This is a genomic window from Pseudomonas sp. YH-1 (assembly GCF_051990045.1).
Classification (GTDB): domain Bacteria; phylum Pseudomonadota; class Gammaproteobacteria; order Pseudomonadales; family Pseudomonadaceae; genus Pseudomonas; species Pseudomonas nicosulfuronedens.
Map to the genome: position 1 here is coordinate 1423802 of NZ_CP178184.1, position 54195 is coordinate 1477996.

General features: G+C 66.2%; 55 protein-coding genes (2 of these 55 only partly in view). 27 read left to right on the plus strand and 28 right to left on the minus strand.

Annotated elements, in window-relative coordinates; translation table 11 throughout:
• From ubiH to ACKI1H_RS06565, 4 genes are all read left to right on the plus strand, one after another.
• Positions 1–968, plus strand: partial view of a 2-octaprenyl-6-methoxyphenyl hydroxylase gene (gene ubiH / locus ACKI1H_RS06550; protein WP_440467952.1) — the 3' portion only. The gene continues 217 nt to the left of window position 1, outside the view; only the last 968 of its 1185 coding nucleotides appear in the window; its start codon lies beyond the left edge, outside the window; its stop codon occupies positions 966–968.
• A gap of 4 nt (positions 969–972) precedes the next feature.
• On the plus strand, positions 973–1455 hold the full coding sequence (locus ACKI1H_RS06555; protein ID WP_440467953.1) for a DUF4442 domain-containing protein: 483 nt from the start codon (positions 973–975) through the stop codon (positions 1453–1455).
• A 50-nt stretch (positions 1456–1505) separates the two neighbouring features.
• Positions 1506–2723, plus strand: a complete 1218-nt coding sequence (locus ACKI1H_RS06560; RefSeq protein WP_138519756.1) for a 2-octaprenyl-3-methyl-6-methoxy-1,4-benzoquinol hydroxylase — start codon at positions 1506–1508, stop codon at positions 2721–2723.
• A 121-nt stretch (positions 2724–2844) separates the two neighbouring features.
• Positions 2845–3846 carry a Fe(3+) ABC transporter substrate-binding protein gene (locus ACKI1H_RS06565; RefSeq protein WP_138519755.1) on the plus strand — a complete coding sequence of 334 codons (1002 nt, stop codon included), beginning with the start codon at positions 2845–2847 and terminating at the stop codon, positions 3844–3846.
• Between the two features lie 16 nt (positions 3847–3862).
• Here ACKI1H_RS06565 and ACKI1H_RS06570 read toward each other — a convergent pair whose 3' ends face one another.
• Positions 3863–4201 (minus strand): hypothetical protein, encoded by a 339-nt coding sequence (locus ACKI1H_RS06570; protein WP_440467954.1) that lies wholly within the window; start codon positions 4199–4201, stop codon positions 3863–3865.
• 176 nt (positions 4202–4377) lie between these two features.
• Between ACKI1H_RS06570 and ACKI1H_RS06575 the strand changes: the two genes are divergently transcribed.
• The 4 genes from ACKI1H_RS06575 to gcvP all read left to right on the plus strand — a co-directional run bounded on the left by ACKI1H_RS06575 (position 4378) and on the right by gcvP (position 10601).
• Positions 4378–5997, plus strand: coding sequence for an ABC transporter permease (locus ACKI1H_RS06575; protein ID WP_440467955.1), 1620 nt, complete (start codon positions 4378–4380; stop codon positions 5995–5997).
• 112 nt (positions 5998–6109) lie between these two features.
• A complete protein-coding gene (gene gcvT, locus ACKI1H_RS06580; RefSeq protein WP_017521398.1) occupies positions 6110–7192 on the plus strand; it encodes a glycine cleavage system aminomethyltransferase GcvT in 1083 nt (360 codons plus the stop codon).
• 67 nt (positions 7193–7259) lie between these two features.
• Entirely contained in the window at positions 7260–7649 is a 390-nt protein-coding gene (gene gcvH / locus ACKI1H_RS06585) for a glycine cleavage system protein GcvH (protein ID WP_045213109.1), read from the plus strand.
• Positions 7650–7724: 75 nt separating this feature from the next.
• A complete protein-coding gene (gene gcvP / locus ACKI1H_RS06590) occupies positions 7725–10601 on the plus strand; it encodes an aminomethyl-transferring glycine dehydrogenase (protein ID WP_440467956.1) in 2877 nt (958 codons plus the stop codon).
• Between the two features lie 95 nt (positions 10602–10696).
• Here gcvP and ACKI1H_RS06595 read toward each other — a convergent pair whose 3' ends face one another.
• The 7 genes from ACKI1H_RS06595 to ACKI1H_RS06625 form a co-directional block, all read right to left on the minus strand.
• A complete protein-coding gene (locus tag ACKI1H_RS06595) occupies positions 10697–10918 on the minus strand; it encodes a hypothetical protein (protein ID WP_440467957.1) in 222 nt (73 codons plus the stop codon).
• Between the two features lie 95 nt (positions 10919–11013).
• Entirely contained in the window at positions 11014–11340 is a 327-nt protein-coding gene (locus tag ACKI1H_RS06600; RefSeq protein ID WP_138519750.1) for a DUF2388 domain-containing protein, read from the minus strand.
• A gap of 112 nt (positions 11341–11452) precedes the next feature.
• Entirely contained in the window at positions 11453–11770 is a 318-nt protein-coding gene (locus ACKI1H_RS06605; protein WP_440467958.1) for a DUF2388 domain-containing protein, read from the minus strand.
• 122 nt (positions 11771–11892) lie between these two features.
• Complete coding sequence (locus ACKI1H_RS06610) at positions 11893–14289, minus strand: tetratricopeptide repeat protein (protein WP_138519748.1); 2397 nt, start codon at positions 14287–14289, stop codon at positions 11893–11895.
• A gap of 111 nt (positions 14290–14400) precedes the next feature.
• Positions 14401–15681 (minus strand): c-type cytochrome, encoded by a 1281-nt coding sequence (locus ACKI1H_RS06615; protein ID WP_440467959.1) that lies wholly within the window; start codon positions 15679–15681, stop codon positions 14401–14403.
• Positions 15678–17267 (minus strand): GMC family oxidoreductase, encoded by a 1590-nt coding sequence (locus ACKI1H_RS06620; protein WP_440467960.1) that lies wholly within the window; start codon positions 17265–17267, stop codon positions 15678–15680. Before ACKI1H_RS06620 ends, ACKI1H_RS06615 begins: the two co-directional genes overlap by 4 nt.
• 2 nt (positions 17268–17269) lie before the next feature.
• Positions 17270–17776 carry a sugar dehydrogenase complex small subunit gene (locus ACKI1H_RS06625; RefSeq protein ID WP_138519745.1) on the minus strand — a complete coding sequence of 169 codons (507 nt, stop codon included), beginning with the start codon at positions 17774–17776 and terminating at the stop codon, positions 17270–17272.
• Positions 17777–18016: 240 nt separating this feature from the next.
• Here ACKI1H_RS06625 and ACKI1H_RS06630 point away from each other — a divergent pair, with 240 nt between their 5' ends.
• The 3 genes from ACKI1H_RS06630 (at position 18017) to ACKI1H_RS06640 (ending at position 20719) form a co-directional block, all read left to right on the plus strand.
• Positions 18017–18811, plus strand: a complete 795-nt coding sequence (locus tag ACKI1H_RS06630) for a thymidylate synthase (RefSeq protein WP_440467961.1) — start codon at positions 18017–18019, stop codon at positions 18809–18811.
• Positions 18812–19119: 308 nt separating this feature from the next.
• Entirely contained in the window at positions 19120–20277 is a 1158-nt protein-coding gene (locus ACKI1H_RS06635) for an iron-containing alcohol dehydrogenase (protein WP_138519743.1), read from the plus strand.
• A 7-nt stretch (positions 20278–20284) separates the two neighbouring features.
• On the plus strand, positions 20285–20719 hold the full coding sequence (locus tag ACKI1H_RS06640) for an acyl-CoA thioesterase (RefSeq protein ID WP_138519742.1): 435 nt from the start codon (positions 20285–20287) through the stop codon (positions 20717–20719).
• A 16-nt stretch (positions 20720–20735) separates the two neighbouring features.
• On the opposite strand, the gene ACKI1H_RS06645 is transcribed toward ACKI1H_RS06640, so the two are convergent.
• A complete protein-coding gene (locus ACKI1H_RS06645; protein ID WP_440467962.1) occupies positions 20736–21101 on the minus strand; it encodes a hypothetical protein in 366 nt (121 codons plus the stop codon).
• Between the two features lie 274 nt (positions 21102–21375).
• Between ACKI1H_RS06645 and ACKI1H_RS06650 the strand changes: the two genes are divergently transcribed.
• Positions 21376–21915 carry a DUF2087 domain-containing protein gene (locus tag ACKI1H_RS06650; RefSeq protein WP_440467963.1) on the plus strand — a complete coding sequence of 180 codons (540 nt, stop codon included), beginning with the start codon at positions 21376–21378 and terminating at the stop codon, positions 21913–21915.
• Positions 21916–21974: 59 nt separating this feature from the next.
• On the opposite strand, the gene ACKI1H_RS06655 is transcribed toward ACKI1H_RS06650, so the two are convergent.
• The 5 genes from ACKI1H_RS06655 to ACKI1H_RS06675 all read right to left on the minus strand — a co-directional run bounded on the left by ACKI1H_RS06655 (position 21975) and on the right by ACKI1H_RS06675 (position 27644).
• Positions 21975–22412 carry a glycine zipper domain-containing protein gene (locus ACKI1H_RS06655; protein ID WP_138519739.1) on the minus strand — a complete coding sequence of 146 codons (438 nt, stop codon included), beginning with the start codon at positions 22410–22412 and terminating at the stop codon, positions 21975–21977.
• 121 nt (positions 22413–22533) lie between these two features.
• Positions 22534–23037, minus strand: a complete 504-nt coding sequence (locus tag ACKI1H_RS06660) for a hypothetical protein (RefSeq protein WP_138519738.1) — start codon at positions 23035–23037, stop codon at positions 22534–22536.
• A 426-nt stretch (positions 23038–23463) separates the two neighbouring features.
• On the minus strand, positions 23464–25785 hold the full coding sequence (locus ACKI1H_RS06665; protein WP_440467964.1) for an FdhF/YdeP family oxidoreductase: 2322 nt from the start codon (positions 25783–25785) through the stop codon (positions 23464–23466).
• Positions 25786–25814: 29 nt separating this feature from the next.
• A complete protein-coding gene (gene fdhD / locus ACKI1H_RS06670) occupies positions 25815–26651 on the minus strand; it encodes a formate dehydrogenase accessory sulfurtransferase FdhD (RefSeq protein ID WP_440467965.1) in 837 nt (278 codons plus the stop codon).
• A gap of 93 nt (positions 26652–26744) precedes the next feature.
• Complete coding sequence (locus ACKI1H_RS06675; protein WP_440467966.1) at positions 26745–27644, minus strand: LysR family transcriptional regulator; 900 nt, start codon at positions 27642–27644, stop codon at positions 26745–26747.
• A 148-nt stretch (positions 27645–27792) separates the two neighbouring features.
• Between ACKI1H_RS06675 and lysM the strand changes: the two genes are divergently transcribed.
• Positions 27793–28230 carry a peptidoglycan-binding protein LysM gene (gene lysM / locus ACKI1H_RS06680; protein WP_037018714.1) on the plus strand — a complete coding sequence of 146 codons (438 nt, stop codon included), beginning with the start codon at positions 27793–27795 and terminating at the stop codon, positions 28228–28230.
• 37 nt (positions 28231–28267) lie between these two features.
• Here the strand turns inward: lysM and yrfG are convergent, their stop codons facing one another.
• The gene (gene yrfG / locus ACKI1H_RS06685) at positions 28268–28930 is read right to left on the minus strand and encodes a GMP/IMP nucleotidase (RefSeq protein ID WP_440467967.1); all 663 of its coding nucleotides are present in this window, start codon (positions 28928–28930) and stop codon (positions 28268–28270) included.
• Between the two features lie 126 nt (positions 28931–29056).
• Here yrfG and nudE point away from each other — a divergent pair, with 126 nt between their 5' ends.
• The 6 genes from nudE (at position 29057) to ACKI1H_RS06715 (ending at position 34388) form a co-directional block, all read left to right on the plus strand.
• On the plus strand, positions 29057–29623 hold the full coding sequence (nudE, locus tag ACKI1H_RS06690) for an ADP compounds hydrolase NudE (protein ID WP_440467968.1): 567 nt from the start codon (positions 29057–29059) through the stop codon (positions 29621–29623).
• The gene (gene cysQ, locus ACKI1H_RS06695; RefSeq protein ID WP_138520025.1) at positions 29623–30441 is read left to right on the plus strand and encodes a 3'(2'),5'-bisphosphate nucleotidase CysQ; all 819 of its coding nucleotides are present in this window, start codon (positions 29623–29625) and stop codon (positions 30439–30441) included. The genes nudE and cysQ overlap by 1 nt, the downstream gene beginning before the upstream one ends.
• A 116-nt stretch (positions 30442–30557) precedes the next feature.
• Complete coding sequence (mutM, locus tag ACKI1H_RS06700) at positions 30558–31370, plus strand: bifunctional DNA-formamidopyrimidine glycosylase/DNA-(apurinic or apyrimidinic site) lyase (RefSeq protein ID WP_440467969.1); 813 nt, start codon at positions 30558–30560, stop codon at positions 31368–31370.
• Between the two features lie 96 nt (positions 31371–31466).
• Positions 31467–32045 (plus strand): lysophospholipid acyltransferase family protein, encoded by a 579-nt coding sequence (locus ACKI1H_RS06705; protein ID WP_138519731.1) that lies wholly within the window; start codon positions 31467–31469, stop codon positions 32043–32045.
• A gap of 83 nt (positions 32046–32128) precedes the next feature.
• A complete protein-coding gene (locus ACKI1H_RS06710) occupies positions 32129–32467 on the plus strand; it encodes a multidrug transporter (protein WP_138519730.1) in 339 nt (112 codons plus the stop codon).
• Positions 32468–32540: 73 nt separating this feature from the next.
• A complete protein-coding gene (locus tag ACKI1H_RS06715) occupies positions 32541–34388 on the plus strand; it encodes a Na/Pi cotransporter family protein (protein ID WP_440467970.1) in 1848 nt (615 codons plus the stop codon).
• On the opposite strand, the gene ggt is transcribed toward ACKI1H_RS06715, so the two are convergent.
• The 6 genes from ggt to ACKI1H_RS06745 all read right to left on the minus strand — a co-directional run bounded on the left by ggt (position 34389) and on the right by ACKI1H_RS06745 (position 40940).
• Positions 34389–36092: a gamma-glutamyltransferase gene (ggt, locus tag ACKI1H_RS06720; RefSeq protein WP_440467971.1), complete on the minus strand. Its 1704-nt coding sequence runs from the start codon at positions 36090–36092 to the stop codon at positions 34389–34391.
• Between the two features lie 123 nt (positions 36093–36215).
• Positions 36216–36467, minus strand: a complete 252-nt coding sequence (locus tag ACKI1H_RS06725) for a YfhL family 4Fe-4S dicluster ferredoxin (RefSeq protein WP_138519727.1) — start codon at positions 36465–36467, stop codon at positions 36216–36218.
• Positions 36468–36599: 132 nt separating this feature from the next.
• Positions 36600–37079: a pantetheine-phosphate adenylyltransferase gene (gene coaD, locus ACKI1H_RS06730; RefSeq protein ID WP_024767001.1), complete on the minus strand. Its 480-nt coding sequence runs from the start codon at positions 37077–37079 to the stop codon at positions 36600–36602.
• A 199-nt stretch (positions 37080–37278) separates the two neighbouring features.
• Positions 37279–38874 (minus strand): GMC family oxidoreductase N-terminal domain-containing protein, encoded by a 1596-nt coding sequence (locus ACKI1H_RS06735; protein WP_440467972.1) that lies wholly within the window; start codon positions 38872–38874, stop codon positions 37279–37281.
• 39 nt (positions 38875–38913) lie between these two features.
• Entirely contained in the window at positions 38914–39459 is a 546-nt protein-coding gene (locus tag ACKI1H_RS06740) for a twin-arginine translocation pathway signal protein (RefSeq protein WP_138519725.1), read from the minus strand.
• Between the two features lie 50 nt (positions 39460–39509).
• A complete protein-coding gene (locus ACKI1H_RS06745) occupies positions 39510–40940 on the minus strand; it encodes a coniferyl aldehyde dehydrogenase (RefSeq protein WP_440467973.1) in 1431 nt (476 codons plus the stop codon).
• A gap of 244 nt (positions 40941–41184) precedes the next feature.
• Between ACKI1H_RS06745 and ACKI1H_RS06750 the strand changes: the two genes are divergently transcribed.
• Positions 41185–41838 carry a TetR/AcrR family transcriptional regulator gene (locus tag ACKI1H_RS06750; RefSeq protein WP_138519723.1) on the plus strand — a complete coding sequence of 218 codons (654 nt, stop codon included), beginning with the start codon at positions 41185–41187 and terminating at the stop codon, positions 41836–41838.
• 105 nt (positions 41839–41943) lie between these two features.
• On the opposite strand, the gene ACKI1H_RS06755 is transcribed toward ACKI1H_RS06750, so the two are convergent.
• Together ACKI1H_RS06755 and ACKI1H_RS06760 are read right to left on the minus strand one after the other, a co-directional pair.
• Complete coding sequence (locus tag ACKI1H_RS06755; RefSeq protein WP_138519722.1) at positions 41944–42360, minus strand: GNAT family N-acetyltransferase; 417 nt, start codon at positions 42358–42360, stop codon at positions 41944–41946.
• A gap of 82 nt (positions 42361–42442) precedes the next feature.
• On the minus strand, positions 42443–43438 hold the full coding sequence (locus tag ACKI1H_RS06760) for a hydrolase (protein WP_171049416.1): 996 nt from the start codon (positions 43436–43438) through the stop codon (positions 42443–42445).
• Between the two features lie 107 nt (positions 43439–43545).
• On the opposite strand from ACKI1H_RS06760, the gene ACKI1H_RS06765 reads away from it, so the two are divergent.
• Together ACKI1H_RS06765 and ACKI1H_RS06770 are read left to right on the plus strand one after the other, a co-directional pair.
• Complete coding sequence (locus tag ACKI1H_RS06765; protein ID WP_138519721.1) at positions 43546–43899, plus strand: hypothetical protein; 354 nt, start codon at positions 43546–43548, stop codon at positions 43897–43899.
• A 71-nt stretch (positions 43900–43970) separates the two neighbouring features.
• A complete protein-coding gene (locus ACKI1H_RS06770) occupies positions 43971–44966 on the plus strand; it encodes a tetratricopeptide repeat protein (protein ID WP_138519720.1) in 996 nt (331 codons plus the stop codon).
• 5 nt (positions 44967–44971) lie between these two features.
• Here ACKI1H_RS06770 and ACKI1H_RS06775 read toward each other — a convergent pair whose 3' ends face one another.
• From ACKI1H_RS06775 to ACKI1H_RS06790, 4 genes are read right to left on the minus strand one after another with little or no spacing between them, the layout of a single operon-like run.
• The gene (locus ACKI1H_RS06775) at positions 44972–45526 is read right to left on the minus strand and encodes a hypothetical protein (protein ID WP_440467974.1); all 555 of its coding nucleotides are present in this window, start codon (positions 45524–45526) and stop codon (positions 44972–44974) included.
• Between the two features lie 3 nt (positions 45527–45529).
• Positions 45530–46138, minus strand: coding sequence for a 16S rRNA (guanine(966)-N(2))-methyltransferase RsmD (gene rsmD / locus ACKI1H_RS06780; RefSeq protein ID WP_440467975.1), 609 nt, complete (start codon positions 46136–46138; stop codon positions 45530–45532).
• Complete coding sequence (locus tag ACKI1H_RS06785) at positions 46138–47649, minus strand: M16 family metallopeptidase (protein ID WP_440467976.1); 1512 nt, start codon at positions 47647–47649, stop codon at positions 46138–46140. The genes rsmD and ACKI1H_RS06785 overlap by 1 nt, the downstream gene beginning before the upstream one ends.
• A complete protein-coding gene (locus ACKI1H_RS06790; RefSeq protein ID WP_440467977.1) occupies positions 47642–49012 on the minus strand; it encodes a M16 family metallopeptidase in 1371 nt (456 codons plus the stop codon). The genes ACKI1H_RS06785 and ACKI1H_RS06790 overlap by 8 nt, the downstream gene beginning before the upstream one ends.
• Positions 49013–49218: 206 nt before the next feature.
• Between ACKI1H_RS06790 and ftsY the strand changes: the two genes are divergently transcribed.
• From ftsY to ACKI1H_RS06815, 5 genes are all read left to right on the plus strand, one after another.
• Positions 49219–50646 (plus strand): signal recognition particle-docking protein FtsY, encoded by a 1428-nt coding sequence (gene ftsY, locus ACKI1H_RS06795; RefSeq protein ID WP_440467978.1) that lies wholly within the window; start codon positions 49219–49221, stop codon positions 50644–50646.
• On the plus strand, positions 50643–51314 hold the full coding sequence (ftsE, locus tag ACKI1H_RS06800) for a cell division ATP-binding protein FtsE (RefSeq protein WP_138519714.1): 672 nt from the start codon (positions 50643–50645) through the stop codon (positions 51312–51314). Before ftsY ends, ftsE begins: the two co-directional genes overlap by 4 nt.
• On the plus strand, positions 51314–52324 hold the full coding sequence (ftsX, locus tag ACKI1H_RS06805) for a permease-like cell division protein FtsX (protein ID WP_440467979.1): 1011 nt from the start codon (positions 51314–51316) through the stop codon (positions 52322–52324). Before ftsE ends, ftsX begins: the two co-directional genes overlap by 1 nt.
• A 110-nt stretch (positions 52325–52434) precedes the next feature.
• Positions 52435–53289 carry an RNA polymerase sigma factor RpoH gene (rpoH, locus tag ACKI1H_RS06810; protein WP_440467980.1) on the plus strand — a complete coding sequence of 285 codons (855 nt, stop codon included), beginning with the start codon at positions 52435–52437 and terminating at the stop codon, positions 53287–53289.
• A gap of 83 nt (positions 53290–53372) precedes the next feature.
• The gene (locus ACKI1H_RS06815) at positions 53373–53987 is read left to right on the plus strand and encodes a hypothetical protein (RefSeq protein WP_440467981.1); all 615 of its coding nucleotides are present in this window, start codon (positions 53373–53375) and stop codon (positions 53985–53987) included.
• On the opposite strand, the gene mtgA is transcribed toward ACKI1H_RS06815, so the two are convergent.
• On the minus strand, positions 53984–54195 hold the end of the coding sequence (gene mtgA / locus ACKI1H_RS06820) for a monofunctional biosynthetic peptidoglycan transglycosylase (protein ID WP_440467982.1). 508 nt of this gene lie beyond the right edge of the window; 212 of the gene's 720 nt are visible here — the last part of the coding sequence; the start codon falls outside the window, past its right edge; the stop codon is at positions 53984–53986. The genes ACKI1H_RS06815 and mtgA overlap by 4 nt on opposite strands.

A 54195-nucleotide genomic window follows, 5' to 3' on the forward strand; every position in this document is an offset into this window, starting at 1 on the left:
TTTCCCAGCGCGCCGAGCCCATCACCCAGATCCACGTTTCCGACCGCGGTCGCTTCGGCGCTGCACGCCTGACGGCAGTGGAAGAGGGCGTTCCCGCCCTCGGCTATGTGGTGGAGAACGCCTGGCTTGGCCAGTGCCTGTGGCATGCGCTCGACCTGGACGTGGTGAGCTGGCGCTGCCCGGCCGAAGTGCGCCGGATGGACGCGCTGGGCGACGGCTATCGCCTGACCCTGGACGACGACTCGCAGCTGGACTGCGACCTTGCCGTGCTGGCCGACGGCGGCCGCTCCGGCCTGCGCGAGCAGCTGGGCATCAACGTGCGCTCCTCGTCCTACGGGCAGACCGCGCTGATCGCCAACATCAGCCCGTCCGAAGCGCATCGCGGACAGGCCTTCGAACGCTTCACCGAGAACGGCCCGCTGGCCCTGCTGCCGCTGCCGGAAAACCGCTGCGCGCTGGTCTGGACCCGCAACGGCCGTGATGCCGAGCGCCTGCGCGAGTTGCCTGACGCGACCTTCCTCGCCGAGTTGCAGGAGGCCTTCGGCTACCGCCTGGGCACTTTGTGCCAGGTCGGCGTGCGCTACGGCTACCCGCTGAGTCTGACCGAGGCCGACGAGCAGGTTCGCCCGCACCTGGTCGTGCTGGGCAACGCTGCCCACAGCCTGCATCCGATTGCGGGGCAGGGCTTCAACCTGTCGCTGCGCGATGCCAAGGCCCTGGGTGATCGCCTGTTGCAGGAAGAGGCCGCGCCGGGCGATTTCGCCGTGTTGCAGCGCTACCTGGACGGCCAGCGCCTGGACCAGCAGATGACCGTCGGTTTCTCCGATCGCGTTACCCGCCTGTTCTCCAATGCCCAGCCGTTGCTGGCGACCGGCCGCAACATCGGCCTGCTCGGCCTCGATCTGTTGCCGCCGGCCAAGCGCTGGTTCGCCCGCCAGGCCATGGGCCTGGGCGCCCGACCGGTCTGAGTCGATGGAACCACGCAAGAGCTCCCGCCGCGCCCGTCTGCTGCGTTTCGGTCTGAACCTCTACCCGCCCTACCTCGGCGCCGGGGTGCGGGTGCGCCACATCAGCGCGGACTTTCGCGAAGTCCGCGTGAAGATGGGCCTGAACCTGTTCAACCGCAACTACGTCGGCACCCAGTTCGGCGGCAGCCTGTACAGCATGACCGACCCCTTCTTCATGCTGATGCTGATGGAGAACCTGGGGCGCGAGTACATCGTCTGGGACAAGGCCGCCAACATCGAATTCGTCAGCCCCGGCAAAGGGCCGGTGTACGCCGATTTTCGCATTGACCAGCAACTGCTGGATGACATCCGCGAGCACACTGCCAACGGTGCGAAGTACCTGCCGCGCCTGCACGCCGAAGTGCGTGATGGCGAAGGCACCCTGGTGGCGCGGGTGCAGAAGACCCTGTACGTCCGGCTCAAGCCGCGCGCGCGGCAGGCCGCTTGAATTTCGATGCCCGCGCCCAGGCTGCGCGGGCCGCTGAAGAAGGAACGCACATGCACGCGGATCTGGTTATCGTCGGGGCGGGAATGGTTGGCAGCGCGCTGGCCCTGGCCCTGGAGGGCAGCGGGCTGGATATCCTGCTGCTGGACGGCTCGCCGCTGAGCGTCAAACCGTTCGACCGCGAAGCGCCTTTCGAACCGCGCGTCAGTGCGCTGTCCGAGGCCAGTCGGCGCATCCTCCAGCGCCTGCACGCCTGGGACGGCATCGCCGCACGTCGCGCTGAGCCCTACCGCGAGATGCAAGTGTGGGACGGCTCGGGCACCGGGCAGATCCACTTCAGCGCCGCCAGCGTGCATGCCGAGATGCTCGGCCACATCGTCGAGAACCGCGTGGTGCAGGATGCCCTGCTGGAGCGCCTGCATGACTCCGCCCTCGGCCTGTTGCCCAACGCGCGCCTGGAGCAACTGCGCCATTCCGGCGACGACTGGCTGCTGAGTCTCTCCGATGGTCGCGAGATCCGCACGCCGCTGGTGGTCGCCGCCGACGGCGCCAACTCCGCTGTGCGCCGCCTGGCGGGCTGCGCCACCCGTGAGTGGGATTACCTGCACCACGCCATCGTCACCAGCGTGCGCTGCGAAAAACCGCACCAGGCCACTGCCTGGCAGCGCTTCACTGACGACGGCCCGCTGGCCTTCCTGCCGCTGGCGAAGGAGGGCGACGCGCACTGGTGTTCGATTGTCTGGTCGACTACTCCCGAGCAGGCAGAAAAGCTCATGGCGCTGGACGACGACGGCTTCCGCAAGGCTCTGGGCCTCGCCTTCGAGCATCGCCTGGGCGCCATCGAGCACGCCGACCGCCGCCTGTGCATCCCGTTGCGCCAGCGCCATGCCAAGCGCTATGTGGAGCCGGGTCTGGTACTGATTGGCGACGCCGCGCACACCATCCATCCGTTGGCCGGGCAAGGCGTGAACCTGGGCTTCCTGGATGCCGCGGTGCTTGCCGAGGTGATCGAGCACGCCCACGCCCGAGGCGAGAACATTGCCGAGGAACGTGTGCTGAGCCGCTTCGAACGTCGGCGTATGCCGCACAACCTGGCGATGATGGCGGCGATGGAGGGCTTCCAGCGCCTGTTCCAGGCCGACCCGCTGGCAGTGCGCTGGCTGCGTAACGCCGGGCTGCGGCTGGTGGACAAGCACCATGAGGCCAAGGGCGTGTTCGTGCGCCAGGCGCTGGGGCTGACGGGCGACCTGCCGAACCTGGCGCGAGTCTGAGAAGGGCGGGCTGCGGCCTCGTACCGCACCCTGCCGAAACACCTCGAAACACCTGCGCGCCTCAGCAGCAAATGAGGTTCCTTATCATTTGCGGGATATTTTCCTCGCAAAGGACACGCTCATGCTCGTGCGCAAAGGTCTTCTCGCCACCCTCCTGCTGGCCGCCTTCGGTAGCACTGCCCAGGCCGCCGACGAAGTGGTGGTCTATTCCTCGCGCATCGACGAGCTGATCAAGCCGGTATTCGACGCCTACACCCAGGCCACCGGGGTGAAGATCAAGTTCATCACCGACAAGGAAGCGCCGCTGATGGCGCGGATCAAGGCCGAAGGCGCCAACACCCCGGCCGACCTGCTGCTCACCGTTGACGCCGGCAACCTCTGGCAGGCCGAGAAGATGGGCATCCTGCAGCCCTTCGATTCGCCGACCCTGGATGCCAACATCCCGCCGCAGTACCGCTCCGGCACTGACAGCTGGACCGGCCTGTCGCTGCGCGCGCGGACCATCGCCTATTCGACCCAGCGGGTGAAGCCCGAGGAACTGTCGACCTACGAAGAACTGGCCGATGCGAAGTGGGAAGGCCGCCTGTGCCTGCGCACCGCGAAGAAGGTCTACAACCAGTCGCTGACCGCGACCCTGATCGAGACCCATGGCGCCGAGAAGACCGAGGAAATCCTCAAGGGCTGGGTGAACAACCTGGCGACTGACGTGTTCTCCGACGACAACGCGCTGCTGCAGGCCATTGCCGCTGGCCAGTGCGACGTCGGCATCGTCAACACCTACTACTACGGGCGCATGCACAAGGACAATCCGCAGCTGCCGGTGAAGCTGTTCTGGCCGAACCAGGGCGACCGTGGTGTGCACGTCAACCTGTCGGGCATCGGCCTGACCAAGTACGCGCCGCACCCGGAAGCGGCGAAGAAGCTGGTGGAGTGGATGACCGGGCCGGACGCGCAGTCGCTGTTCGCCGGCATCAACCAAGAGTTCCCGGCCAACCCGAAGGTGGCGCCGTCGCAGGAAGTGGCGGCCTGGGGTGAGTTCAAGGCCGACAGCATCCCGGTTGAAATCGCCGGCAAGCGCCAGGCCGAGGCGATCAAGCTGATGGACCGCGCCGGCTGGAACTGAAGAGCGTGCCCACGCCTTACGGGGTGTCGGCGTCGTCCAGGTGGTCGACTGAGAGCGCCTTGCCGTTCTCCGCCAGCAGGCAGATGAACTGGCCGTCGGACTGGTCGCCGCGGCGCAGCTGGGCGGTCAGGCGCTTGCTGGCATGCTGTCCTCCCACTGCTCCGTCATAGACTTCCTCGTGGATCGACGATGGCTCCACCCACGTCTGCTGCCAGCGCTCCTGCAACTGGGGATTTTCCGCCAGCAGCGTCATCGCCAACTGCAGGCAGGACTCCATGGGGGTAGGCTCGTCGGCCAGAACGGTGCCGCACAGAGTCAGGAGCAGCAGCCCGCAGAGGGTGCGAGGAGTGGACATGGGCTTTTTCCTTGGCAGGTTGAAATGGCAAAGTGGCCGATTCGACCGCTCTACCTTGCGCTTTATCCCTGCTGCGTGAGGATCAGGCGAATTCGATTTCAATGAGAGAAGTTTCCGTCATCTATTCGGCGATATTTCCCACAAGCACCTGCTGATTTCCTGGAAAAACGCAACGCATGCGCACCAACCGCTGGTACCCCATCACTTTCGCTGTCGCCGCGCTGGTCCTGCTGCCCATCAGCGTCCTGCTGCTGAGCTGGGCCGAGATCGACCGCGAGATCTGGTCGCACCTTTGGGAAACCCAGATGGCCCGGCTGTTGGGAAATACCCTGGTGCTAGTGGCTGGCGTGGGTGTTGGCGTGACCGTGCTGGGCGTCAGCCTCGCCTGGCTCACCAGCCTCTGCGAATTCCCCGGCCGGCGTTGGCTGGACTGGGCGCTGATGCTGCCCTTCGCGGTGCCGGCCTATGTGCTGGCGTTCGTCTTCGTCGGCCTGCTGGACTTCTCCGGCCCCGTGCAGACGCTGCTGCGCGAATGGTTCGGCAGCGGCCTGCGGCTGCCCCGCGTGCGCTCTACCGGCGGGGTCATCACGGTGCTGGTGCTGGTCTTCTATCCCTACGTCTACCTGCTCGCGCGTACCGCGTTCCTCGCCCAGGGGCGCGGACTGATGGAGGCGGCGCGGGTGCTCGGGCTGTCGCCACTGGCGGCCTTCTGGCGTGTCGCCCTGCCAATGGCGCGGCCGGCCATCGGCGCCGGGCTGGCGCTGGCAATCATGGAGACCCTGGCGGATTTCGGCACCGTCTCGGTGTTCAACTTCGATACCTTCACCACCGCCGTCTACAAGACCTGGTACGGCTTCTACAGCCTCTCCAGCGCCACCCAGCTGGCCAGCCTGCTGCTGCTGTTCGTGATGCTGGTGCTGCTGGGCGAGCGCTATAGCCGTGGCCGCAGCAGCGTGCCCAATGAACGTCCGCGTGGCGCGGCGCTGTACCGACTGCATGGCTGGAAAGCCTTCGCCGCCAGTGCCTGGTGCCTGCTGGTATTCGCCTGTGCCTTTGTCATCCCGGTGCTGCAACTGCTGGTCTGGGTCTGGCAGAAGGGACGCTTCGATCTCGACGAGCGCTACTGGGGCCTGATCCTGCACAGCCTCTACCTGGGCGGCTTCGCGGCGGTGCTGACGGTTGCCGTGGCGCTGCTGCTGGCCTTTGCCCGACGCGTGTCACCGACGCCGGCGGTACGCTCGGCGGTGGGCATTGCCAATCTCGGCTATGCGCTGCCCGGCTCGGTGCTGGCGGTGGCGATCATGCTGGCCTTCAGCTGGCTGGACAATCACGCGGTGATTCCTCTCTCCAGCGCCCTGGGTGGCGCCGGCAAGCCACTGCTGCTGGGCAGCCTCGGGGCGCTGCTGGTGGCCTACCTGATCCGCTTCATGGCGGTGGCCTACAACCCGCTGGAAGGTGCTCTGGCACGGATTCGCCCGTCGCTTCCGGAAGCCTCCCGCAGCCTGGGGGTCGGCGGCGCCGTCCTGTTCTTCCGCGTCTACCTGCCGCTGCTGCTGCCGGGTGCGCTGAGCGCCGCGCTGCTGGTGTTCGTCGATGTGCTCAAGGAGATGCCGGCGACCTTGCTCATGCGCCCGTTCGGCTGGGACACCCTGGCCGTGCGCGTCTTCGAGATGACCAGCGAGGGCGAGTGGGCGCGCGCCGCACTGCCGGCGCTGACGCTGGTGCTGGTGGGCCTGTTCCCGGTGATTGGCCTGATCCGTCGCTCCGCACGCCAGAGCGGTTCTTCCCGGCCCTGAGAATCGGCCGTCGGACAAGCTGTCCAGAGTCCGGCCATGCGACTACAATGCGCGCGTTTCGTGCGGGCCGTACTCGCGCTCCGCACCCGCCTCGCCCGGAAGGAGAACACCCATGGGACAGCGCACGCCGCTCTATGATTTGCACGTCGCCCTCGGCGCCAAGATCGTCGATTTCGGCGGTTGGGACATGCCGTTGCACTACGGTTCGCAAGTCGAAGAGCACCACCAGGTACGTCGCGATTGCGGCGTGTTCGACGTTTCCCACATGACCGTGGTCGACGTCACCGGTCCGCAGGCCAAGGAATACCTGCAGCGACTCCTGGCCAACGACGTCGAACGACTTCAGGTTCCGGGCAAGGCGCTTTACAGCGGCATGCTCAACGAACGCGGCGGGGTGGTCGACGACCTGATCGTCTACCTCGGCGTGTACGGTTATCGCGTGGTGGTCAACGCCTCCACCCGCGACAAGGACATGGCCTGGATGCAGGCGCATACCGAAGGCTTCGACGTCACCCTGACCGAGCGCGCGGATCTCGCGATGCTGGCCGTGCAGGGCCCGAACGCCCGCGAGAAGACCGCCGAACTGGTCACGCCCTCGCGCGCCGCGCTGATCCGCGAACTCAAGCCTTTCCAGGGCAAGGCCGACGGTGACTGGTTCATCGCCCGCACCGGCTACACCGGCGAGGACGGCCTGGAAATCATGCTGCCGGCCGTCGAGGCGCAAGGTTTCCTCAATGACCTGGTCGGCGCCGGCATCGCCCCGGCGGGCCTGGGTGCGCGCGACACCCTGCGCCTGGAAGCCGGGATGAACCTCTACGGCCAGGACATGGACGAAGACGTCACCCCGCTGGCCGCCAACATGGGCTGGACCATCGCCTGGGAACCCGAAGGTCGCGACTTCATCGGTCGCGCGGCGCTGCAAGCGCAGAAGGCTGCCGGTGATGCACCCAAGCTGGTCGGCCTGGTGCTGGAAGAGCGCGGCGTACTGCGCGCCCACCAGGTGGTCCGCGTTGCCGGTGTCGGCGAAGGCGAGATCACCAGCGGCAGCTTCTCCCCCACGCTCGGCAAGTCCATCGCCCTGGCCCGCGTGCCGGCGGCCACCGGCGATCGCGCCGAAGTGGAAATCCGTGGCAAGTGGTACCCGGTTCGCGTCGTTCAGCCGAATTTCGTGCGTCATGGCAAAGCCCTGATCTAAATTGCATGATCTAACTTAGAAGAGGGCGGTACCGCCGCCCGTCGCCCAGTCCCCGAGGAACAACAAGATGAGCAATATCCCCGCCGACCTGCGTTACGCCGCCAGCCACGAGTGGGCGCGCCTGGAAGCCGACGGTACCGTGACCGTGGGCATCTCCGACCATGCCCAGGAAGCCCTGGGCGACGTGGTCTTCGTCGAACTGCCGGAAGTGGGCAAGACCCTCGCGGCCGGTCAGGAAGCCGGTGTGGTCGAGTCGGTGAAGGCCGCCTCGGACATCTACGCCCCGGTGGGCGGTGAAGTCATTGCCGTCAACGACGTGCTGGCCGACACCCCCGAAGAAGTGAACAACGACCCGTACGGTTCCTGGTTCTTCAAGCTCAAGCCGAGCAACCCGGCCGAGCTGGACAAGCTCCTCGACGCCGCTGGCTACCGCGCTGCCAGCGACGCCGACGCGTAAGACACTGCTGTACACACAGGCCTCGATTCGTCGGGGCCTGTTCTTTTAGGGAACGACCCTTTCGAGACCGTGGCCATGTCGAACACCCCTTCGCTTTCCCAGTTGCACCAGCCTGATGCCTTCCTCGCCCGTCACCTGGGCCCCGATGCCGCCGAGCAGCAAGCCATGCTCGAGACCCTGGGCATCGCCAACCGTGACGAACTGATCGTGCAGACCGTGCCGCCGGCGATCCGCCTGAACCGCGCGCTGGACCTGCCGGTCGCCCTCGACGAGCAGGGAGCGCTGGCCAAGCTGAAGGGGTATGCGCAGAAGAACGAGCTGTGGACCAGCCTGATCGGCACCGGCTACTACGGCACCCTGACCCCGGCCGTCATCCTGCGCAACGTACTGGAGAACCCGGGCTGGTACACCGCCTACACCCCGTACCAGCCGGAAATCGCCCAGGGCCGTCTCGAATCCCTGCTGAACTTCCAGCAGATGACCATCGATCTCACCGGCCTCGACCTCGCCAGCGCCTCGCTGCTGGATGAAGCCACCGCCGCCGCCGAGGCCATGGCCCTGGCCAAGCGCGTCGCCAAGGCGAAGAGCAACCTGTTCTTCGTCGACGCCCATTGCCACCCGCAGACCATTTCCGTGGTGCAGACCCGCGCCGAAGCCTTCGGTTTCGATGTGGTAGTCGACGAAGTGGACAACCTCGGCCAGCACACGGTGTTCGGCGCATTGCTGCAGTACCCGGATACCCGTGGCGAAATCCGCGACCTGCGCTCGGTGATCGACGCGCTGCACGCCCAGCAGGCCATCGCCTGCGTGGCCAGCGACCTGCTCGCGTTGCTGCTGCTCACCCCGCCGGGCGAGCTGGGTGCCGACGTGGTACTGGGCAGCGCCCAGCGTTTTGGCGTGCCCATGGGCTACGGCGGCCCGCACGCGGCTTTCTTCGCCTGCCGTGACGACTACAAGCGCGCCATGCCGGGCCGCATCATCGGCGTGTCCAAGGACGCCCGTGGCAATACCGCGCTGCGCATGGCGCTGCAGACCCGTGAGCAGCACATCCGTCGCGAGAAGGCCAACTCCAACGTCTGCACCTCGCAGGTGTTGCTGGCCAACATCGCCAGCCTGTACGCCGTCTACCATGGCCCGCAGGGCCTCAAACGCATTGCCCAGCGCGTGCACCGCCTGACTTCCGTCCTGGCCGCCGGCCTCGCCGCCAAGGGCCTGAAGCCGGTCAACCAGCATTTCTTCGACACCCTGACTCTGGACGTCGGCGCACAGCAGCAGACCATCGTCGAGCGCGCCCGCGCCGCCCGCGTGAACCTACGCATCGTCGGTGAGGACCGCCTGGGCGTGAGCCTGGACGAAACCACCAGTGCCGAGACCCTCGCCAGCCTGTTCGACATCCTGCTGGGTGCCGGCCACGGCCTGGATGTGGCGCAGCTCGACGCCGGCCAGGTCGCCGACGGCATTCCCGCTGCCCTGCAACGCAGCAGCGACTACCTGACCCACCCGGTCTTCAATCGCCATCACAGCGAAACCGAGATGCTGCGCTACCTGCGCCAGCTCGAAGGCAAGGACCTGGCGCTGAACCAGTCGATGATCCCGCTGGGCTCCTGCACCATGAAGCTCAACGCCACCAGCGAGATGATCCCGATCACCTGGCCGGAATTCGCCACCCTGCACCCCTTCGTGCCGCGCGAGCAGGCCGAGGGCTACCGCCTGATGATCGAGGAGCTGGAAAGCTGGCTCTGCGCGATCACCGGTTTCGACGCCATCTGCATGCAGCCCAACTCCGGCGCCCAGGGTGAATACGCCGGCCTGCTGGCGATCCGCAAGTACCACGAGAGCCGTGGCGACGCGCACCGCAACATCTGCCTGATCCCGTCCTCGGCCCATGGTACGAACCCGGCCTCGGCGATCATGGCGAGCATGCGCGTGGTCATCGTCGAGTGCGACAAGGGTGGCAACGTGGACATGGAGGACCTCAAGCGCAAGGCCGAGGAAGCCGGCGCGCAACTGTCCTGCCTGATGATCACCTACCCGTCGACCCACGGCGTTTACGAGGAAGGCATCCGCGAGATCTGCGAGGTCATCCACAGCCACGGTGGCCAGGTCTACATGGATGGCGCCAACCTCAACGCGCAGGTCGGCCTCGCGCGTCCGGCGGACATCGGCGCCGACGTGTCGCACATGAACCTGCACAAGACCTTCTGCATTCCCCACGGCGGTGGCGGCCCGGGCATGGGCCCGATTGGCGTGAAGAAGCACCTCGCGCCCTTCGTCGCCAACCACCCGGTGATCCGCATCGAAGGCCCGAACCCGCTCAACGGCGCAGTGAGCGCCGCGCCCTGGGGCAGCGCCAGCATCCTGCCGATCAGCTGGATGTACATCGCCATGATGGGCCCGCAGCTGGCGGACGCCACCGAGGTGGCGATCCTCAATGCCAACTACCTGGCCCAGCAGCTCGATGGCGCCTTCCCGGTGCTCTACCGTGGCCGCAACGAGCGCGTTGCCCACGAATGCATCCTCGACCTGCGCCCGCTCAAGGCGCAGACCGGGATCAGCGAGGAAGACGTGGCCAAGCGCCTGATGGACTACGGCTTCCACGCGCCGACCATGTCCTTCCCGGTGCCCGGCACGCTGATGGTGGAGCCCACCGAGAGCGAGTCCAAGCACGAGCTGGACCGCTTCATCGAGGCCATGCTGTCGATCCGTGCGGAGATCGCCAAGGTCGAGACCGGCGAGTGGCCGGCCGAGGACAACCCGCTCAAGCGTGCGCCGCACACGCTGGCGGACGTCACCGGGCTGTGGGACCGTCCGTATCAGATCGCCGAAGCGGTCACTCCGACCGAGCACACCCGTGCCTTCAAGTATTGGCCGGCGGTGAACCGCGTGGACAACGTCTACGGCGACCGCAACCTGTTCTGCGCCTGCGTGCCGGTGGATGATTACCGCGAGTAAGCGGTGCGCTGAACTGAAAAAGCCGCCCGAAGGCGGCTTTTTCGTTTTTCGTAGGTTCGCTCCGGCGTGGGAGCGAACTGGTCGGGCAGAGGGCCTCAGGGCTTGAGCTGCAAGCGGCCGATCAGGCGGATCAGCAGGACGAACAGGACGATCATCAGCACGTTGCTGAGCATGCCGATCAGGTTGTACAGGGCCGATGGCAGCAGTGAGTAGATTTCCAGGCCAACCACGCTGAGGAGGCGGCTGAGCAGCCAGAAACCTTCACTGGCGATCAGCAGGATCAGGGTGATCTTCAGCGGTTGGATGGGATCGTTCATGGGACACTCCTTGTCGTAGGCGGAGTGTCAGTAGAACACAGCCCGTACCGCCTGGCGTGGCCCGCGGCGAGCGCCATGGGCCACGCCGCTGGGTGTCACTGGGCGGATGCGTCATCGGGGCGGGTCAGGATGGCGTTGGCCAGCTCCATGTCGCTGCGGTCCTGCAGGGTCGCGTCGTCGCTGCGCAGGCGGGTGAGTGCGGCTTCCAGGTAGGGGCCGCGGATCGCGCCGTCACTGGCGACGAAGGCGCTGGCATCGTCCTGGGCGGCAACGATCAGCTTGTCGTGCTTGAAGGTCAGGTAGGTCGACGCGGTGGTGGCGCCGGACGAGATGACGTCGCGCCAGAAGTCGCCGTCGGCCATGGCCGACGCAACGGGCAGGGCGATCAGGGCAAAGGCTGTGGCCAGTTTCGCGGTACGCATCGGTTACACCTCCGGAAGGTCCGTGTACAGGTGAGAGGCGCGGCGGCTGGCGGGAGTTCCAACTTTCCTGCGACGGTCTGCGCGAGCGGTCGCTCGCGCAGATCGCTTTCGATCATCGCTGGGTAGCGAGGATCGCCGAGGCCAGCTCGGCATCGCTGGCTTGCGCCAGGGCCGGGTCGGCGCTGCGCATCTGCTGCAGCGTGGCTTCCAGGTAGGGGCCACGGATGGCGCCGTCGGTGGCGATGAAGCTGGCGGCGTCGTCCTGGGCCGGACCGATCAGCTTGTGGTCGTCACGGCTGGTCAGGTAGCTCGAGGCGGTGGTCGCGCCGGAGGTCAGGACGCCGCGCCAGAAGTCGCGATCTTCGGCCATGGCACAGGTGAGGGGGAGCAGAGTGAGGGCTACGACAGCAGGGACAAAACGGCGACGCATGATGGTTCCTTGAGTGATTGCGCGCCACTCAGAGCATCGGAATATTCCGCGGTTCCCTCCTGTCGTCGGAAATCTCTGGCGTCTGAGTCTCCTGCCTTCTGAGTAATCTGTCGTCGGAGCTGTCACTCGCGCTTGAGCGAGGGGTCGTCCGGATTCTGCTGCTCAAGCTCCGCCGTGAACTGCTGGACCTTCTGGAACTGCCCGGATTCGCGCAGGTAATCGATCAGTACCAGGCGCGCCGCGCGGTTGGCCGGGTGTTTCTGCAACAGGGCCTCCAGCTCATGGCAGGCGCCGTCGCTGTCACCGGTGTCGTGCAGGGCGATAGCCAGTACGTAGCGCAATTGATCGTCGTCCGGGGCCAGGCGCACGGCCTCACGCAGTTCCTTGAGGGCCTGGGGACGATCACCCTGGCGGATCAGGGCGAGCCCCTTGATGTGGTGCAGCAGGCCCGATGTCGGGTATTGGCGCAGGCTGTCGTCCAGCAGCTGACGCGAATCGACGTCGCGGCCGGAGGCGCTCAGCCACTGGATCAGGGTCACCCTGGCCGGGATGAAGTCCGGGTTGCGCTGGAGCGCTGCGCGCAGCGCGGGCTCCACCTGATCGGGGCGGTCGGACTGCTGATAGAGCATGGCGAGGTTGAGATTAGCCTCGGCACGTTCCGCAAGGCTTTGCTGGACCTGCTCATATTCTTCGAGCCCCTTGCCCAGGCCGGCTCCGACGCTGGCGCGCACTGGCGGCGGGAGCTGCGCCAGTTGCCAGGCGGCGGCGATGCGCACGGCGCGAATCGGGTCGTTGAGCAGGGGCGCCAGCAGCATGGCCTGCTGCGGGGCACCCGCCAGCGCTGGCAGGGCTTCGACGGCGGCGTTGCGTACCAGCGGATCGACGTCTTTCAGGCTCAGGGCCACCAGCTCCAGCGAGCGCTGGCTGGGGTAGCTGGGCAGTTCGGCCAGCAGGGTCGCGCGACGGATCGCCGGCAGCTCGGGCGAGGCCAGCAGCAGGTGCAGCGCGCGGGAGGCGCCGGGCTTGCCGCCGCGGGCTTTCCACAGGGTGTCGTCATAGCGCGGTACGGGATTGCTGGAGGCGTTGGCCTTGACCGGCAGCTCACTGGCGTACCACTGGCGGAACTGGTCGCCGATCTTCTTCGCCGGGGTGTCCTTGTGGCAGGCCAGGCAGGCATCCGGTGCGCCGATACGCCGCGCGTGCGCGGGGTTGGGCAGCGTGAAACCGTGGTCGTGGCGGTAGTCGTTGACCATGTAGTACCGCCCCGGCATGTGGCAGGAGGTGCACTGCGCACCGGGCGTGCCGGGTTGGTGATGGGTGTGCTCGGGCGAGTCGTAGTTCTTCGCCTGCAGGCCCTTGCCGTCGATCTGCGGGCGCACCGGCTTGCCAGAGGTGTTGTGGCATTGCAGGCAGACGCCGTTGCCCGGCGCCTTCAGCTCGCCGCTGTGGGGGTTGTGGCAGTCGGTGCACTGCACGCCCTTGGCGAACATCTTGCTCTGGGTGAAGGAGCCCCACTCGAAGACCTCGTCCTTGATCTTGCCGTCGATCTCGTAGAGCTCACGGGTCAGGGTGCTGGGCAGGTAGTCGTCCATGAAGCGGTGCTGGTTCTGGTAGCCGTCGGCCAGCGGAGCGCGGCGGGCGTGGCAGCGTGCGCAGGTCTCGACGACGGTGCTCTGGCTGGCGTTCTGCAGCGGCACATCGAAACCCTTGGCGGCGTTGCGGTCGGGCTTCTGCGCCCACTCCAGATGCTTCGACGCCGGCCCGTGACAGGCCTGGCAGCCGACGCCAAGGCTGTTCCAGTGGCTGGCGAAGCTGTCGGTCTTCGCGTCGTAATTGCGCTTGAAACCCGTGGTGTGACACTCGATGCACATGAAGTTGGCGTTCTGTGCGGGACGGGTCCAGTGCAGTTCGTCCTTGAAGTCGATGCGCTGGCCGGGCATCAGCTGGAACCACTGGTGCTTGCGGCTATCCCAGGCGACGCCGAGGGCCTGCAGGCGGCCGCCGGGATACTCGAGTAGGTACTGCTGCAGCGGTTCGAAGCCGAAGGTGTAGGCCACCTTGAAGTCCGCCGGCTTGCCGTCGGCGCCGGGCGTGTTGACCCAGTACTCGCCGTCCTTGCGGAAGAACCGGCTGGTCTCGGTTTCGCCCTTGAAGGTGACGCCGTCGAAGTTACCCAGCACGTTGCCTTCGGTGGCCGGCTTCATGGCCTGCTGGTGATGGGAGCCCTGCCAGTCCTTGAGCTGCGATTGGTGGCAGCCGGCGCAGGTGGATTCATCGACCAGTTGTGCGGGCTGCTCTGTCGGTGTCGGTGCAGCGGGCTTGGGCGTGGTGGTCTGGATCGGTGGGTGGCCGCTGGGGAGCTGGACGCCGCTGTCCTGCTCGACCCAGATCCAGGCCCCGATAGTGACCAGGAGCAATGCCCCGGCGACAGCGGCGAGCCAGGTGCGACGAAACCCGGTGGGCTGCGTGGCGGCGGGAGCGGCGGAGCGAGGCTTCTTGGTCTTGTGAGGCATGGACATCCATTTTCCGCGGCGACTCCGTGGGTAATGGAGCTTCCGCGAGCCGGTGGGAGCTGTCAACGCGGACGGGCTGCCGTCTTCGGGAGCTGGCAGCCTGCCGCCGTGGGTGCATCAGGGCTGGCGAATCTCGGCGACTCTTGCGCTGTCGACTTTCACGTCGGGATTGCCGAACTGCGCGGTGAGGTAGTTCACCAGGGTGGCGATCTGCTCGTCGTTCAGCGTGCCGGCAAAGCCAGGCATGAACACATCCTCGTTGCCCACCTTGCGGTGCACGCCGCCGAGTACCACCTGTACCAGGTTGTCCGGCTGCAGGGCGCCGACGGCGCTGTTCTTCAGCAGCATCGGGTAGTAGCCATCTTTCACCCCTTCGCCGCTCCAGGAATGGCAGCTGGCGCAATTGCCCAGGTAGAGACGCGCGCCGTCATCTTTCTTTTGCGCCGCGAAGTCCTGGCCGCGCAGTGTGACCACATCATCCGCTGCCTGGCCCCAGGCGAAGCGTGCCTTGCGTTCGCCATCGCTGACCTCCGGGACGCTGCGCAGGTAACTGGCGATGGCCTGCAGATCGGCGTCGGTCATGTACTGGAAGCTGTGTTCCACCGCCTCCGCCATGGGCCCGGCGGCCTGTGCCTTGCCCGGCACGCGGCCGGTCTTGAGGTACTGGACGATCTCCGCGTCGCTCCAGCCGCCAATGCCGCTGTGGGTGTCAGGCGTGATGTTGAAGGCGTACCAGCCGCCCAGCGCGGCGCCTGCGAGGAAGCCGGTGGTGCGCTCGTCCGTGGCTTTCTCCTGGAACGCCATGCCGCGCGGTGTGTGGCAGGTACCGCAGTGGGCGAGGCCCTGGACCAGGTAGGCGCCGCGGTTCCAGGCCGGGCTCTGCTTCGGATTGGCCTGGTAGACCGAGTCGTCGTGGAACAGCAGGTTCCAGATCGCCAGCGGCCAGCGCATGTCCAGCGGCCAGGCAATGTCGGAATCCTGGTTGGGCTGTGCGACGGCCTGCACGCCGCCTTCGAGGAACCAGGCGTAGAGCGCCTGCATGTCCTCGTCGTTGATCTTCGCGTAGGCGGTGTAAGGCATCGCCGGGTAGAGCCGGGTGCCGCCCTTGGCCACGCCTTCGCGCACAGCGCGGGCGAAGTCGTCGTAGCTGTAGCTGCCGATACCGGTCTTCGGATCGGGGGTGATGTTGGTGGAGTACACCGCGCCCAGCGGCGTGGCCAGCGGCAGCCCGCCGGCGAAGGGTTTGCCGCCCGGTGCGGTGTGGCAGGCCGCGCAGTCGCCGGCGCGGGCCAGGTATTCGCCCCGTTGCAGCAGCTCCGCCGGTGCGGGGTCGAGGGCCTTGGCAGCATGGGAAGCCAGTGGTGTGGCCAGCAGGGCGAGCAGCAGGAGAGGTTTCATGCCTTGGCCTCCCGCTTCAAGTGCTCGGCCAGGCGCAGGGCCAGGGCGGCGATGGTCAGCGTGCAGTTCACCGAGCCGACGGTGGGCATCACGCCGCTGCTGGCGATGAACAGGTTGGGATGGTCGTGGCTGCGGCACTGGGCGTCCACCACCGAGTCCTTCGGGTCGGCGCCCATCAGCACGGTGCCGGTGATGTGGTTGTTGTTGGCGAAGCTGTCGTCGAACTTCACTTCCTCGCCATTGAGCAGCTTGGCCGCATGGGCGTAGACCTCGCGGGTGTGTACCGCGCTCTTGCGCACGTAGTCGTCCATTGCGTAGGTGAATTCGGGCTTGGGGATGCCGGCGGCGTCGCGCTCGGTGGCGCTGGGCACGATGCGGTTCTCCGGGTGCGGGAGAATTTCGTGAAAGCTGTCGAAGCGCACGAAACGCGCGGCGCGGTCGCGGATCTTCGCCTCCAGGTCATGGCCCAGCAGCAGCGGCCCATGGCGGATCAGCTCGGTAGCCACCTGGTCGGTGCGCGAGAGGTTGGACAGGTGGATCTTCTTCGACGCGTACTCGCTGCGGAATGCGCCGTCGCGGAAGCTCACCATGGACGTCATTTCCTGCGGCCCGCGCCCCGGCCAGAGCTTCTCGTCGGCATAGAACTGCACGGCGGTGCCGGGGTGGTCCATGAGGTTGCGGCCGACCATGTCCGAGCTGTTGCCGACCTCGGACATCAGCATCAGCTTGGGCGTCTCGATGCCGTTGGCGGCGAGGATGAAGGTGTCACCTTCGACACGTACTTCATTGCCCTGCGTGTCCTTGTACAGCGCCGCGACGATCTTGCCGCCGTCGCCTTTCTCCAGCTTGAACACCACGGCGTTGTCGATCAGCCGCGCGCCAGCGGCCTCGGCCTTCTCGACGTGGACGATGCCGTTGTACATGGCGCCGATGGGGCAGATGGGCATGCAGTTGTTGTTGCCGCAGCAGGTCGGCCGGTTGTCGTAGGGGCGACTGTTTCGCGCCACCGGTTCTGTCACTACTCGGTAGCCGTTGGCGTTGAGCAGGGTCTTGATGCGCTGCTCGTTCCACGACAGCGGCAGTGGCGGCATCGGGTAGGGCTGGCTGCGGGGCGAGTCGAGTTCCTCGTCGCCAGGGCCCCAGACGCCCAGTTCTTCCTCGGCGCGCTGGTACCAGGGCTCCAGCTCGGCGTATTCGATGGGCCAGTCGCGGCCCACGCCGTAGAGGCTGAGCAGCTTGAAGTCGTTGGGCAGGAAGCGCCAGGCGGAGGCCGCCCAGTGCCAGGTGGTGCCGCCCACGGCGCGGATGTACTGCACGTCGTAGGGGTGTTCGCCTTTCTGGATCAGGTAGTGGTTGTCCGGCTTGAACTGCGGGTGGGGCGCGAAGGGAGTGGAGGGGTAGGGCGCCTGGTTGTCGGACTTGTCCGCCTGGTTGCGGAAGCGCTCGACGATCTCCCAGCGGCCCATGCGTGGACCGGCTTCGAGCATCAGCACGTCCTTGCCGGCCATGGCCAGCTGATGGGCGACCAGCGCGCCGGCCACACCGGAGCCGACCACCACGAAATCCGCACGTTGCGTCTCGGCCATGCTCATGCCCCCCGCTCGGTGGGCTGTGCCGCCCAGAAGCCGGGCTTGTTCGGGCAGTAGCTGCGGATCACCAGCACGTCGTCCACCGCGCGGTACATCAGCGCCTGCTCGTAGGTGACCACCGTGGCGCTGTTGTCATCGCCGATCTGCCCCAGGTACCAACCGCCGAGGATCTGCCGGGCCAGCCACTGCTGGCGCTCGTTCCAGCTGTCCGGGGCGTCGCCCAGGCGCTCGATCAGTTCGGCCAGGCTCTGCTTGAGCGCGGTGTCACGCTGCGCCAGGGCCTGGAACAGGCGTTGGCCGATGCGCGGGTCGAGGTTGCTGCGGCCGGTGAGGCGCTGGGACAGGGTCATGAAACCTTCCAGCTCCTGCTCGGCCTGGGGCGTCAGCGCGGCCCAGGTGCGTGCGGCAGGGCTGAGCAGCACACCGCCGAGGGCGGCGCTGGCGCAGGCCACCGCCAGCAGGCGGCGACGTGAAAGGGGGAAGGCGGGCAGTTGTGCCTCGGACATGACGACCTCTCTTGCAACAGGCGAACGGTTGGGGAGCGCGGTCTGTCGCCGCTTGAATCGTGACGCTGGGTGCTTCCATAGGCCACGCGGTCGGTCCGTCGGTCGGACTGGCGATAGCGTGCCCAGGCCCTTAGTATTGCCGCTTGTTCAGATTCTGCCGGGCGATTGGTTCTGCCCGCGGCCCAACCCGGAGCCGCGCCGCAGAGCCTTGCCGCCCGGCTTTTGGGTGAAACCACAGCGATGAAACAGTACCTCGACCTCATGCGCCATGTGCGCGAACACGGCACCTTCAAGAGCGATCGCACCGGCACCGGCACCTACAGCGTGTTCGGCCACCAGATGCGCTTCGACCTCGCCGAAGGTTTCCCGCTGGTGACCACCAAGAAGTGCCACCTCAAATCGATCGTCCATGAGCTGCTGTGGTTCCTCAAAGGTTCGACCAACATCGCCTACCTGAAGGAAAACGGCGTCTCGATCTGGGACGAATGGGCCGACGAGAATGGCGACCTGGGACCGGTCTACGGCTACCAGTGGCGCTCCTGGCCGGCGCCGGACGGCCGCCACATCGACCAGATCGCCAACCTGATGGAGATGCTGAAGAACAACCCCGACTCGCGCCGCCTGATCGTCTCTGCGTGGAACCCCGCGCTGATCGACGAGATGGCGCTGCCGCCGTGCCATGCGCTGTTCCAGTTCTATGTGGCCGACGGCAAGCTCAGCTGCCAGCTGTACCAGCGCTCTGCCGATATCTTCCTCGGCGTGCCCTTCAACATCGCCAGCTATGCGCTGCTGACCCTGCTGGTCGCGCAGGTCGCCGGTCTGCAGCCGGGCGAATTCATCTGGACCGGCGGCGACTGCCACCTGTACGCCAACCACCTGGAACAGACCGACCTGCAGCTGACCCGTCAGCCGCTGCCGCTGCCCACCATGAAGATCAACCCTGAGGTGAAGGACCTGTTCGATTTCCGCTTCGAGGACTTCGAACTGGTCGGCTATGAAGCCCACCCGCACATCAAGGCACCGGTTGCTGTCTGACCTGTCCTCGATGAAGAAAAGGCCGGCGCAATGCCGGCCTTTTTCGTTTCTGCATCGCGGATTTCGCAGAAGCTGGCCTGCCCACGATGTGCAACTGGCCTGCTCGATTTCCACGTAAATCAGCCGCGGATGAATCCGCTCCTGAGCCTTCTGGCGCATCGTGCCTCCCTATTCATTCCGTGAATAACTGTTTCGCCTGGCGGGACGAGGTTTCATGAATTGACGTCGCATTGCTATGCTCCCCCGGCTGGCCGCTGAGCAGCGGCCTACGGATTTTCCGCAGTACAACGACAAGACCGGGGACCGTCATGCAGCCTTTCAGCTTTGCCACCACGGCGCAGATCCTCTGCGAAAGTGGTTCCGCCGCCCGCCTGGGTGAACTCTGCCGCGAACGCGGCGCCCAGCGCGTGCTCATCGTCACCGACCCTGGCATCACTCGCCTGAACATGCTCGACGGCGTGCTGCCGGGGTTTGCTGCGGTTGGCGTGGCGGTGGAAGTCTTCGACCAGGTGCTGGCCGACCCGCCGGAAAGCATCGTGCTGGAAGCCTCGGATCAGGCGCGCCGGATGGCCGCGCAACTGGTGATCGGCTTTGGCGGCGGTAGCTCGATGGATGTCGCCAAGCTGGTCGCGCTGCTGGCTCACCCCCAGGCGGCTCAAGGGCTGAAAGATGTCTTCGGCGTCGGCAACGCCCGTGGCCCGCGCCTGCCGCTGATTCAGGTACCGACCACCGCGGGGACCGGCTCGGAAGTCACGCCTATCGCCATCGTCACCACCGGCGAGACCACCAAAATGGGGGTGGTCAGCCCGCACCTGCTGCCGGACCTGGCCGTGCTCGACGCCGACCTCACCCTCGGCCTGCCGCCTGCGGTCACCGCCGCCACCGGCATCGACGCCATGGTCCACGCCATCGAGGCGTATACCAGCAAGCTGAAGAAGAACCCGCTGTCCGACCTGCTGGCCCGCGAGGCGCTGCGCCTGCTGGCATTGAACCTCGACGAGGCGGTGCACAACGGCCGCAACCGCGAAGCGCGGCAAGCCATGCTGTTGGGTGCCTGCCTGGCCGGGCAGGCCTTCGCCAACGCTCCGGTGGCTGCCGTGCATGCGCTGGCCTACCCCCTGGGCGGGCACTTCCACATTCCCCACGGCCTGAGCAATGCACTGGTGCTGCCCGAGGTGATCCGCTTCAATGCGCCCAACGCCGGCCCGCTCTACGCCGAACTGGCGCCGCTACTGCTGGGCGAGCGCCTGCGCAGCGATGCCGACCGCACCGAGCAATTCATCGCCGAACTGGCCGATCTCAGCCCCCGTAGCGGCCTGCCCTCTCGCTTGAGGGATGCCGGCGTACCGGAAGACAGCCTGCCGCGCCTGGCCGCTGATGCCATGTTGCAGCAGCGCCTGCTGGTGAATAATCCCCGCGAGGTCAGTGAGAGCGACGCGCTGGCCATCTACCGAGCCGCCTTCTGAGTACCCCATGAGCGAACAGCACCCCAGCCGCGCCGACTACGCACACTTCCAGCCGATCACCACCCGCTGGCACGACAACGACATCTATGGCCACGTGAACAACGTGACCTACTACGGCTTCTTCGATACTGCGGTGAACACCTACCTGATCGAGCGAGGCGGCCTGGATATTCATGACGGCGACGTGGTGGGCTTCGTGGTCAGTTCGAGCTGCGACTACTTCGCGCCAGTGGCCTTCCCCGAGCGCATCGAGGTCGGACTGCGGGTGGGCAAGCTGGGCAACAGCTCGGTGCAGTACGAACTGGCGATCTTCCGCGCGGGCGAAGAGCTGGCCTGCGCGGCAGGCAAGTTCGTGCACGTGTTCGTGGATCGGGCGAGCAGCCGGCCGGTGTCGATTCCGGCGCCGCTGCGCGAGGCGATGGAAGTCCTGGTGCGGGGCTGATCCGCCTCGACGCCGGTCACCAGCCCATCGGGTAATGTTCGATCCGGCACGGCCGGCTTGTGCCATCGCCCTTGCAGATGCCGTCCAGGTACTGGTAACGCATCCACACCCGCTGGCCCGGCGCCGGCCAATGCTGGCGCGGGATGCGGCTTTGCCAGTCGGCGCTTTCGGGTTCGAAGGCGATGAGCTCGCCGGGGCTCGGGCATTCGGTCCCCGCCGACCGTGGCTTGGCCGACTCCACCCGGCCTTCCAGGCCGCGCACGGGCAGCTTGAGCGCTCCGGTGATCTCCACTTCCAGCTGGCAGACCTGCCAGTCCCCGGCGTACGCGGTCCGTGCGGCGCAGAGCGCCAACAGCAGACCGGCGGCAGCAAGAGCTTTCACGAGTAACTCCTTGTCGGCAGTGATCCCTCCCCGCCAAGCCTATACCAGCCTCGCGGGATGATACGGGGCTTGTCCCGGGGATGCGTCCGGCCTATGCTGGCCGCCGGTCGGCAGTTCACCCAGGCGTCGCCGCCTCCGTATGGAGAGCGCTAAACCTGCCGCGCGGTTCCCCGCACTTTTGACGATCCGACACACTTTCCCAGTGCCGCATCGGAATACGGCGACCCCCGATAACCTCCTGCGCGAGGTCTTGGCACGCAACGAGGATTGCACTGTGTCCAGGCAACGCTTGCCCTATCACGCCCCCGACATCTCCGCCCTGGCGAAATCGCTGGCGCGCCAGCTCGACGAGTCGCCCGAGCGCCCCGGTCATGTCGAACTGCTCAACCTGCTGGCCCGCGCGGTGGGCTTCCGCAACTACCAGGCGCTGCGCGCCAGTCATCAGGCCGAGGCGAGATTGGCTCGCGAAATCGAGCCCGAGGCCGTGGTGGATTTTCGCCGCATCGAGCAATGGCGGCGCTATTTCGACGTCGCCGGCTGCTTGCACCGTTGGCCGAAGAAGCACAGCCACCGCGAAGCCTGCCTCTGGGTGCTGTGGTCGCGACTGCCGGCGCGCCAGCGCTGGAGCGAGCGCGAGCTCAACGAACGCTTGCGGGCCCAGGAAAGCCTGGGCGACCACCTGCTGCTGCGACGGGCGCTGGTGGATGGCGGCTGGCTTGCGCGCACCGAGGATGGTAGCGAGTACCGGCGTATCGAGCGGCGCCCACCCGCAGAGCTTGGGGCCTTGCTGTCTTGTCTGCCGCACTGCGCCTGACTCGTCGGCGCTGAACGAAAAAGCCCGCCAACAGGCGGGCTTTTTCACGCAGGCATCCGTCAATCGTCGTGATGCTTGTGTTTGTGCTTGTAGTGGCCTTTGCCCTTGTGATGACTCTTGTTGCTGCTGTGGTGGTCATCATCGTTGTCGTCGGCCAGGTGATTACCCAGCGCGCCGCCGGCTGCACCACCCAGGCCCGCACCAATGGCGCCGCCGGTGGAGCCGCCGACTTTGTTGCCGATCACCGAGCCGCCGGCTGCGCCCAGGCCGCCACCGATGGCTGCCTCGGTCTTGTTGCCATTCTTCGCGCCCATCGCGCCGCCAGCCGCACCGCCTACGCCGGCACCGATGGCCGCACCGGTGGAACCGCCCAGGGCGCCACCGACCACGTTGCCCAGTGCACCGCCGATGCCGCCACCGATGGCGGTCTTGGTATCGTCGGCGACGGCGTGGCTGGCCAGGAGGGCCAGTGCCAGAACAGAAAGAGTCTTACGCATGTTGCGAACCTGAATGTAGGAAGTATCTAGAGAATTGTCCCGCACACAAAACAGCCGGGCAATCAGGCCCGGCTGTCAGTCGTCGTTTCCGTGGACTGATCGCGGTTAGCTATGCCGCGGATCAATCCCAGTGGCGACGGTGGTGCTTGTTCTTGTACCAGCCACGGTGGCGGCCGTTGTCGTGCCAGTGTCGGTCGTAGCGACGATCGTCATAGCGCGCATGGCGGTAACCGCGGCGGCCATCGTAATCGTCATCGTCGTCACGGTTGCTATCGGCATAGTGGTTGCCCAGTGCGCCGCCCGCGCCGCCGCCCAGGGCTGCGCCGATCAGGCCACCGGTGGTGCCGCCCATCTTGTTGCCGAGGACCTGGCCGCCGGCTGCGCCCAGGCCGCCGCCGATCGCGGCTTCCGTCTTGTTGCCGCGGCGTGCGCCCATGGCGCCGCCAGCCGCACCGCCGAGGCCACCACCGATGGCGGCGCCGGTGCTGCCGCCGACCGCCTGGCCGACTGCAGTGCCCAATACCCCGCCCAGGGCGCCACCGACGCCGGCACGGGTGTCGCCGTCCGCGAAGGCGGTGCCACCCACCAGCGCAAGGGACAACAGGAGCATCGAGGAGTACTTCATAGAGAGGATCTCTCTGTGGGGATGTTGGAGGCGATCCTCGGTTCGTGCGAAGGCTCTGACAAGGGGGTTCCGACGAGTAACACGACTTTCATCAAATATTGCAAGTATTTGATTTACGGTCAGAACTTTTTCGATTTTGGGCGGTCTGAGTGTTATTCCAGGGTTCCGTTTCTGGCGTGTTTTTCTCACAAAATGCCATTGAAATGATGGCTTTTCACGAAACTGCCCTGCCCCTTCCGAGTTAGTCCTTCAGCCTCTTCCTTCTCAGTGTGCGTCTAGCGGATTTTTCGCAGGGCATGGCAAGGGTGCGTCCGAGAAAAAGCTTCGCGAGCAAGCTCGCTCCTTTAAAGGGCAGCGGCTTATCTGTCGGAGCGAGCTTGCTCGCGAACGGGATTGGACGGCGCTCCGAGCGGAGCGCCGTGAAGGTCACGCGATACGCTGGCTCGGCTGCGCCTTCTCGAAACGGATGGCGACGAACTTCGAGGTCGGGGTGTGGCTGCCCACACCGTGGCTGTCCAGCGGCACCAGCGGGTTGGTTTCCGGGTAGTAGGCGGCGGCCTGCCCAGCCGGAATGTCGTAGGCCAGCAGGGTGAAGCCGCTGACACGGCGGTCCACGCCGTCGGACCAGAGCGACACCATGTCCACCTTCTCGCCGGGCTCGAAGCCCAGGCGGCGGATGTCGGCCTCGTTGGCGAACACCACTTCACGATGGCCGCGCACGCCCCGGTAGCGGTCATCCAGGCCATAGATGGTGGTGTTGTACTGGTCGTGGGAGCGCAGCGTCTGCAGGATCAGGTGCGGCTCCTGGCCGGTCTCGCGGATCTTCGCGTGGACCAGGTCCGCCGGCAGCGGATGGTGGTGGAAGTTGGCCTTGCCGCTGGCCGTGTTCCAGCGCCGCGAACCGGCGGAGTTGCCCAGGTGGAAACCGCCCGGATTGGCCACGCGACGGTTGAAGTCGGTGAAGCCGGGAATGGTGTCGGCGATCAGGTCGCGGATGCGGTCGTAGTTGGCGATCATCGCGTCCCAGTCCACCGGGTGGTTGCCCAGGGTGGCCTTGGCGATGCCGGCAATGATGGCGGGCTCGGAGCGCATCTGCTTCGACGACGGCTCCAGCTGGCCGAAGGACGCGTGGATCATGCTGAAGGAGTCTTCCACGGTCACCGCCTGCGGGCCTTCGGCCTGGCGGTCGATGTCGGTGCGGCCCAGGCACGGCAGGATCAGCGCGTCGCCGCCTACGGTAAGGTGGCTGCGGTTGAGCTTGGTGCTGATCTGCACGGTCAGCGCGCAGCTTTGCAGGGCACTGTGGGTTCGCGGACTGTCCGGGGTCGCCTGGGCAAAGTTGCCGCCCAGGCCGATGAACACCCGGGACTTGCCATCGAGCATGGCGTTGATTGCCTCGACGGTGTTGTGCCCGTTCTCGCGCGGCACCTTGAACTGGAAGCGGCGCTCGATGGCATCCAGCAGCGCGACCGGGGGGCGGTCGTTGATGCCCATGGTGCGGTCGCCCTGTACGTTGCTGTGGCCGCGCACCGGGCACAGGCCGGCGCCGGGGCGGCCGACGTTGCCGCGCAGCAGTTGCAGGCTGACCAGTTCCTGGATGGTCGGCACCGAGTGATGGTGCTGGGTGATGCCCATGGCCCAGCAGACGATCACCCGTTCGGCGCGGCGGTACATGAGCGCGGCCTGCTCGATCTCCTCAAGGCTGAGGCCCGACTGCTGGACGATGTGGTCCCAGCGGGTGTCGTCCACGGCGGACAGGTAAGCGTCGACGCCCTGGGTGTGCTCGGCGATGAAGGCATGATCGAACACCGCCGGCTCGCCCTTGGCCTGGGCTTCGCGTTCCCATTGCAGGAGGAACTTGGCCATGCCGCGCACGGCGGCCATGTCGCCGCCCAGCGCCGGGCGGAAGAATGCAGTGTTGAGCGGCTCGGAGCCGTTGGTGAGCATTTCCAGCGCGTGCTGCGGGTGCTGGAAACGCTCCAGGCCGCGCTCTTTCAGTGGGTTGAACGCCACGACCTGGGCGCCGCGCTTCACCGCTTCGCGCAGCGGTTCGAGCATGCGCGGGTGGTTGGTGCCGGGGTTCTGGCCGAAGACGAAGATAGCGTCCGCGTGCTCGAAGTCATCGAAGGTGACCGACCCCTTGCCGACACCGACACTTTGGCCCAGGGCGACGCCGCTGGCCTCGTGGCACATGTTCGAGCAGTCGGGGAAGTTGTTGGTGCCGAAGGCGCGGACGAACAGTTGATAGAGGAAGGCGGCTTCGTTGCTGGCCCGGCCGGAGGTATAGAACTCGGCCTGGTCCGGGCTTGCCAGGGCGTTAAGGTGCCGGGCGATCAGGGCGAAGGCATCGTCCCAGGCGATCGGCTGGTAGCGGTCAGTGGCCGGGTCGTAGCGCATCGGCTCGGTCAGGCGGCCCTGGTACTCGAGCCAGTAGTCGCTCTGCTCGCGTAGCGAGCTGACGCTGTGGCGGGCGAAGAAGGCCGGGTCCACACGACGCTTGGTGGCTTCCCAGTTCACTGCCTTGGCGCCGTTCTCGCAGAACTTCACGCGGCCGTCTTCCGGGGAGTCGCCCCAGGCGCAACCAGGGCAGTCGAAGCCGCCGTTCTGGTTGGTCTTGAGCAGGGCGCGCAGGTTCTTGAACGGCTGCTTGCTGTCCAGCCAGAAGCGCGTGACGCTGATCAGCGCGCCCCAACCGGCGGCTGCGCCCTTGTAGGGTTGGTAGCGGGGATTCTCTTGCTGCAGGCTCATGGGGTCTCTTTATCTTCGAAAGCGGGCGTTCAGACGGCTGGCGGGGCCGGGCTGTAGATGCGCGGCGCGCTGCGGTGTGGCAGGTGGATCAGGTTCAGGTTGTGCTCGCGGGCCCACTGCACGGTGAGTGCGGTCGGTGCGGAGAGGCTGACCAGGGTCGGGAGCCCGGCGCGCACGGCCTTGTGGATAAGTTCCAGGCTGCAGCGGCTGGTGACCACGGCGAAGCCGCCAGCCAGCTCCAGGCGCTGGCGCTTGAGCGCGCCGATCAGCTTGTCGAGGGCGTTATGGCGGCCGATGTCCTCGCGGCACAGGCGAATCTCGCCAGCGCCATCGACAAACAGGGCGGCATGCAGGGCGCCGCTGCGGCGGCCGATCTCCTGGACGGCGTTGACCCGTTCACGAAGATGTTCAAGATGCTCGGCGGGCGGTAGCGGTGCAGAGGGCAGCACCGGCAGGTCGGGCAGCGCCTGATCCAGCGCCTCGATGCCGCACAGGCCGCAGCCGGTATTGCCGGCCAGTTGCCGACGCTGGTCCTTGAGGGCCCAGAAGGCACGATTGCTGACCTGCACCTCGGCGGCGATGGCGTCGCCGTGGGCCGTCAGACGTACGTCATAGATATCGTCGATGGACTCGATGAGACCGGCGCCAAGGCTGAAACCGTGGACGAAGTCTTCCAGGTCGCCGGGCGAAACCATCATCACCGCCTGGCTGAGCCCGTTGTAGGCAATGGCCAGGGCGATCTCGTCGGCCAGCACGGCGCGACCGGCGGCGCCGTCGGGGGTAAGTTCGGCGTAGGCGTAACCGTCTGAGCACGCGACGGTTTCCCGGACCTCGGCGGAGGCCGGGCGGGGGATCTGGCAAGGCATGGGCTGAGCCCTGTGGTTCTAGTAATGCAACCAGCCTATGCCGATGCCGAGGCAGCGTCTAATGGCTGCTGTCGATGTTGTGATAGACGCGGTTTATCGGTCGACAGGATCGCTGCCCAGCAGAGCCGTCGCTTCGCGGAAGCAGGCCTCGGCCAGCGCCGAGCGCGGTTCGCTGCGGCGCAGGATGAGGCCCAGCGGCGACAGCGTGCGTGCATCCTCTATCGGGGTGAGGACGAAGTACTCGCCCTGGGCGTCCAGCCCGCTGCCCAGCGGCATGATCGCGCAGCACAGGCCGCGCTCCACGGCCTGCACCAGTTGGTGCACAGCGTCGGTCTCCAAGCGCGCCTGGGGTGTCAGGCCGCGACTGCGGAAGCCATGGTCGATGGACTGGCGAAAGTGCATGCCGGCCGAAAGCAGGCCCAGCGGCAGCTCCGCCAAGGCGTCCCAGCTCAGGGTCGGACGGTCGATCTGGAAATGGCGGCGGTCGTGCAGCAGGCCCATGCGCGTGGCGGCCAGTTCGAGGCTTTCGAAGTGCTCACGGTCGAGGCGGTCAAGGTACGACAGGCCAAGGTCCAGCTGGTTGCGGCCAAGACCTTCGAGGATTTTCTCCGAGCTCAGGGCGAACAACTGGAAGCGCAGTTCCGGGTGGCGCTGGGCAAACAGCTCGATCAGTTGCATGGGGTCGAACCCCGCCAGCGGCACCAGGCCCAGGCGCAGGGTGCCAACCAGTTGCCCCCGGCAGGCGGCCGCTTCGGCGTAGAGTCCGTCATGGGCCGCCAGCAGGCTGCGCGCCCAGGCCAGCACACGCTCGCCGGCTTCGGTAAAACCTTCGAAGCGCTGCCCTCGGCGCACCAGTTCCAGGCCCAGTTCTTCCTCCAGACTGCGCAGGCGCATGGACAGGGTTGGCTGGGTGACATGGCAGCGCGCCGCCGCCTGACCGAAGTGCCGCGTCTCGTCCAAAGCGCAGAGGAATTTCAGCTGCTTGATATCCATCGGCGGGAAGGCTCCGGGGCGTTCTGTCGGGTCGTGGCGGGATTAGGACTTTTCCGTCAGGCGATGCGGAAGCCGCCGTCTAGACTCCAGGGGCGCGCGGTCTGCCCAATGCCGGCCGCCTGTCACTGTAACCGTAGGGAGGTTGGAAATGGGCATTTTTGCGTTTGTGAAGGAAGCCGGCGAGAAACTGTGGGAAAGCATTGTGGGCCAGGAGGCGCAGGCCGCCGAATCGCTCAAGGACCACATCGCCAAGGTGGGCCTGGGTAACCCGAACATCCAGGTCAGCGTCGAGGGCGACAAGGTGATTGCCACCGGTGAAGTGGCCAGCCAGGAGGAGAAGGAGAAGATCCTGCTCGCGTTGGGCAACGTCGCCGGCGTATCGGGTGTCGAAGATCACATCACCGTTGCCACGCCAGCTGCGGAGGCGCGTTTCGTCACGGTGAAGAAAGGCGACACGCTCAGCGCCATCGCCAAGGCGGAGTACGGCAACGCCAATCTCTACAACAAGATTTTCGAGGCGAACAAGCCGATGCTCAGCCATCCGGACAAGATCTATCCCGGCCAGGTGCTGCGGATTCCGGAATGAAGTCCACGAGCCCGGCCCTGCGCCGGGCTCTTTCTGTCTAGAGCCCCTCGATCAATACCCGGTAGTCTTCCTGGGCGGCGAACTCCTCGGTGTCCTTCGGTCCCTGGCGACTGTCCGGCTGGCGCACCGCCAGCAGCTGAGCGACGCCAAAGGTCCGGGCGGCACGCAGGATCGGCAGGCTGTCGTCGATGAACAGGCTGCGCGCCGGGTCGAAGCCGACGTCGGAGTGCAGCGCCTGCCAGAACTGCTGGTCTTCCTTGGGGAAGCCGTAGTCATGGGAGCTGATCAGCCGGTCGAACCAGGGCGACAGCTCCACCCGCTGCAACTTCAGCGACAGCGAATCGCGGTGGGCGTTAGTGATCAGCACCGTGCGCTTGCCGTGTCGGCGCAGTTCCGCGAGGAACAGGTCGGCGTCCGGACGCAGGGCGATGAGGTCGGCGACCTCGCGCTTGAGGTCCATGATCGACAGCTTCAGCTCGCGACTCCAGAAGTCCAGGCAATACCAGTTGAGCTGGCCGGCGTTGTCGCGGAACAACGGCAGCAGCTCGGCGTCGGCCTGGGTGCGGCTGATGCCATGGTGCTCGGCGTAGCGTTGGGGCAGGTGTTCGAGCCAGAAGTGGTTGTCGAAATGCAGATCGAGCAGGGTGCCGTCCATGTCGAGCAGGACGGTATCGATCTGGTTCCAGGGCAGGCGTGGCATGCTGGGCTTTCGCAAAAGGGTGTCGCAATTGTGCCGCCGGTGGACGGAATCGGCGCGATATCTGACACGGAGAATCGGAAAAGGCGGGTTATCATAGCCGACCCGGCCACCCCCAGGAGTTGCCCCATGCGTCAGAAACCCACGGTCCTCGCCCGAGAGATCGTTGCCAGAAGTCGGCTCTTCGCCGTCGAGGAGCTGCAGCTGCAGTTCTCCAATGGCGTCGAGCGTACCTACGAGCGCCTGGTGGGCAAGGGGCAGGGTTACGGCGCGGTAATGGTGATCGCCATGCTCGATGCCGAACATGCCGTGCTGGTCGAGGAATATTGCGCCGGGGTCGACGAGTACCAGCTGTCGCTGCCCAAGGGCCTGGTGGAGCCGGGCGAGGACATCCTCGACGCCGCCAACCGCGAGCTGAAGGAAGAGGCCGGCTATGGCGCCCGCCAGCTCGAGTACATCACCGAGCTGTCGCTGTCTCCCGGCTACATGAGCCAGCGCATCCAGGTGGTGCTCGCCCGCGACCTCTATGAGGAATCGCTGCCCGGCGACGAACCCGAGCCGATGGGCGTGGACAAGATCAACCTGCGCGAGCTCTCCAGCCTTGCGCAGAATGCCCAGTTCAGTGAAGGACGGGCCCTGGCCGCGCTCTACCTGGTGCGCGACCTGCTGACTCAACGAGGGGAATTCCAGCCGTGATGAATGCTTTCCTGCCCGCCGTGATCGACCTGGTGCACAAGGCGGGCGATGTGATCCTGCCGTTCTGGCAGGGCGACCTGGATGTCCAGAGCAAGGCCGACGAATCGCCGGTGACCGCCGCCGACCTGGCAGCGCACCGCCTGCTGGCCGACGGCCTGCGCGCGCTGGCGCCGGATGTGCCGGTGCTGTCCGAGGAGGATTGCGACATTCCGCTGGAGCAGCGCGCCCAGTGGACCCGCTGGTGGCTGGTAGACCCGTTGGACGGCACCAAGGAGTTCATCTCCGGCAGTGACGAATTTACTGTCAACGTCGCGCTCATCGAGCATGGTCGCGTGGTCTTCGGTGTGGTCGGCATCCCCGCCAGTGGCCGCTGCTACTACGGCGGCACCGGTCTGGGCGCCTGGCGCGAGGAGCGTGATGGCGAGCCCGAAGCCATTGAAGTGCGCACCAGCCCGGAAGACGTCTTCACCGTGGTGGCCAGCAAGCGCCACTCCAGCCCGCAGCAGGAAAGCCTGCTGGCCGGCCTGGCGCAGCGCTTCGGTGACCTGAACCTGGCCAGCATCGGCAGTTCGCTGAAGTTCTGCCTGCTGGCCGAAGGCTCGGCGGATTGCTACCCGCGCCTGGCGCCGACCAGTCAGTGGGACACCGCAGCGGCCCAGGGTGTGCTGGAAGGCGCAGGCGGCGAAGTGCTGGACGTACGCGGCGAGCCCTTCACCTATGACGCGCGGGAGAGCCTCCTCAACGAGTCCTTCCTGGCGCTGCCCAAGGCGGCGCCTTGGCGCGCAGACCTGATCCAGCTGGCTCGCGCGCTGGACTGATCTCTCAGATTGTAGGAGCGAGCTTGCTCGCGAACCCGCTTGACTTCGGGGTTGCCTGTGGTCGCGTTCGCGAGCAAGCTCGCTCCTACAGAAAAGCTCCCATGCAGTCGTGATCCATGCCCGAATTACCTGAAGTCGAAACCACCCGCCGAGGCATTGCGCCTCACCTCGAGGGCCAGCGCGTCAGCCGAGTGATCGTGCGCGAGCGCCGGTTGCGCTGGCCGATCCCCGAGGACCTGGACGTTCGCCTGTCCGGGCAACGCATCGTGCAGGTGGAGCGGCGCGCCAAGTACCTGCTGCTCAATGCCGAGGTGGGGACGCTGATCAGCCACCTGGGCATGTCCGGCAGCTTGCGACTGGTGGAATGCGGCACGCCGGCGGCGCGCCACGAGCATGTGGATATCGAGCTGGAATCGGGCATGGCGCTGCGCTACACCGACCCGCGCCGCTTCGGCGCGCTGCTCTGGAGCCTGGCGCCGCTGGAACACGAGTTGCTGCGTCACCTCGGCCCGGAGCCGCTGACCGATGCTTTCGAAGGCGAGCGCCTGTTCCAGCTGTCGCGCAACCGCAGCATGGCGGTGAAGCCCTTCATCATGGACAACGCGGTGGTAGTCGGCGTGGGCAACATCTATGCCACCGAGGCGCTGTTCGCTGCGGGCATCGACCCACGCCGCGAGGCCGGAACCATCTCGCGGGCGCGTTATGTGAAGCTTGCCCAGGAGATCAAGCGCATCCTTGCCATTGCCATCGAACGCGGCGGCACCACGCTGCGCGATTTCGTCGGTGGCGACGGCCAACCCGGTTACTTCCAGCAGGAACTCTTCGCCTACGGGCGCGGCGGCGAGCCGTGCAAGGTTTGTGGTTCGACCCTGCGCGAAGTGCGCCTCGGCCAGCGCGCCAGTGTCTACTGTTCGCGCTGCCAACGCTGAGACCCTGGGCGGCCGTTAAGCTGCCGCCCTGATCTGCCCGATCCACCCCTCTGCCATAACAACAAGGGCCCCCGAAGAGGGGCCTTCAGGTGATCCATGTCCGGCAATTATCTGCCCCGCAATCCCTTCGCCGAGGCTCTCGGCCATACCATGCTGCGTGCGTCCGGCTGGCGCATCGACGGCACACTGCCTGCGCTCGACAAGTTCGTGGTGATTGGCGCACACCATACGTCCAACTGGGACTTCATCCTGTTTCTCGCGGTCAAGTTCGTGTTGCGTCTGAATGCCCGCTGGTTCGGCAAGCACACCATTTTTCGCGCGCCCTTCGGCGGCCTGATGCGCCGCTGGGGTGGCATTCCGATCCAGCGCCATCTCAAGCTCAACACCGTGGACCAGGCGATCCAGGCCTTCCGCGACAACCACGAGATGATGCTGATCCTCTCCCCGGAGGGCACGCGCAAGAAGGTCGAGCGCTGGAAAATGGGCTTCTACCACATCGCCCGTGGCGCGGGCGTACCCATCGTGCTCGCGGCGCTGGATTACCCCGGACGGCGCATCGTCATTGGCGAGCCATTCTGGCCAACCGGCGACGAGTCGGCCGACTTGCGTCGCATGCTGGCTTTCTATCGACCTTTCGTGCCGAAAAAGCCCGAATACGCATTCTTCGGCGATTGAAGGCTGTCACGCGACAAGTCATGGAGCGCTGTTATAGTTATGGCAGTCTGCCTGCCCAACTACACAAAAAAGGACTTCCCTCCATGAACGTGTTCCGCACCGCCGCCACTGCAATGGCCCTGGTCTGTGCATTCTCGGTGTTGCCGGCCGTTGCTCAGGAAGAAGTGAGCAACGTCAGCGGCGATCCGACCTATGTCGTCTCGGCCCCGCCGTTCTACTCGATGATGGGCGACCTGCTGATCGCTCGCCCATTGTTGATCGCTGCCACTGTGGTGGGTACCGCTGCCTTCGTGGTGACCCTGCCGTTCAGCGCGGCTGGTGGCAACGTCAAGGAAGCGGGACAGGCGCTGGTCGTCGATCCGGGCAAGGCTGCCTTTGTGCGCTGCCTGGGCTGCACCACCAGCGGCTACAAGAAGGACTGATCCGTCGTCCTGTTCCGGGGCGGCGCGGCCGCCTCGCCAGCCCGGCTTGCCGGGCAAGTCCCGTAGGTAGCCCATGAACCTGAGCGGCCTGAAGAAGCACTTGCGCCCGCTGCTTCTGCTGCTGGTCGCGGTCATCCTGGGCTACACCTTCTGGTCCAGCGCCGGTCTGCTGCAGTTGGGGGCGGGCCTGGCGCTGTTCCTGTTCGGTATGCAGTGCCTGGAAGAAGGCCTGCGCGACCTGGCCGGCAGCCAGCTCGAGCGCTGGCTGGAGAAGAGTACCGCGACTCGCGGCAAGAGCCTGCTGTTCGGTCTCTTCGGCACCTTCCTGCTGCAATCCTCGACCCTGGTTTCCCTGCTCACCATCGCCTTCATCAGCACCGGGCTGATCCAGCTGGCCGGTGGCATCGCGATCCTCTTCGGCGCCAACCTCGGCGCCACCAGCGGCATCTGGCTGCTGGCGCTGGCCGGGCAGAACCTCAGCCTGAGTCCGCTGGCGCTGCCATTGCTGGTGTTCGGCATCCTGCTGGGTTTCAACGGCGCCAAGAGCAAGGCCGCCGGGCGCATTCTGCTGGGCATCGCCTTCATCTTCCTGGGCATTGACCAGATCAAGGAAGGTTTCGGCAGCTTCGGCGATGCCATGGACATGAGCGAACTGCGCTCGGAAGGCCTGCTCGGCGCGCTGCTGTTCGTGACGTTCGGCCTGCTGGTCACGGTGGTCCTGCAGTCGAGCCACGCCACGCTGATGCTGACCCTCGCCGCGCTGGCGGGCGGGCAGCTGGAGCTGGGCCAAAGCCTGGCCATTGCCATCGGTTCCAACGTGGGCAGCAGTGTGACCACGGCCTTCGTCGGTTCCCTGGGCGGTAATCGCAGCGGGCAACGCCTGGCGCTGGCGCACGTGCTGTTCAACGTGGTGACCGGGGTGCTGGCCTTCCTGCTGTTGCCGCCACTGACCTGGCTGGTGCACTGGTTGGTCACGCCGCTGGGGCTGGCGGACAACCCGATGATCCAGCTGGCGCTGTTCCACACCCTGTTCAATGGCATGGGCGTTGCGCTGTTCTGGCCGATCCAGGGCGCGTTGGCCAATGCGCTGGTGCGCTGGCTGCCGGAAGTCGAAGAGCCCGCGGTGCTGATCACCGACATGGCGCCCGCCATGCCGACCATCGAGCGTACCCACGCACGTTACCTCAACGAGCGCGCGCTGGATTCGGCCGATGCCGCTGCCAGCGCGGTACTCCAGGAACTGCGTCACCTGGGGCGGTTGAGCATTGAGGTGATCTGCCATGCCCTCTATCTGCCGGTGGACATGCTCACCCAGCCCCGTGTGGACGAAGCCGAACTGCGTGCCGCTCCAGACCGCCATGCGCTGAGCGCGGAGGTGCTCTACCAGCGCCACATCAAGGGCGTCTATGGCGATCTGCTGAGTTTCATGGGGCGCCTGGAGGTGCCACTGGATGAGGAACACCAGCGCTTCTGGTTGTCCTGCCAGGTGGTGGCGCTGCAACTGGTGGATGCGGTGAAGGATGCCAAGCACCTGCAGAAGAACCTCGGCCAGGCCCTGCAAGGCGATCCCTCTGCGCTGCGTGACACCTATGTCGAGCTGCGCCATCACCTGATCGCCATGTTGCGGGAAGTGCGCGCAGTGGGCTCGCTGATCGGCGGTGAACTGCCGGAGGAGGCCCTGCAGGCACGTCTGCAACTGCTTGATGAAAGCGCCGCCGAGTTCGACGGTGCTTTCCGTCAGCGGCTGTTCGCCGCCGTGCGCCGCCACGAGCTGGACGGTCTGCAGATGAGTTCGCTGATGAACGACCTGGGTTATGTCAGCCGCATCATCCAGAGCCTGCGCAATGTCCTGCAGCTGGGCACCGAGCACGGCTTGTTCGAGCCGGGCGAGGATGAGACGCCTGGCCTCATCCTTCCCTGATCAGCGCAGCGGCGCTGCCAGCTCGGTCGCCAGGCCGATACCGCGCGGGTCGCTGGCGGACTGCACTTCGCCGGACTTCTTGTTCCACAGCAGCACCTGCTGGTTGCCATAGGCGCGCCCCACGTCCTTGAGCGTGTAGCCACGGCGCTGCAGGTCAGCCATTTCGGCAGCGGTGAAGGCGCGTGGCTCGTGCTCGATCACATCGGGCAGGAACTGGTGGTGGTAGCGCGGCGAGGACACCCAGCGCTGCACTGGCTTGCCGTCCAGGTAATCCAGCATCGCCAGCAGCACCATGCTGGGAATCCGGCTGCCGCCGGGGGTGCCGAAGGCGGCCAGTTCCGTGGGGCTCTCGATGAAGCTCGGGCTCATGCTCGACAGCGGGCGCTTACCGGCGGCCACCGCGTTGGCCTGGCTGCCGGCCAACTGGTAGGCGTTGGCGCCGCTGACGTCGGTGGCGAAGTCGTCCATCTCGTCGTTGAGCAGCACGCCGGTGCCGGGCACGGTGAAGGCCGCACCGAAGGGCAGGTTGACCGACAGCGTGGCGGCGACCGCGTTGCCATCGGCGTCCATCACCACGAAGTGGGTGGTGTGATCGCCCTCGCGCCAGGCCGGTGCCGGCGGCAGGCTGGAGCTGGGCGTGGCGCGCTGCGGGTCGATACCGGCGGCCAGGCGTTTCAGGTAGTCCGGTGCGAGCAACTGGTTGACCGGATTGGCGACGCGGTCCGGGTCGCCCAACAGCCCGCGGTCGCGGTAGGCGCGGCGCAGGGCCTCCACCACATAGTGCGCGCGCTGTACGGGCTCGGCCTTCTGCCAGGGCAATTGCTGCAGCATCCCCAGGCTCTGCGCCAGGGCGACGCCGCCAGCCGAGGGTGGTGGGGCGCTGATCAGTTCACGACCGTCGGCCAGCGGGTAGCGCAGCGCCTGGCGCTCGACGGTGCGGTAGCTGGCGAGGTCCTCCAGGCTCCAGACGCCGCCGGCGGCGCGAACGCCCTCGACCAGTTTCTGTGCGGTCTCGCCTTCGTAGAAGCCGATGCGGCCGTAGCGCGCCAGTTTTTCCAGGGTGTTGGCCAGCTGCGGCTGGCGCATCAGGCTGTATTCCTCGGGCAGGTTACCCTGGTCGAGGAAGATGCGCGCGGTCTCGCGGTCGTCACGCATGGCATCCAGACGCCAGGACGCCCGGTCGATGTAGATGCGGTCGATGGACACGCCGTCGGTGGCCAGGCGGATCGCCGGTACGAGGTTGTTTGCCAGGGTCTTGCGGCCGTAGCGGCTGGTGATGTCCGCCAGGGCGGCAGGCAGGCCGGGGATACCGGCGGCCAGCGGGCCGTTGAGCGACAGCTGCGGATCGACCTTGCCGTTGCGCTCGTACATCCGTGCGTGGGCGGCCAACGGGGCGCGCTCGCGGGCGTCGATGAAGTGGTAGGTCGGCGGACTGCCGGCCTTGCGCAGCAGGAAGAAACCGCCGCCGCCCAGTCCGGAGCCGTAAGGCTCGACCACCGCCAGCGCGGCAGCAATGGCGACGGCGGCGTCAAAGGCGTTACCGCCGTCGGCGAGGGTTTCCAGGCCGGCCACGGTAGCCGATGGGTGCGCGCTGGCGACGCTGGCCTGGGCCGGATGTTCCGCGGCATGCAGGGCGGAGCTGAGCAGCAGGAGGCTGCAGAAGCCGAGCAGGGAGGCGCGGGTGCGGGAGTTCAACAGGGACATGGCATCTCACGAACCGCCGGCGTTGCCGGCTGGAAAACCAAACGGGGCGAAGGTGGAGGATAGACAATCCACAGCGCCGCAGGTTTGTGAGAACTCAATGAAAAAGTGTCGAAACGCGCGAAGTCAGGCTTTGCCGGTGAGCTTCTTGTACTTCTCCATCAGCTCATCCTTGCTTTCGACGTGAGCTTCGTCGAGGGGGATGCAGTCGACGGGGCAGACCTGCTGGCACTGCGGTTCGTCATAGTGACCGACGCACTCGGTGCACAGGTTCGGGTCGATGACGTAGATCTCCTCGCCCTGAGAGATCGCGGCATTGGGGCACTCGGGTTCGCAGACGTCGCAGTTGATGCAATCGTCAGTGATTTTCAGGGACATCGAACAACTCCAACCATGACGGCAGCCATGGCGATCATTAGCACAATGGTGAAATTGTGCCGTATCGGCGCGCGTAGTGCACGTAGTCAGGGAGTCAGCTGACGGAAACCGCCATCCTTGGCGGCATGCGGATCAGCGCTTGAAGCGCTCGGCCAGGGCGCTGGCCACCGCGGGATGCACGAACTTGGTGATGTCGCCGCCCAGCGCCGCGATCTCGCGCACCAGGGTCGAGGAGATGAAGGAGTACTTCTCCGACGGCGTGAGGAACATGCTTTCCAGATCAGGTGCGAGCTGGCGGTTCATGTTGGCCAGCTGGAACTCGTATTCGAAGTCCGACACCGCGCGCAGGCCGCGCAGCAGGATGTTGGCGTTCTGTTCCTTGGCGAAATGGGCGAGCAGCGTCGAGAAACCGACGACTTCCACGTTGGGCAGGTGCGAGGTGACCTGGCGGGCCAGCTCTACGCGCTGTTCCAGCGGGAACAGGGGATTCTTCTTGGGGCTGGCGGCGACGGCAATGATCACCTGGTCGAACAGTCGCGAGGCGCGTTCGACCAGATCGGCATGGCCTTTGGTGATGGGGTCGAAGGTACCCGGGTACAACACTCGATTCATCGCGGCGTCCTGGTCGGCTCTTGTTGGCAGGCTGGTGCAATAGCGGGCGGATGGTAACGCAGCATGTCCGTGGGGCCAAGCGACCTTGGTAGTGCTTCTGTGAACGGACTACCTGAGATAGCCGGCGAGAGACCGATGAGTCACGCGCAGGTCCCGTGCCAGAGCCTGCGCGTATGGTTTTGCCCGATTCTGCGGCGAATCAGGCCTTGCCCAGGCGCTTGGCCAGGGCATCAGCCAGTTGCGCAGTGAGGCCGTAGACCGAGAGCTGCGGGTTGGCGCCGATGCTGGTGGGGAACAGCGAGCCGTCGTGGATCGACAGGTTTTCCAGCTGGTGGTGACGGCCGAGGCTGTCACACACCGACTGCTTCGCGTCTTCGCCCATGGCGCAGCCGCCCATCACGTGGGCGCTGCCCAGGCGGGTACGGTAAAGCTCCAGGCTCAGGCCATCGATGAGTTCGTGTGCCTCCTTGACGCTTTTCACATAGCCGGCGTCGGCATGCAGCGGCAGCACGGCCTTGGCGCCGGCAGCGAACTGGATGTCGGCCATGGTGTGGAAGGCGCGGCGGATGCCGTCCCAGGTGTAGTCGGTCATCTGGTAGTCGAGCACCGGGGTGTCGTCGCCGCGCAGGCTGACCGAACCCGACGCGCTGTCCGGATGGAAGCCATCGCGCATCAGCGCCAGGATCACGTTGGTGTGCGGCAGCTGCTCCATGCGCAGCGCGTTGTCCTCGCCGAAGCGGCCCAGCAGGGTGGCACTGAGCGCCGGTTGCAGCGGCGGCACCTCGAGCTTGTAGGACATGCGCCCGGTGGCGCCGTCGTCCCACTGGAAGTGGTCGGAATAGATCGACTGCGGCGCGCCGTAGAAGGGGTTGATCACTTCGTCGAAGGTTGCCGCGCTGAAGTTCACCACGTGCAGGAAGGTGCGCTGGCCGACGCGGCCATTCGGGTCCGGCGCCTTGGAGCGCAGGAGGATCGCCGGGGTGTTGATACCGCCGCCGGAGAGCACGTAGTGGCGGGCCTTGATGGTGATCTTGCGGCCGGTGGGAGCGACGCAGCGTTCGTCCATGGCCGAGCATTCCAGGCCGCTGACCTTGCTGCCGTCATGCAGCAGGCGGTCGGCGCGGGCCAGGAACAACAGCTCGCCACCCTTTTCCAGGGTCGCCGGGATGGTGGTCACCAGCATCGATTGCTTGGCGTTGGTCGGGCAGCCCATCCCACAGTAGCCGAGGTTCCAGCAGCCACGGACGTTGCGCGGAATGACCTTCCAGTGCAGGCCGAGTTTCTCGCAGCCGTTGCGGATCACATCGTTGTTGGCATTGGGCGGCATGATCCAGGGTGCGACGCCCAGGCGCTCTTCCATCTTGGCGAACCAGGGCGCCATCTCGGCGACGCTGTGGCCCTTCACGCCGTGTTCCTTGGCCCAGTGTTCCAGGGTCGGCTCAGGGGTGCGGAAGCTGGAGGTCCAGTTGACCAGGGTGGTGCCGCCCACGGCGCGGCCCTGGAGGATGGTGATGGCGCCATCCTTGCTCATGCGGCCGATGCCTTCCTGGTAAAGGCTTGGGTAGGCATCGGACTCCTGCATCTTGAAGTCGGTGCTGGTCTTGAGCGGGCCTTCTTCCACCAGCAGCACCTTGTAGCCGGCAGCGCTGAGGGCTTCGGCGGTGGTGCCGCCACCGGCGCCGGTGCCGACGATGACGACATCGGTCTCCAGGGTCAGGTCCTTGTCCAGGCGTGAGCCATCGTGGACTTTCCAGCCACGGGCCAGGCCCTCGGCGAACAGATCGGGTACGGGCATCGGGAATCTCTCAGGCGAATTCTTGTTGTTCTGGCGGTATCAGATTTTCGGTGGGCCGGGATAGCCGCAGTGGCCCCAGGATTCCGGGCGGCTGTACCAGGCCATCATCACCAGTTGCAGCAGCGAACTGTGGCCCATCTTGAGCAGGGAGATGAAGCTGTTCTGCCAGCGATTCAGGAAGTTCTGTACGTCCTGCGCGCTGGCGTTGTCCCAGCTGCCCCAGATGCCGGTGAGCGGCCCGCGGGTGATCGGCAGTGCGAGCACGTCGAACAGCTGCACGGTGAGCTTGAGCATTTCCGGGGAAAGGTGGTTGAGGCTGTTGTCCAGGCTCTGGATCGTGCCTTTCACCGCCTCGGCCATGCGTTCGGCTGGCACGGCGCCGGCCAGCATCACCGGAATGAGCGCACGCAGGAAAGGCAGGTCGGAGTCGCGCAGCACGGCAAAGCCACTGGCCGGGGTGCTGGCGGAACAGCCGCTGAGGCTGGCCGTGACGCCCGCCGTGGCGAGGAAGGCGCCGCCCAGCAGGCCGATCTTGAGCACGCCGCGCCGGGAGAGGCCCGGCGCGGTGAGGGAGGTGTCTGTCATTCTTATTGTTTCACCTGGTTAAAGGGCACCTGGGGTTGATAGGTCGCCGGTCAGCGGATGAACAGCTTGTAGACCAGCTTCTGCAGCGACTTGCCGTAGGGCGGATAGATCACTCGCGCAGCGTTGAAGCGAGGCTTGCTGAACACGCCCTTGGCCTTGGAGAAGGTCAGGAAACCTTCGTGGCCGTGGTAGTGGCCCATGCCGGACGGGCCGACGCCACCGAAGGGCATGTCGTCCTGGGCGACGTGCAGCAGGGTGTCGTTCAGGCACACGCCGCCGGAATGGGTCTGGGCCAGAACATGGTCCTGCTCGCGCTTGTCGTAGCCGAAGAAGTACAGTGCCAGCGGGCGGTCGCGCTCGTTGATATAGCTGAGCGCCTGGTCGAGGTTCTGGTAGGGGATCACCGGCAGCAGCGGGCCGAAGATCTCTTCCTGCATGATCTTCATCTCGTCGGTGGCGTTCAGTACCAGCGCTTGCGGCAGGCGGCGTCCCTGGGCCTGCGGGAACAGTGGCACGACCGTGGCGCCACGGGCCTGGGCATCGGCGAGGTAGCCGTTCAGGCGCGCGAGCTGGCGCTCGTTGATGATCGCGGTGTAGTCGGGGTTGTTCTCCAGTTTCGGGAAGAAGCCCTGGACCACCTGGCGGTAGCTCTCGACGAACTCGTCGACACGGTTCTGCGGCACCAGCACGTAGTCCGGCGCCACGCAGGTCTGCCCGGCATTGAGCGACTTGCCGAAGGCGATGCGCTCGGCGGCATCCTTCATCGGCACGCTGGAGGACACGATGGCCGGCGACTTGCCGCCCAGCTCCAGGGTGACCGGGGTGAGGTTCTCGGCAGCGGCGCGCATCACATGCTTGCCGACACTGGTGGCGCCGGTGAACAGCAGGTGGTCGAAGGGCAGCTTGGAGAAGGCCACACCGACGTCGACCTCACCCTGCACCACGGCGACCAGGTCTTCGGGGAATACCTTGCCCAGCAGTTGCTTCAGCACACGGGCGGATTCGGGGGTGGACTCGCTCATCTTGATCATCACCCGGTTGCCGGCGGCCAGCGCCCCGGTCAGCGGGCCGATGGCGAGGAACAGCGGGTAGTTCCATGGCACGATCACGCCGACCACGCCCAGCGGCTGGTAGATGACCTTGGCCGAAGCCGGCATGAACTGCATGCCCACGCTGCGTCGGGAGGGTCTCATCCACTTCTTCACGCGCTTGGCCGCGTAGTGCACGCCGTGCAGGCTGGGCATCACTTCGGCGAGCAGGGTCTCGTCGGCGGAGCGATTGCTGAAGTCGCTGTTGATCGCATCGATGATCGCCTTCTGCTCGGTCACCAGCAGGTTGGCGAGGCTTTTCAGCCACTGGATGCGCTGGCCGGCGTCGGGCATCGGGTTGGCGCGGTACGCCTGACGCTGGCGTTCGAGAAGGGTTTCCAGCTGGCTGATCTGCTGCTGGGTCTGCTGCAGGTAGGCGATATCGGCAACCATGACGGGCTCCTGACGGAAGCGGGTGGGGAAGCTCTCCGGAGATTCACACAAGGAACCCGGATGCTTCGCGTTTTTATGCTGTCGCTGGTTTTTTAGAGCAATTGCTCTAGAGTGTCAATCAGCATGCCGGTTCCGCGCCGCCGGGCCCAGCCAACGAAAAGTTGGGCGAACCCGACAGTTGTGTCAGGCGGTAGCAATCGGTGTACCTTTGCGTCCGCGCAATCCGCTTCGATGAGTTTTGGCAATGGCACCACGCATCAACACCCGTGACCGCATCGCCCAGGCCAGCCTTGAGCTGTTCAACGCCCAGGGCGAACGCAGCGTCACCACCAACCACATCGCCGCGCACCTGGGCATCTCGCCGGGCAACCTGTACTACCACTACCGCAACAAGCAGGTGATCATCGCCCAGCTGTTCGCCGAGTACGAAAGCCACGTCGACCAGTTCCTGCACCTGCCCGAAGGCCGCGCGCTAACGGTGGAGGACAAGACTTTCTACCTGGAGGCGCTGCTCGCCGCGATGTGGCACTACCGCTTCCTGCACCGCGATCTGGAGCACCTGCTGGATTCCGATCCGGAACTGGCCGCCGGCTACCGCTCCTTCGCCCGCCGCGCGATGGACAACGCCAAGGCGATCTACCGGGGCTTCGTCGACGCCGGCATCCTGCAGATGGACGAACCCCAGCTCGAGGCCCTGACCCTCAACGCCTGGATCATCCTCACCTCGTGGGTGCGCTACCTCTGCACCACCCGCGAAGTGGCCAGCGACCTCAGCGAGGCATTGATGCGGCGCGGCATCTACCAGGTGCTGGCGCTGGAGAGCGGGCACATCGCCGAGCCCTTCCGCGAGGCGGTGGCGGCGGTGTTCGATCGGTTGTACGTGCCGTTGGAAGGCTGAGATTTCGTCGGCAGATAACCGTGAAAGGTTATTCGCCCTGCGCCGAACGCCCATGTAGGGCGCATGACGCGCCAGCGTTATCCGCCGAATACTCGACCTGCGAAGTTACGCATCCTCCTTGCGCGGCCCCGGCACCCTCGGCCGGCGCAGGGCAATGCCGTGGCGCAGGAAGAACTCCTCCACGCCTTCGGTGGCATCGGTATAAAGCGTGCGGTCAGGGTGATCGGCGAGGAAACGCGCCATCAGCGCCAGGCCCGTTCCACGCAATTGAAGCCTCGGCAGTACGGCGATCTCCGCCAGCCAGGTGGTCTGCGCCGTCTCGCTTTCCGCGCGCAACAGGCCGACTACCTGTTCACCGTCCAGGGCCAGCAGGAAGTAGCTGGAGTATTCGTAGAGATCGCGCAGTTCCGCGGTAGTGCCAGGAGAGCCCCAGCCCACGGCGCGGTAAAGCGCGGCGATAGCGGCGCACTGAGCGTTGCTCAGCGGCGGGTTCTGCAGGATCGTCAGCGGCGTGTCGTGCATGGCGGCGCTCCTTTCTGGCGTTTCCTTCCTGGTGCAGTTCCAGTCTGCCTCATTCCCGATCTGCTGGGCTGATCCAGCGCAGTCAGGCTTCTCGTCGTTCGCGCAGCCACTGCGGGATGCGGCGCTCCAGATAATAGTCCGGACGCCCAGGCGATCCGCCGATGAAGCCGACATGGCCGCCATGGGGCAGCAGCTCCATCTGCGTCGAAGCGGACAGCTCGTCCAGTTGCGGCACGCTGTGGGCGTGGATGAAGGGATCGTCGCTGGACTGGATGATCAGTGTCGGCACGCGAATGCCGCCCAGGTAATAGCGGCTGGAGGCGCGGCGGTAGTAATCGTGCACATCGGCGAAACCGTGCAACGGCGCGGTCACCCGGTCGTCGAAATCCCAGAAGGTGCGCATGCCATCAAGCGGCCCGAGGCGTTCCAGAGCGGCGAGATTTTCCGCGTGGCCGCCGGCGGCGAATGCCTGGCGCTTGGTCTGCACATAGGCCACCAGTTCGCGCATGAAGTGCGCCTGGTAGACCCTGGAGAAACCAATGCCGATACGGTCGGCGCACTGGTCCAGGCGGAAGGGTACCGACACTGCCACCGCGCCCTGCAGCGGGCAGCTGTCCGAGGCTTCGCCCAGGTACTTGAGCAGCACGTTGCCGCCCAGCGAATATCCCACCGCGTAAAGCGGCGCCATTGGCCGCTTCGCGCGGACGTGGGCAACCACCGAGGCGAGGTCCTCGCTGACGCCCGAGTGGTAGCCGCGGGGCAGCAGGTTCGACTCGCCCGAGCAGCCGCGCCAGTTCAGCGCGACACTGGCCCAGCCCTGCGCCGCCAGCTGTTGCTGCACGCCAAGGATGTAGTGCGAGGACGACGAGCCGGTCAGCCCGTGCAGCGCCAGCACCAGCGGCGCGTCCGCTTCATGCGGGCCGTGCCAGTCGAGGTCGATGAAATCGCCATCCTCCAGCCACAGTCGCTCGCGGGTGCGCTCGAGGCTGGGCGCCTTGCGTGCGAGCGAGCCATACAGGGTTTGCAGGTGCGGACCGGGTAGCCACCAGGCGGGTTTGAACGGGGAGGGTATAGTCATCACGGATCGAATGGGGCCGACGAGTTGTGATAGTAACGCCAAGTCGGCCGTACGATGGATGCCTCATGCATCGTCGCCAGGAAAACCCACGCAAAGGAGGGGATGGAATGTGGAAGAAAATCGCGGCGTTGAGCCTGGTCGTGTGGCTGGCCGCGTGCGGCGAACCGGTGCCGCAGGAGCACCGCTCCTACGTCGGCTTGTGGACCTCACCGCAGATGAGCCTGCTGGTCACGGCGGATGGCCGCGTCGCCTACAAGCGGGTTTCGGGCAGTACTTCAAAGTCCATCGAGGCGCCGATCAAGCGCTACGAAGCCGACGGTTTCACCGTGGGATTCGGCCCGTTCGACACGCACTTCAAGGTCTCCAGGCCGCCTTACCAGGATGGTAACCAATGGAAAATGGTGGTTGACGGCGTGGAATTGGTGCGCACCAGCACCGTCGATGTCGGCAAGTCGATCTGAGACCTGCAACCACCGCCACAAGGTCGAGCCGGGACGGCCGACCGCTTCAACCGACATGAGGATTGTCACGTATGTTCAGCCGTTGGGTTTTCCTGTCCGCTCTTTCACTGGCCCTGCCCACATTCGCCTCGGCCGAGGGCGCTTCGCCCGACGTCAGTGAGGCGCCGCCCGGTACCGAGCAGGGTGACGGGCGCGGCGAGCAGCTGTTCGCCGAATTCACCCGCCTCCACCAGGCCGCCGAGACGGGCAAGCCGCAAGCCCTGTTCGATTTCGGCGCCTACTTCTACCAGCAGCAGAACTACGCCGGCGCGCGCAAATGGTGGGGCAAGGCCGCCGAGGCCGGGATGGCTCGCGCACAGATCCAGCTGGCGATGCTCTATCGCGACGGTGACGGCGGCCCGGAGGACAAGGCGGAAGCGGCACGCTGGTTCCGCAAGGCCGCGGAGCAGGGCGACGCTGGCGCGCAGAACGAGATGGGCGTCCTCTACTGGGGCGGCGAAGGCGTCGACAAGGACCGGGTCAAGGCCGGCACCTGGTTCGAACGCGCAGCCGGGGCCGGCAGCGAAGACGCCGAAACCAACCTGGGATGGTTCTACCTGGATGACTCCCAGGGCATCTACGACGCTGCTTCCGAGGAAGAGGCTGCGCTGCAGGATCGCTACGCCGCCAGCCGGGAAAAGGCCTTCCAGTGGTTCTGCAAGGCGGCGACCCAGGGTAATGCCCGCGCCCAGTTCAAGGTCGGCGAGGCCTACTGGAACGGCTCCGGTGCCGGCATGAACAAGCTGCAGGCACGGCTCTGGCTGGAAAAGGCCGCGCAGCAGCAGGACGCGGAAGCCATCGCCTGGCTGAAGACTGCCGAGGACGCGGCCTGGTACACCCGCCTGGAAAACTGGACCCATGCCGCGCTGGATGGGGAGCTGTCCGGCAGCGCCGACTGCTCGGGCGTGCCCGATCGCCGGCACGCCAATCGCGGTGTGGAGAGCGCCTCGCCTGAACCGGAGGCCGTGGAGGCCAGCGCAGTCGATGCAGCCGAGGCCGTCGACGCGGCGGAGCCGGCGAGCCAGTAGTCTCGTTACCAGCCGAACTCGTCGGCCAGATATTCCGCACGGCGGGTGTCGCCCAGCAGCTTTGCCAGCTCGCTGATCAGCTCACGGCGGTAGACCGGCTTGACGCTGTAATCCTCGGCGAAGATGTCCTCGTCCGCGCCGCGCCACACGCGGGCGAAAATGGCGAGGCAGCCGGTCATCTGCCAGAGGTCTTCGAACATCGGTGCCGGGGCCCACGGGCCGCCATGCTGGTCGAAGAGGATCCGGCCGGTGGAGCACTCGAAGATGAAGGGGTCGGCACCCTGATCCGCCACCACGATCCAGTCCTCGCTCCACCCTGCCAGCCGCTCGCCGGTCAGGCCGTGCCAGCGATAGCCGGCCTGCTGCTTCCACAGCTTCGCCAGCGAGGGGATGAAGAACGGATTACCGGCGGTATCCAGGTTGCAGTCGCAGGGGCCGACTTCGCGATAGAAACGTGCCAGCTCGGCGGGCAGGGTGACGTTACCGGCCCAGTCGCTGGCGGGCTGTTCGAAACAGCGCTCGTCCAGCGCCATCAGTTGTTCGCGCAGGGCGTCCGACATCCGTCAGCCTTCCCGCTGCCACAGTGCGTAATGCACCGAACCGGCCTTCTTCTCCCGGTGCAGCCGCCAGTTGGCCGGCAGGCCGAGGCTGGAGGGTACGGCTTCGCTTTCGGTGTAGACCCAGGCGTCCTTGGCCAGCCAGCCGCGTTCTTCCAGCAGGCGGCAGGTGTTCTGCAGCAGGTCCTGGTGGAACGGCGGGTCGAGGAAGACCAGGTCGAAGGGCTGCGCGGCCTGGTTATCCAGGTAGCGCAGCGAGTCGGTCATCACCAGTTGGCCGTTGGCGCACTTCAAGGTGTCGAGAGTGCTGCGCAGGGCGGCCACCGCTTCACCATTGGTGTCCAGCGCGAGGCCCGCGCTGGCTCCGCGGGACAGCGCTTCGAGGAACAGCGCACCGCTGCCGGCGAAGGGGTCGAGCACGCGGGCGCCGGGGACGTAGGCCGCCAGCCAGTTGAACAGGGTCTCGCGCACGCGGTCGGGCGTCGGGCGCAGGCCCGGCCCGTCGGGGAAGGCGAAGCGCCGGCTGCGCCACTCGCCGCCGATGATGCGCAGCTGGCCCTGGCCGCCGTGGGGCTTCTGTGCGGCGCGCGGGGCGCCGCCGGGTCGTTTGCTCATCAGTGCTCCGGTACGCCGGCGGGTTGCGCGGCGGGTTTGTCGGTGGGCGGTGGCAGCGGTTGCTGCGGCACCGTGGGGCCGGCGGTGACGATGACGAAGGCGTCCGGGTCGAGATGGCGGCGCATCGCGGCCTTCACCTGCTCCACGCTCAGGCCCTGGACCTGGCTGAGGAAGGTCTCCAGGTAATCCAGCGGCAGGTTGTAGAAGCCGATGGCGCCCAGCTGGCCGACGATGTCGGCGTTGCTCGCGGTGGACAGCGGGAAGCTGCCGGCCAGCTCGCGCTTGGCGTCGTCCAGTTCCTTCTGCGTCGGGCCCTTGTCGAGGTAGTCGCGAACGATGTCCTGGACCAGCTTGAGGGTGCCTTCGCTCATCTCGGCGCGGGTCTGCAGGCCGATGGTGAACGGCCCGCGCGATTGCATGCCGGTGAAGCCGGAATACACGCCGTAGGTCAGGCCGCGCTTCTCGCGCACCTGATCCATCAGGCGAGTACCGAAGCCGCCGCCGCCGAGGATCTGGTTGCCCAGGTAGAGCGCAGCGTAGTCCGGGTCGTTACGGGTGATGCCCAGTTGCGCCAGCATCAGCTGGGTCTGCTTGGACGGGAATTCGATGTGGGTGACGCCGGCCTTGGGTGTCTGCGGCTCTCCCGGCGCCGGCAGGGCGGGGCCCTTGGGCAGGGATTTCGAGACGCTGCCAGCGATGGCTTCGGCCTGCTCGCGGGTCAGATCGCCGACCAGCGCGATGACCACGTTGCCGGCGGCGTAGGCCTTCTGGTGGAAGGCGCGCAGCTGGGCAACGCTGATCTTCGGCACCGATTTCTCGTTGCCGTCGCTGGAGTGGGCGTAGGGGTGATCACCGTAGAGCCGCTTGAACAGCTCCAGGCCCGCGAGCTTGCCGGGGTTCTGCTTCTGGTACTCGAAGCCGGCCATGACCTGGTTCTTGATGCGCGCCAGGGCGTCCTCGGGGAAGGTCGGCTGGCCGATCACCTGGTCGAACAGCGCCAGCGCTGCGTCGCGCTTGGTCGGCTCGCTCAGGCTGCGCAGGCCGGCTACGGCCATGTCGCGGTAGGAGCCATTGCTGAAGTTGGCGCCCAGGTCGTCGAAGCCCGCGGCGATGGCGCTGGTGTCCTTGCCGGGCACACCTTCGTTGAGCATGGCGTTGGTCAGCATGGCCAGGCCGTAGCTGTCGCCGTCCTGGCTGCTGCCGGCGGCGAAGGTCAGGCGCAGGTCGAACATCGGCAGCTCATGGGCTTCGACGAAGAGCACGCGGGCGCCTTCGGCGGTCTGCCATTGCTGGATGTTCAGCTTGCGGTGGCTGGGCGCTTTGCCGGCGGCTTCGGCGAGCGATTGCAGGCCGGTGGGCGCAGCGTTTTCAGCGGCGGCCGGTTGGGCGGGCGCCGGCGCGACCGCTTCGGGCGCGGCAACGGGGCGGGAAACGAACAGCACCAGTCCGGCGATCAGCGCGATGACGATCAGCCCGACCAGGCCGTAGCGCAGGCCATTGCGTTCACTCATGGCTCGGCTCCTTGTCGGTGGCGACTTCCGGCAGGACCTGGGCGAGGGTCAGGCGGGAGCGGGTGAAATAGGTGCGGGCAGCTTGCTGGATATCTTCGGCGGTGACCGCCTGGATGGCTTCCAGGTCCTTGTCCGCCAGGCGCCAGCCGAGGCCGACGCTTTCCAGCTCGCCGATGGTGCTGGCCTGCCCGGCGATGGAGTCACGCTCGTAGACCAGCCCGGCAATGACCTGGGCGCGCACACGCTCCAGTTCCTCTTTGCTCGGCGGGTTCTGCTTGAGGTCTTCCAGTTGCTTCCACAGGGCGGCCTCGACCTGGTCGAGGGTCTTGCCGGTCTGCACGTTGGGCGTGGCCGAGAGGAAGAACAGGCCGTCGCCGCGGGAGAAGGCGTCATAGGAGGCCGAGGCCCCGGCGACGATTTCCTCGCCGCGCTCCAGGCGGGCGGCCAGGCGTGCGCTGTAGCCGCCGTCGAGAATCGCCGAGATCAGGCGCAGGGCGTTGATCTGCTTCGAGTCGTCGCTGCTGCCCAGGGTCGGCACGTTGAAGCCCATGATCAGGCTGGGCAGCTGGGTGCGCACGTGCAGCTTCAGGCGGCGCTCGCCCGGCTCGGCCAGCTCCAGCGGTTTGCGCGCGGCGGGCAGGTCGCGCTTGGGAATTTCGCCGAAGTACTTCTGCGCCAGGGCCTTCACCTCGTCGCCGGTGACGTCGCCGACCACCACCAGGGTGGCGTTGTTCGGCGCGTACCAGGCCTGGTACCAGTGACGCAGGTCGTCGATGGTCATGCGCTGCAGGTCGGCCATCCAGCCGATGGTCGGCGTGCGGTAGCCGCTGGCGGGGTAGGCGGCGGCCTTGAAGCGCTCGAAGGCCAGCGCGCTGGGTTTGTCGTCGGTGCGCAGGCGGCGTTCTTCCTTGATCACCTCGATCTCGCTCTTGAACTGGTCGGCCGGCAGGGCGAGGTGCGCCATGCGGTCGGCTTCCAGCTCCAGTGCCACCGGCAGGCGGTCGCGGGCCAGCACCTGGTAGTAGGCGGTGTAGTCGTCGGTGGTGAAGGCGTTCTCCTCCGCACCAAGGTCGCGCAGTACCAGCGAGGCCTGGCCGGGGCCGAGCTTGCGGCTGCCCTTGAACATCATGTGCTCCAGGGCGTGGGAGAGACCGGTGAGGCCGGGCGTCTCGTAGCTGGAACCGACCTTGTACCAGAGCTGGGAGACCACCACGGGGGCGCGGTGGTCCTCGCGGACGACGACCTTCAGGCCGTTGTCCAGGGTGTATTCGTGGGTGGGCTGTGGTTCCGCGGCGCTCGCCATCAGCGGCAGCAACAGGGAGCCGAGCAACAGGCCGGCATGGCGGCGTGCAAGGGTTTTCATCGTGGACTGAACCTTTCGGGCTGTCCGCGGGGTCTATGCAGGCTGGCGGCCAGCCTCTTAACCCCGGCGGGCGAGGAGATGCTAGGATACCCATCCGTTTTCCGGGCGGCCACGTTCAGGGCTTCTCAAAGCTGTTTCGAGGCTTTTTTGCTGCCTGGCTCTTTGTTGCCTGCCTGTGTGGCGCCCCCTAGAGATTCGATCCCTACATGTTTGGTTCCAACGACGACAAGAAGGCCCCGCCAGCCGGGGAGAAGAAGGGTCTGTTCGGCTGGTGGCGCAAGAAGCCCCAGGCCGAGGAACAACCCGCCGCCGAAGCCGAGTCGCAGGTTGAGCAGCCTGTCGCCGCCGAACCGGTTCCCGCCGCCCAGGCCGAGCCGGTCGCCCCGCGCGCCGAGCTGGCACCGGAGCCGACGCCCGAACCGACGCCCGAGCCGATAGTCGACGTGGTGCCGGCCAGTGTGCCGGTCGAACCGTTGGCGCAGCCCGCTTCGCAGCCTGAGCCGCAACCCGCTGCGCCGCCTGTGGTTGCCGAAGCGCCGCAGCCAGTCGCCCCGGTCGAGCCGGTGCTGGTCACTGTGCCCGCTCAGCCTGAACCCGTTGCCGAAACGCCCGTCGTGGTTGCCCAGCCGGAACCCGAGCCCGTTCCGCAACCTGAGCCTGAACCTGAGCAACTGGCCAAGCCTACTGCCAGTGAGCCGGCCAAGATCGGCTTCTTCGCCCGCCTCAAGCAGGGGCTGTCGAAGACCAGCGCCAGCCTCGGCGAAGGCATGGCCAGCCTGTTCCTGGGCAAGAAGGCCATCGACGATGACCTGCTGGACGAGATCGAGACCCGCCTGCTGACGGCCGACGTCGGGGTCGAAGCCACCACCACCATCGTGCAGAACCTGACCAAGCGCGTGGCGCGCAAGGAACTGGCCGACAGCGAAGCGCTGTACAAGGCCCTGCAGGAAGAACTGGCTGGCCTGCTGCGTCCTGTCGAGCAGCCGCTGACCATCACCACCGACAAGCAGCCCTACGTGATCCTGGTGGTCGGTGTGAACGGCGTCGGCAAGACCACCACCATCGGCAAGCTGGCCAAGAAGCTGCAGCTGGATGGCAAGAAGGTCATGCTGGCCGCCGGCGACACCTTCCGCGCCGCCGCCGTCGAGCAGTTGCAGGTCTGGGGCGAGCGCAACAACATCGCCGTGATCGCCCAGCACACCGGCGCGGATTCCGCCTCGGTGATCTTCGATGCCGTGCAGGCCGCCAAGGCCCGTGGCGTGGATGTGCTGATCGCTGACACCGCCGGTCGCCTGCACACCAAGGACAACCTGATGGAAGAGCTGAAGAAGGTGCGCCGCGTGATCGGCAAGCTGGACGAGACGGCTCCCCATGAAGTCCTGCTGGTGCTGGATGCTGGCACCGGGCAGAACGCCATCAACCAGGCCAAGCAGTTCAACAATGCCGTGGAGCTCACCGGCCTGGCCCTGACCAAACTGGACGGCACCGCCAAGGGCGGGGTGATCTTCGCCCTGGCCAAGCAGTTCGGCCTGCCGATCCGCTACATCGGTGTCGGCGAAGGGATCGACGATCTTCGAACCTTCGAAGCCGACGCCTTCGTCCGTGCACTCTTCGAGACCCGGGAAATCGCATGATCCGTTTCGAGCAGGTTGGCAAACGCTATCCCAACGGCCATGTCGGCCTGCACGAGATTTCGTTCCGCGTGCCGCGCGGCGAGATCATGTTCGTCACCGGCCACTCCGGTGCGGGCAAGAGCACCCTGCTGCGCCTGATCCTGGCGATGGAGCGGCCCACTTCCGGCAAGCTGCTGCTGGGTGGGCAGGATGTCTCGCGCATCTCCACCGCGCAGATTCCCTTCCTGCGGCGGCAGATCGGCGTGGTGTTCCAGAACCACCAGTTGCTCGACGACCGCAGCGTGTTCGACAACGTCGCCCTGCCGATGCAGATCCTCGGCCTGCCCAAGGCGGACATCGCCTACCGCGTCGAAGCGGCCCTGGACCGGGTGAACCTCAAGGAGAAGGCCGAGGACCGTCCGTCCGACCTTTCCACCGGCCAGCAGCAACGCGTCGGCATCGCTCGTGCGGTGGTACACCGTCCGGCCCTGCTGCTCGCCGACGAGCCCACCGGTAACCTCGACCCGCGCCTGGCCTCGGAAATCATGTCCGTGTTCGAAGACATCAACCGTCTGGGCACCACCGTGCTGATCGCCAGCCACGACCTGGCGCTGATCGCACGCATGCGCCACCGGATGATCACCCTGCAGCGCGGGCGGATCATCGCCGATCGTGAGGAGAACGCCTGATGAGCGCCAATGACCTGCCCCGCGGCGACGAAGAAGGCACCCCCACGCGCAATACGCGCGAGCGCCCGGACGACAACGAACACCAGGATCACAGCGCCTCCCTCTCGGCCTACGCGGAAAACCACCGCGCCAGCCTGATGGACAGCCTGCACCGCCTGGTCAGCCACCCATTCGGCAGCTTCTTCACCTGCCTGGTGATGGGCATCACCCTGAGCCTGCCCATGGGCCTGTCGCTGCTGCTGAATAACGTCGAGCGCCTTGGCGGCTCCTGGCAGCGCGCCGCCCAGATTTCCCTGTTCCTTGACCTGAAGGCCAGCGAGGCCCAGGGCCAGGACCTGCGCGAACAGATCGAGAAAATGCCCGATGTGATCGAGGCGCAGCTGATCAGTCGCGACGACGCGCTGAAAGAACTGCAGGAGCAGTCCGGCCTCGGCGAAGCGTTGAAGGAACTGCCTGACAACCCGCTGCCGGCGGTGATCTCGGTGACGCCCAAGCAGATCGACAAAGCCCAGCTGGATGCCTTGCGTCAACGGCTGGCGGAACTGCCGGGTGTACAACAGGCGCAGCTGGACCTGGTCTGGGTCGAGCGGCTGTCGGCAATCCTCAAGCTGGGTGACCGCTTCGTCTTCGGCCTGACGCTCCTGCTGGTGCTGACCCTGCTGCTGGTGATCGGCAATACCATCCGCCTGCACATCGAAAACCGCCGTAACGAAATCGAAGTCATCAAGCTGGTCGGCGGGACGGACGGTTACGTGCGCCGCCCCTTCCTCTATATGGGCGCGCTGTACGGCCTGGGTGCGGGCATCCTGTCCTGGGCCTTGCTGGCCTTCGGCCTGGACTGGCTGAACAGCTCCGTGGTCAACCTGGCCGGGCTGTACGGCAGTGACTTCGGCCTGGCGGGCGTGCCGATCGACGATGGCCTGTCGCTCACCGTCGGCGCGGTGCTGCTGGGCTGGATCGGCGCCTGGCTCGCCGTGGCGCGCCACCTGCGCGAGCTGGCGCCGCGCTGAAACCCCCTGATTTTACTGGGGTTAAACGGGTGTAAAGGAACTTTTACACCCGCTTGCAGTCAGATTTCGCAGTGCTACACTGCGCGAGTTTCGTGAATCGGAGGATTCGCATGACCACTTCTCTGCAACCTGTATATGCCCTGGCTCCCGGTGCGAACCTGGAAGCCTATGTGCACTCGGTGAACAGCATTCCGCTGCTGACGCCGGAGCAGGAGCGCGAACTGGCCGAACGCCTCTTCTACCAGCAAGATCTGGAAGCGGCACGGCAAATGGTTCTGGCGCACCTGCGCTTTGTTGTGCACATCGCCCGGAGTTATTCCGGGTACGGCCTGGCCCAGGCCGATCTGATCCAGGAAGGCAACGTCGGCCTGATGAAGGCCGTGAAGCGCTTCAACCCGGAAATGGGTGTGCGCCTGGTGTCGTTCGCCGTCCACTGGATCAAGGCGGAAATCCATGAGTTCATCCTGCGCAACTGGCGGATCGTCAAAGTCGCGACCACCAAGGCGCAGCGCAAGCTGTTCTTCAACCTGCGCAGCCAGAAGAAGAAACTGGCCTGGTTGAGCAATGACGAAGTGCACCGCGTCGCTGAAACCCTCGGCGTGGAAGCCCGCGAAGTCCGCGAGATGGAAAGCCGTCTCACCGGGCAGGACATGGCCTTCGATCCGGCGGCGGATGCCGACGACGACAGTGCCTACCAGTCGCCGGCGCATTACCTGGAAGACCATCGCTACGACCCGGCTCGCCAGCTGGAGGAAGCGGACTGGAGCGACAGCTCCACCGCCAGCCTGCACGAGGCGCTCGAAGGCCTGGACGAACGCAGCCGCGACATTCTCCACCAGCGCTGGCTGGCCGAGGAGAAGGCCACGCTGCACGACCTGGCGGCCAAGTACAACGTGTCCGCCGAGCGGATTCGTCAGCTGGAAAAGAACGCGATGAACAAGCTCAAGGGTCGCATCGAAGCCTGACCGGCTTCGACGCGCCCTGTGAGTCGCGAACCGCACCCTGGTGCGGTTTTTTTCTGTCCGTTTTCCTGACTCTGGAGAACTCCATGCCGCGCCTGCGTCCCGTCCACGGGATGTTTTTCCTGGTCATCGCCCTGCTGGCTTTCGGCCTGGGCACCTGGGTTGCCCGTAGTTCGGCGCCGCCCAAGCCGCCGCAGTGGTTCAACGACTGGAAGGAGAAGGTCTTCGAGCCGCTGGCCGACGACAAGCTCACTCTGAATGATCTGCAGAACCAGCAGGCCGGCGAGCTGTGGCTGACTGCCAGCCAGGATGGCCCGCAGTTGCATTATCGCGGCAGGCTGGTGACGGACGAGGGGCCCTGGCACGTCGAGGCGGAGCTGGCCCTGAGTGAGGCCGAGCATGCCAGCCTGGCCAAGGCCACCGGCATGCAGCCGACCAGCAAGGACCAGCCGCTGAGTGCGGAGCTGATGGGCCAGCTGGGCAATAAGCCGGTCTCCGAGCTGGCGCTGGCGCCCCAGGAGGACCTGGCGGTCGGGCGCCTGGCGCCGAGCCTGGGCGACCCGCGCCTGCGCCTGCAGGTGGATGGCGGCGAGGCCTGGGTCTATCCGGAGAGCGGCATGACCCTGCTGCACCGTGACGGCCTGCTGCAATGGATTCGCGTGGTGCCGCGCAATACCTTCAAGGTCGGCGAGGCGCCTTAAAGCCGTTGCAGGTACTCGCTGCCCAGCTGCCACATCTGCTGGCGGATCCATGAGGCGCGCTGGCGCACATAGGGGCCGGGTTTGCCGGCGCTCCACTTGCGCGGGTTGGGCAGCACGGCGGCCAGCAGGCTGGCCTGTTGCTGGGACAGGCGCTTGGCGTCGACACCGAAATGGTGCTGGGCGGCGGCCTGGGCGCCGAACACGCCGG

Excerpts from the sequence above, each read along its gene's own strand:
- ACKI1H_RS06555 (WP_440467953.1), top strand. The coding sequence starts at position 973 with ATGGAACCACGCAAGAGCTCCCGCCGCGCCCGTCTGCTGCGTTTCGGT.
- ACKI1H_RS06560 (WP_138519756.1), top strand. The coding sequence starts at position 1,506 with ATGCACGCGGATCTGGTTATCGTCGGGGCGGGAATGGTTGGCAGCGCG.
- ACKI1H_RS06565 (WP_138519755.1), top strand. The coding sequence starts at position 2,845 with ATGCTCGTGCGCAAAGGTCTTCTCGCCACCCTCCTGCTGGCCGCCTTC.
- ACKI1H_RS06570 (WP_440467954.1), bottom strand. The coding sequence starts at position 4,201 with ATGTCCACTCCTCGCACCCTCTGCGGGCTGCTGCTCCTGACTCTGTGC.
- ACKI1H_RS06575 (WP_440467955.1), top strand. The coding sequence starts at position 4,378 with ATGCGCACCAACCGCTGGTACCCCATCACTTTCGCTGTCGCCGCGCTG.
- gcvT (WP_017521398.1), top strand. The coding sequence starts at position 6,110 with ATGGGACAGCGCACGCCGCTCTATGATTTGCACGTCGCCCTCGGCGCC.
- gcvH (WP_045213109.1), top strand. The coding sequence starts at position 7,260 with ATGAGCAATATCCCCGCCGACCTGCGTTACGCCGCCAGCCACGAGTGG.
- gcvP (WP_440467956.1), top strand. The coding sequence starts at position 7,725 with ATGTCGAACACCCCTTCGCTTTCCCAGTTGCACCAGCCTGATGCCTTC.
- ACKI1H_RS06595 (WP_440467957.1), bottom strand. The coding sequence starts at position 10,918 with ATGAACGATCCCATCCAACCGCTGAAGATCACCCTGATCCTGCTGATC.
- ACKI1H_RS06600 (WP_138519750.1), bottom strand. The coding sequence starts at position 11,340 with ATGCGTACCGCGAAACTGGCCACAGCCTTTGCCCTGATCGCCCTGCCC.
- ACKI1H_RS06605 (WP_440467958.1), bottom strand. The coding sequence starts at position 11,770 with ATGCGTCGCCGTTTTGTCCCTGCTGTCGTAGCCCTCACTCTGCTCCCC.
- ACKI1H_RS06610 (WP_138519748.1), bottom strand. The coding sequence starts at position 14,289 with ATGTCCATGCCTCACAAGACCAAGAAGCCTCGCTCCGCCGCTCCCGCC.
- ACKI1H_RS06615 (WP_440467959.1), bottom strand. The coding sequence starts at position 15,681 with ATGAAACCTCTCCTGCTGCTCGCCCTGCTGGCCACACCACTGGCTTCC.
- ACKI1H_RS06620 (WP_440467960.1), bottom strand. The coding sequence starts at position 17,267 with ATGGCCGAGACGCAACGTGCGGATTTCGTGGTGGTCGGCTCCGGTGTG.
- ACKI1H_RS06625 (WP_138519745.1), bottom strand. The coding sequence starts at position 17,776 with ATGTCCGAGGCACAACTGCCCGCCTTCCCCCTTTCACGTCGCCGCCTG.
- ACKI1H_RS06630 (WP_440467961.1), top strand. The coding sequence starts at position 18,017 with ATGAAACAGTACCTCGACCTCATGCGCCATGTGCGCGAACACGGCACC.
- ACKI1H_RS06635 (WP_138519743.1), top strand. The coding sequence starts at position 19,120 with ATGCAGCCTTTCAGCTTTGCCACCACGGCGCAGATCCTCTGCGAAAGT.
- ACKI1H_RS06640 (WP_138519742.1), top strand. The coding sequence starts at position 20,285 with ATGAGCGAACAGCACCCCAGCCGCGCCGACTACGCACACTTCCAGCCG.
- ACKI1H_RS06655 (WP_138519739.1), bottom strand. The coding sequence starts at position 22,412 with ATGCGTAAGACTCTTTCTGTTCTGGCACTGGCCCTCCTGGCCAGCCAC.
- ACKI1H_RS06660 (WP_138519738.1), bottom strand. The coding sequence starts at position 23,037 with ATGAAGTACTCCTCGATGCTCCTGTTGTCCCTTGCGCTGGTGGGTGGC.
- ACKI1H_RS06665 (WP_440467964.1), bottom strand. The coding sequence starts at position 25,785 with ATGAGCCTGCAGCAAGAGAATCCCCGCTACCAACCCTACAAGGGCGCA.
- fdhD (WP_440467965.1), bottom strand. The coding sequence starts at position 26,651 with ATGCCTTGCCAGATCCCCCGCCCGGCCTCCGCCGAGGTCCGGGAAACC.
- ACKI1H_RS06675 (WP_440467966.1), bottom strand. The coding sequence starts at position 27,644 with ATGGATATCAAGCAGCTGAAATTCCTCTGCGCTTTGGACGAGACGCGG.
- lysM (WP_037018714.1), top strand. The coding sequence starts at position 27,793 with ATGGGCATTTTTGCGTTTGTGAAGGAAGCCGGCGAGAAACTGTGGGAA.
- yrfG (WP_440467967.1), bottom strand. The coding sequence starts at position 28,930 with ATGCCACGCCTGCCCTGGAACCAGATCGATACCGTCCTGCTCGACATG.
- nudE (WP_440467968.1), top strand. The coding sequence starts at position 29,057 with ATGCGTCAGAAACCCACGGTCCTCGCCCGAGAGATCGTTGCCAGAAGT.
- cysQ (WP_138520025.1), top strand. The coding sequence starts at position 29,623 with ATGAATGCTTTCCTGCCCGCCGTGATCGACCTGGTGCACAAGGCGGGC.
- mutM (WP_440467969.1), top strand. The coding sequence starts at position 30,558 with ATGCCCGAATTACCTGAAGTCGAAACCACCCGCCGAGGCATTGCGCCT.
- ACKI1H_RS06705 (WP_138519731.1), top strand. The coding sequence starts at position 31,467 with ATGTCCGGCAATTATCTGCCCCGCAATCCCTTCGCCGAGGCTCTCGGC.
- ACKI1H_RS06710 (WP_138519730.1), top strand. The coding sequence starts at position 32,129 with ATGAACGTGTTCCGCACCGCCGCCACTGCAATGGCCCTGGTCTGTGCA.
- ACKI1H_RS06715 (WP_440467970.1), top strand. The coding sequence starts at position 32,541 with ATGAACCTGAGCGGCCTGAAGAAGCACTTGCGCCCGCTGCTTCTGCTG.
- ggt (WP_440467971.1), bottom strand. The coding sequence starts at position 36,092 with ATGTCCCTGTTGAACTCCCGCACCCGCGCCTCCCTGCTCGGCTTCTGC.
- ACKI1H_RS06725 (WP_138519727.1), bottom strand. The coding sequence starts at position 36,467 with ATGTCCCTGAAAATCACTGACGATTGCATCAACTGCGACGTCTGCGAA.
- coaD (WP_024767001.1), bottom strand. The coding sequence starts at position 37,079 with ATGAATCGAGTGTTGTACCCGGGTACCTTCGACCCCATCACCAAAGGC.
- ACKI1H_RS06735 (WP_440467972.1), bottom strand. The coding sequence starts at position 38,874 with ATGCCCGTACCCGATCTGTTCGCCGAGGGCCTGGCCCGTGGCTGGAAA.
- ACKI1H_RS06740 (WP_138519725.1), bottom strand. The coding sequence starts at position 39,459 with ATGACAGACACCTCCCTCACCGCGCCGGGCCTCTCCCGGCGCGGCGTG.
- ACKI1H_RS06745 (WP_440467973.1), bottom strand. The coding sequence starts at position 40,940 with ATGGTTGCCGATATCGCCTACCTGCAGCAGACCCAGCAGCAGATCAGC.
- ACKI1H_RS06750 (WP_138519723.1), top strand. The coding sequence starts at position 41,185 with ATGGCACCACGCATCAACACCCGTGACCGCATCGCCCAGGCCAGCCTT.
- ACKI1H_RS06755 (WP_138519722.1), bottom strand. The coding sequence starts at position 42,360 with ATGCACGACACGCCGCTGACGATCCTGCAGAACCCGCCGCTGAGCAAC.
- ACKI1H_RS06760 (WP_171049416.1), bottom strand. The coding sequence starts at position 43,438 with ATGACTATACCCTCCCCGTTCAAACCCGCCTGGTGGCTACCCGGTCCG.
- ACKI1H_RS06765 (WP_138519721.1), top strand. The coding sequence starts at position 43,546 with ATGTGGAAGAAAATCGCGGCGTTGAGCCTGGTCGTGTGGCTGGCCGCG.
- ACKI1H_RS06770 (WP_138519720.1), top strand. The coding sequence starts at position 43,971 with ATGTTCAGCCGTTGGGTTTTCCTGTCCGCTCTTTCACTGGCCCTGCCC.
- ACKI1H_RS06775 (WP_440467974.1), bottom strand. The coding sequence starts at position 45,526 with ATGTCGGACGCCCTGCGCGAACAACTGATGGCGCTGGACGAGCGCTGT.
- rsmD (WP_440467975.1), bottom strand. The coding sequence starts at position 46,138 with ATGAGCAAACGACCCGGCGGCGCCCCGCGCGCCGCACAGAAGCCCCAC.
- ACKI1H_RS06785 (WP_440467976.1), bottom strand. The coding sequence starts at position 47,649 with ATGAGTGAACGCAATGGCCTGCGCTACGGCCTGGTCGGGCTGATCGTC.
- ACKI1H_RS06790 (WP_440467977.1), bottom strand. The coding sequence starts at position 49,012 with ATGAAAACCCTTGCACGCCGCCATGCCGGCCTGTTGCTCGGCTCCCTG.
- ftsY (WP_440467978.1), top strand. The coding sequence starts at position 49,219 with ATGTTTGGTTCCAACGACGACAAGAAGGCCCCGCCAGCCGGGGAGAAG.
- ftsE (WP_138519714.1), top strand. The coding sequence starts at position 50,643 with ATGATCCGTTTCGAGCAGGTTGGCAAACGCTATCCCAACGGCCATGTC.
- ftsX (WP_440467979.1), top strand. The coding sequence starts at position 51,314 with ATGAGCGCCAATGACCTGCCCCGCGGCGACGAAGAAGGCACCCCCACG.
- rpoH (WP_440467980.1), top strand. The coding sequence starts at position 52,435 with ATGACCACTTCTCTGCAACCTGTATATGCCCTGGCTCCCGGTGCGAAC.
- ACKI1H_RS06815 (WP_440467981.1), top strand. The coding sequence starts at position 53,373 with ATGCCGCGCCTGCGTCCCGTCCACGGGATGTTTTTCCTGGTCATCGCC.